Below are 55,286 nucleotides of genomic sequence, written 5' to 3'. Positions count from 1 at the left end.
TCTCGTCGCCCTGGCGCACCGAGAGGAAGGCGCTCTCCTCGGTGACCGCGGCGAGCGAGCGCACGACGTCGCGCGCGAGGTCGGCGACGTCGTAGCGTGCGGCGGCGGCGGTGCCCATGAGGTAGAGCTCGGGGCCGGGCACCCACAGCCCGGTCTCCTCGTCGCGGTCGACGAGCCCCTCCCGGCGCAGCGCCGTGAGCAGCCGATGCGCGGTCGGGCGGGTGAGCCCCGCGCGTTCCGCGAGGTCCGAGACGCGAGCTCCCGGCTCCGCCGCGCGGGCCACGAGCTTGAGCAGGGTCGCGGCTCGGCCGACCGACTGGGTGCCGCCGGGCGTCGTCGATGTGGACACGGGGTCGGGCTGAATGTCCACGATGTGGACGCTACGCGCATCCGATTCCACATGGCAAGGCCCCGCTTCGCCCCGCACGACGCGCGGCGCAGGATGGCTGCACCAGCGACGGAGCCGACGGGGAGGATCGACGATGATCGACAAACGGATCGCGAGCGCGGCGGAGGCCGTGGCCGACATCCCGGACGGAGCCTCGCTCGCGGTGGGGGGCTTCGGACTCTCCGGCAACCCGATCGCCCTCATCGAGGCGCTGCTCGCCCAGGGCACCCGCGACCTCTCGATCGTGTCGAACAACTGCGGCGTCGACGACTGGGGGCTCGGGATCCTGCTGCGCGCCCAGCGCATCCGCAAGATGACCTCGTCGTACGTTGGCGAGAACAAGGAGTTCGAGCGCCAGTTCCTCTCCGGCGAGCTGGAGCTCGAACTCACCCCGCAGGGCACCCTCGCCGAGAAGCTGCGCGCCGGGGGCTCCGGGATCGCGGCCTTCTACACGCAGACCGGCGTCGGCACCCAGGTGGCCGAGGGCGGCCTGCCGCGCCGCTACGACGGGCAGGGGGGCGTCGCGGTCGCGTCGCCCGCGAAGGACGTGCGCACCTTCGAGGTGGGCGGTGTCGAGCGCGAGTTCGTGCTCGAGGAGGCCATCACGACCGACTTCGCGCTCGTACACGCCGCCCGCGGCGACCGTCACGGCAACCTCGTCTTCACCAAGTCGGCGCGCAACTTCAACCCGCTCGCCGCCATGGCCGGGCGCGTCTGCATCGCCCAGGTCGAGCAGCTCGTCGAACCGGGCGAGCTCGACCCCGACGACATCCACCTGCCCGGCGTCTTCGTGCACCGCGTGGTCGAGGTGGGCACCGACATCGAGAAGCGCATCGAGCGACGCACGGTCGCCGCGGCGGAGAGGAGCTGAGCGATGGCGCTCACCCGTGACGAGATGGCCGCCCGCGCGGCGCGCGAGCTGGCCGACGGCTCCTACGTGAACCTCGGCATCGGCCTGCCGACCCTGGTGCCGAACTTCGTGCCCGACGACGTGACCGTCGTGCTGCAGTCGGAGAACGGCATCCTCGGCGTCGGCCCGTACCCCACGGAGGACGCGGTCGACCCCGACCTCATCAACGCCGGCAAGGAGACCGTCACGGTGCTGCCCGGTTCGGCGTTCTTCGACTCGGCGACGAGCTTCGGCATGATCCGCGGCGGCAAGATCGATGCCGCGATCCTCGGCGCCATGCAGGTGTCGGCCACCGGCGACCTCGCCAACTGGATGATCCCCGGGAAGATGGTGAAGGGTCCGGGCGGCGCGATGGACCTCGTGCACGGTGCCGCACGCGTCATCGTGCTCATGGAGCACGTCGCCAAGGACGGCAGCGCGAAGATCGTCGACGCCTGCTCGCTGCCGCTGACCGGCCGCGGCGTCGTCGACCGGATCATCACCGACCTCGCCGTCATCGACGTCACCGCCGACGGCCTCGTGCTCGTCGAGACGGCGCCGGGGGTGAGCGTCGACGAGGTGATCGCGGCCACCGAGCCTCCTCTCGCGGTGTCGGCAGCGCTCGTGGAGCCGGTCCGATGAGCGCCGACACCGACGTGGTCGTCGTCGCGGCGGCCCGCACCCCGCAGGGGCGCCTCTCGGGTGCGCTCGGCTCGCGCAGCTCCGTGCAGCTCGGGTCGGCGGCGATCCGCGGCGCCCTCGAGAAGGGCGGCGTCGCCGCATCGACGGTCGATGCCGTGCTCGTCGGGCAGGTGCTCGCCGCGGGCGTCGGGCAGAACCCCGCCCGCCAGGCGGCGCTCGGCGCCGGTCTCGGCTGGCACGTGCACGCCGGCTCGATCAACAAGGTCTGCCTCTCGGGGCTCACCGCCGTCATCGACGGCGCGCGGATGATCCGCGCGGGCGATGCCGAGGTCGTCGTCGCCGCGGGCATGGAGTCGATGACCCGCGCGCCGCACCTGCTGATGGGCTCCCGCGCGGGCTGGTCGTACGGCAGCGTCGAGGTGCTCGACCATCTCGCCCACGACGGCCTGACCGACGTCTACGACCACGAGAGCATGGGCGCCTCGACGGAGCGCCGCAATCCGGAGCTCGGCATCACCCGCGAGGCGCAGGACGCGGTCGCCGCCCGTTCGCACCGCCGGGCGGCCGCGGCGCAGCGCGACGGGGTCTTCGACGCCGAACTCGTGTCGATCGAGATCCCGCAGCGCACGGGCGACCCGGTCGTCGTCACCGCCGACGAGGGGGTGCGTCCCGACACGAGCGAGGAGCGGCTGGCCGGACTCCGGCCCGCCTTCGCCGAGGGCGGCACCATCACGGCGGGCAACTCCTCGCAGATCTCGGACGGCGCCTCCGCCGTCGTGCTCACCACGCGCGCCCGCGCGGCATCCGAGGGGTGGGACGTGCTGGCGACGCTCGGCGCCGTCGGCCAGGTCGCCGGCCCCGACAACTCTCTGCACGCCCAGCCGGCGCGCGCCATCGAGCAGGCCTGCGCCCGAGCGGGCATCACCCCGGCCGACCTCGACCTCGTCGAGATCAACGAGGCGTTCGCCGCCGTGGTCGTGCGCTCGCAGGCCGAGCTGGGTCTCGCCGACGACGTCGTGAACATCCACGGCGGAGCGATCGCGCTCGGCCACCCCGTCGGCGCGAGCGGCAACCGGCTCGTCGTGCACGCGGTGCACGAGCTGGTGCGCCGTGGCGGCGGCACCGCAGCCGTCGCGCTGTGCGGCGGGGGCGGTCAGGGCGAGGCGCTCCTCCTCACGCGCTGAGGCTCAGCGCTCGAGCACGACCGCGAGGCCCTGTCCGACGCCGATGCAGATGGCGGCGACCGCGACCCCGCCCCCGCGGCGGGCGAGCGCGTAGGCGGCGCGGGCGATGATGCGTCCGCCGGAGGCCCCGAGCGGGTGGCCGATCGCGATCGCGCCGCCGTGCACGTTGACGCGCTCGGGGTCGAGTTCGGTCCAGAGCCTCAGGCAGGCGAGGCTCTGCGAGGCGAAGGCCTCGTTGAGCTCGACCACATCGACATCGGCCCAGCTGCGGCCGGCGCGCGCGAGGGCGCGGTTCGCCGCCTCGACCGGCGCGACGCCGAACACATCCGGGTCGTTCCCGAAAACGCCGCGGCCTGTGATTCGGGCGAGCGGCTCGGCGTCGAGCGCCCCCTCCCGGCCGAGCAGCACCGCCGAGGCGCCGTCGTTGATGGGGGACGAGTTGCCCGCCGTGACGCTGCCGTCCGCGGCGAACAGCGGCTTCAGACTGCCGAGCTTCTCGAGGGTGGTGTCGTCGCGGATGCCCTCGTCGCGGGGCAGTTCGACCCCCGGCACCTGCACGATCTCGTCGGCGAAGACCCCCTCGGCCCACGCCGCGGCGGCCAGGTGGTGGCTGCGCAGTGCGAACGCGTCCTGCTGCTCACGCGTGATCCCGTAGATGTCGGCGAGCTTCTGCGCCGACTCGCCGTTCGAGATCGTCCACGGTTTCGGGAACGCCGGGTTGACCATCCGCCAGCCGATGGAGCTGTTCCACATCGTCGGGTTGCCGGATGCCGGGAACGGCTTCGGCGACTTCTCGACGATGAACGGGCCTCGGCTCATCGACTCCACGCCGCCCGCGAGCACGAGGTCGGCGTCGCCGGCCTCGATCGCGCGGGAGCCCTGGATGACCGCCTCGACCGACGAGCCGCACAGCCGGTTGACCGTGACACCCGGAACGCTCGTCGGGAAGCCCGCGAGCAGCGCGCCGAAGCGCGCGACGTCGCGGTTGTCCTCGCCCGCCTGGTTGGCGTCGCCGAAGATCACGTCGTCGATGCGCGCGGGGTCGAGGCCCGTCCGGTCGACGGTGGCCCGCATCACGACCGCGGCGAGGTCGTCGGGCCGCACCCCGGCGAGCGCTCCGCCCGCGCGGCCGAACGGTGTGCGCACGGCGTCGTAGATCACGGTGGCGGCCATGTCATCCCTCCCGGGTCGCGTCGACGAGGTGCAGCCCGGTGAGCCGCTCGAGTTCGTCGACGGTGGTGTCGCCGAAGGTCTCGCGCACCGCGAACCCGTCGTCGGTGATGTCGAACACGGCGTGGTCGGTGTAGACCCGCGAGACGCAGCGCACGCCGGTGAGCGGGTAGTCGCAGGCCGTCACGAGCTTCGAGGTGCCCTCCTTGGTGAGCAGGTCGGTCATCACGTAGACCGCCTTCGCGCCGATCGCGAGGTCCATCGCGCCGCCGACCGCGGGGATCGCGCCGGGCGCCCCCGTCGACCAGTTGGCGAGGTCGCCCGTCTCGCTCACCTGGAACGCCCCGAGCACGCACACGTCGAGGTGCCCGCCGCGCATCATCGCGAACGAGTCGGCGTGGTGGAAGTAGGCGGCGCCTGGCAACGCCGTGACTGCCTGCTTGCCCGCGTTGATGAGGTCGGGGTCGACCGACCCGGCGGCCGGAGCCGGACCCATCCCGAGCAGCCCGTTCTCGGTGTGCAGGATGATCTCCTGGTCCGCGGGCAGGTACTCGGCGACGAGCGTCGGCGCGCCGATGCCGAGGTTGACGTACGAGCCGTCGGGGATGTCGGCGGCGATCCGACGCGCGAGCTCGTCGCGCCCGATGCGGGTGGTCATCGCGCGGCCTCCGGGGTCTCGAGCGGGCGCCCCTCGACGTCCACGCCGCCGACGAACTCCCCACCGTCGAGCCACGGGCGCGAGCCGACCGCGACGACGCGGTCGACGTAGAGCCCGGGCGTCACGACCGTCTCCGGGTCGAGCGCGCCGAGCGGCACCACCTCGTCGACCTGCACGATCGTCGTCGTCGCGGCGGACGCCATGACGGGGCCGAAGTTGCGGGCCGTCTCGCGGTAGACGAGGTTGCCCCAGCGGTCGGCTCTGAGCGCCGAGACGAGCGCCACGTCGGCGCGGATCGGGTATTCGAGCACGTAGCGGCGCCCCTCGATCACCCGCTCCTCCTTGCCTGCGGCGAGCTCGGTGCCCACCCCGGTGGGCGAGAAGAAGGCGCCGATGCCGGCGCCGGCGGCCCGGATGCGTTCGGCCAGGTTGCCCTGCGGCACGAGCTCGAGCTCGATCTCGCCCGCCCGGTAGAGGCCGTCGAACACCCAGGAGTCGTGCTGGCGCGGGAACGAGCAGATGATGCGCCGCACCCGCCGGGCGGCGAGCAGCGCGGCGAGCCCGGTGTCGCCGTTGCCGGCGTTGTTGCTGACGATCGTGAGGTCACCGGCCCCGCCCGCGATGAGGGCGTCGATGAGCTCGACGGGCTGCCCTGCGCGGCCGAAGCCGCCGATCATGACGGTCGCGCCGTCCGGGATGCCGGCCACCGCATCCGCGACGGTCGCGACGGTCTTGTCGATCACGCGGGCTCCTCGGGGGTCTCGCCGAGCACCTCGGAGGCGATCCGGAACGCGGAGTTCGCCGCGGGCACGCCGGAGTAGATGGCCGACTGCAGGATCACCTCGCGGATCTCATCGACGGTGAGGCCGTTGCGGATCGCCGCGCGCAGGTGCATCGCGAGCTCCTCGTGGTGGCCGTGGGCGATGAGCGAGCTGAGCACGGCGACTGAGCGCGAGCGCCGGTCGAGCCCCGGCCGCGACCACACGTCGCCCCAGGCGACGCGCGTGATGAAGTCCTGCCAGTCGGCGGTGAGCTCGGAGGTGTTCGCGATCGAGCGGTCGACGTGCGCATCCGACAGCACGGCGCGACGCACCGTCATGCCCTGCGCGTAGCGCTCGGCGTCGCTCAGCCCCTCGCCGTCGGGTCGTGTCATCGGGCCGTTCCTTCCGTGCGGGGATCGAAGAAGTCGCGCAGCGCGCGGGCGGTGGCCTCCGGTTGCTCGGCCGGGGGCAGGTGGGCGGCGTCCTCCACGACGACCGCGCGGCCGTCGGCGACGCCCGCCGCGACCTCCTCGGCCTTCGCCTCGGGGGCGACCCGGTCGTGTCTGCCCCAGAGCGCGAGCACCGGGGCGTGGATGCGTCCGAGCGCCGGCCGCACGTCGTAGCCGGCGAGCGCTTCGCAGCACAGTGCATAACTCTCGTCGTCGGCGTCCTGCAGGGCGTGCAGTAGGCGCCCGGTCAGCTCGGGTCGGCGGGCCATCGAGCCGTCGGCGAACCAGCGCTGGGCGGAGCCGACGATGACGCTCGAGGTGCTCTGGGCGCGCACCTGCGCGGCGCGCTCGTGCCATGCGGTCGGGTCGCCGATCTGCGCCCCCGAGGCGAGGATCGCCGCGGCTCGTACCCGGTCCGGATGCCGCAGCAGCAGCTCGAGACCGGTGGCCCCGCCGAGCGAGACGCCCGCGTAGAGGAACTGCGCGTCCGGCACGGCAGCGGCCACCGCATCCGCGAGCTCGGCGACCGTGAACGGAGCGCGGGCGGCGGGGGCGGTGCCGTGGCCGGGCAGATCCCAGGCCACGACGCGATAGCGCTCGGCGAGAGCCGGTACGGCGTCCTCCCAGAGGATCGTCGAGGTGCCGAGCGAGGGGCCGAGCACGAGCAGCGGGGCGTCGTCCGGCCCGGCCGGGGCGGTGAGGGCGATCGCGGGCACGGTCACGAGTCGCCCCCGAGCTCGTCGACGAAACCGGGCGCCAGACCCGTGTAGCCCGCGGGGTCGAGCAGGCCCTCGACGTCGAGGTCGGCCGCCTCGGGCAGCTCCCGGATGCGGTCGGCGAGCGGTGCATCGCCGGTCAGCAGCTCGGCGAAGCGCTCGGCGCCGATGCGGGGCACCAGCACGCGCGCGAGACGCTCGGCGAGGATGCGCCCGCCCGACAGCTCGAGGTTGCGCCGCACCGCCGCGGGGTCGAGCCGCAGCTCGGCCGCCAGGTGGGCGGCGTGGGCGGAGGCACCGAGCGCGAGCCGCAGCAGTTCGCGCAGCGTCGGCCACTCGGCGTGCCAGGCGCCGTCGGGGCGCTCGTCGACGGCGGTCGCCGCCGCCAGGTGCAGGGTGGCGCCGAGCTGCGGAGCACGCAGGGCGGCCGAGCGGATGAGCACCGACTCGGCGGGGTTCGCCTTCTGCGGCATCGCCGACGACCCGCCCCCCGAGCCCTCGGCGAGCTCGCCGATCTCGGGCCGCGACAGCGTCGCGACGTCGGCGGCGATCACGCCGAGCGCGTCGAGCGCCTGCACGAGCGCATCGCCGAGCTCGGTGATCGGCCAGCGTGCGGTGTGCCAGGGGGCATCCGGGGCGGCCAGCCCGAGCTCGGCGGCGTAGGCGGCGGGAAGCGCCGCCGCGAACCCGACGCCGAACTCGTCGACGGATGCCGCGAGCGTGCCCGCCGCACCGCCGAGCTGGGCCGGCAGCGCGTCGCGTGCCGCCTCGAGCCGGACGGCCGCGCGGTCGACGCCGCGCACCCAGCCGGCGAGCCGCGCCCCCACCGTGGTGGGGACCGCGTGCTGGGTGAGGGTGCGGGCCGCGGCGACCACGTCGCGATGCGTCCGAGCGCCGACCGTCAGTGCCTCGGCGGTCGCGCGCAGCTGCCCGAGCACGGCATCCGCGGCGTCCCGGGCGACGAGCATGAGCGCCGAGCATGAGCGCCGTGTCGAGCACGTCCTGGCTGGTGGCGCCGCGGTGCACCCACGCGCGCGCGTCGGCGGGCACCCGCGCCCGCAGCAGGCCGACGAGCGGGATCACGGGGTTGCCGCCACCCGGCGCGGCGGCCGCGAGCTCGGCTGCGTCCACGCCGTAGCCGCGGAGGGCGTCCGCGACGGCGTCGGCGACGGTGCCGTCTACCGCGCCGAGCGAGGCGAGTGCGCGCACGAGCGCGACCTCGGCTACGACGAGCGCGTCGACGACCGCGTCGTCCGAGACGGCGGCGTCGTGTCCCGCGGTGACGGGGCTCAGCAACCCGACGTCGAAGGGGTCAGAAGGCAAGGAAGACCGTCTCCTTCTCGCCCTGCAATCGGATGTCGTGGTGCAGTCCGCCATCGGGCGTGCGTGTCGCGACGAGGGTAGCGCGCTCGTCGGCGTCGAGGGACGCGAGCAGCGGGTCCGCGTCGAGCACTGCCGCATCCGAGGGGAGGTAGATGCGGGTGTGCAGCTTGTCGGGCAGCCCGCGCGCGAACACGACAGCGGCGAAGAACGGCGCCGCACCCGACCCGCTCGGGCCGGGTTCGCGGGTCCAGAACTCGTAGTGCCCCTCGTCGTCGGTCATCGCGCGCCCGAAGCCGGTGAAGCTGTGGTCGTCGCGGCGCCGCGCCCCGCGTGCCCGGGCAACCGAGCCGTCGGCATCCGCACCCCAGATCTCGACGATCGCATCCGGGATCGGCGCTCCCGCCCCGTCGAACACCGTGCCGCCGAGCACGATGGCGCCTGCGGAGTGCGGGAACACCACCTCGTGCATCTTCGGGTACGCGAGCCCGAAGGCGAAGAACGGGCCGACCGTCTGGCCGGCCGAGGGGGCGTGGGTCTTCCGCGGCGCGCCCATCAGTGCTCCTCCTCGCCCTCGGTCCAGGTGGCATCCGGGCCGTCGACGACGATGTCGAAGCGGTAGCCCATCGAGAACTCGGGCACCGTCAGGTCGTGGTCGTAGGCGCTCACCAGGTTGTCGCGGTCCGTCTGGCGGTGGATCGACTGGTAGATGGGATCGAGCGCGAACAGCGGGTCGCCGGGGAAGTACATCTGGGTGACGAGCCGCTGCGTGAACGAGGTGCCGAACACCGAGAAGTGGATGTGGGCGGGCCGCCAGGCGTTGACGTGGTTCTTCCACGGGTAGGGCCCGGGCTTGATGGTCGTGAAGAGGTACTCGCCCGCGTCGTCGGTGACCGTGCGGCCCGCGCCCGTGAAGTTGGGGTCGAGGGGCGCCGGATGCTGGTCGCGTTGGTGGATGTAGCGGCCGGCCGAGTTCGCCTGCCAGATCTCGACGAGCTGATTCGCGAGCGGGCGACCCCAGGAGTCGAGCAGCCGCCCGCGCACGGTGATGCGCTCGCCGAGCGGTTCGCCGGCGTGCTGCAGCGTCAGGTCGGACTCGATCTTCGCGACGTCGCGCTGGCCGAAGGCGGGCGAGAACAGCTCGATCGTCTCGGGGTCGACGAGCTTCGGATTCTTGGTGGGGTGGCGCAGGATGCTGGAGCGGTACGGCGGGAAGTCGTGCATCGTGGCGTGCAGCGTCTCGCCCGCGCCTTCCCGCGTGCGGTAGGCGGCGTGCAGCTCGGTGATCTCCCGCGTGATCTCGCGCTGCGACGCCTGGTCGGGCGCGGCGAGCAGGCTCTCGGGCGCTGCGGCGATGTCGGTCATGGGTCCCCTTCGACGCCACACGGATGCGGTCGCTCCATCGTCGGCCCTGGCCTCCGTCCCCGCGAGATCGTTCCCGCTGAATGGGAATCGGATGCCGCTGTGGCATCCTGGGCCCGTGGCGAACTCGACCTCCGGCGACTCGGTGACCGACCGGCTCGTGCGCGTGCTCGAGACCTTCACCCCCACCCGCACCGTGCAGACGACGGCGGAGATCGGGCGACGGGCGGGGTTGCCGAGCTCCTCGGCGCACCGCATCGTCGGCGAGCTCGTCGAGGCCGGTCTGCTCGAGCGCGACGAGGACCGCCGGGTGCGCATCGGCATGCGCCTGTGGGAGCTGGCCACCCGCTCCTCCCGGGCGCTGCGTCTCCGGCAGGCGGCGCTGCCGTTCATGGAGCGCGTGCAGTCGCGCGTGCGCGAGCACACCCAGCTCGCCATCCTCGAACAGGACGAGGCGCTCTTCCTCGAACGCCTCAGCAGCCCCGCCAGCGGCTCCAACGTCACCCGGATCGCGGGCCGGCTGCCGCTGCACGCCTCCAGTTCGGGCCTGGTGCTGCTCGCCTTCGGCGACCGCGAACTGCAGGAACGCGTGCTCGCGGCCCCGCTGCATCCGCTCACCGCGGCGACCCTCACCGACCCGGCCGCCGTTCGGCGCAAGCTCGCCGAGATCCGCACGCTCGGCCACGCGGTCGCCCCGGGGTTCATCGAGGAGGTGGCGACCGGGATCGCCGTGCCGATCCGGGATGAGACGGGGCGGGTGATCGCGGCGCTCTCGGTGGTGCTGCCCCGCGACGCCCAGCCGGAGTTCGCGATCGTCGAGCTGCACCGTGCTGCGCGCGACATCGAGCGCTCCCTCGGCTACCGCCACTGAGCGCCGGCGTCGCTCCTCGACCACCTAGATCCCCGTTCATCGGGAATCGCCCCGCGCATCCCCGTCTCCCCTGCGCACAATGTCGCGTCCCGACGTCGAAGGAGACGCCCATGTCCGACACCCTCCGCACCCGCGTCGCCATCGTCGGCGCCGGTCCCGCCGGCCTCGTGCTCTCGCAGCTGCTGGCCGACGCCGGCATCGACTCGGTGATCCTCGACTCCCGCACCCGCGAGCAGATCGAGACCACGATCCGCGCGGGCATCCTCGAGCAGGGCACCGTCGAGCTGCTGCGCGCCCTCGACCCGGGCACCCGTGTCGACACCGTGGGGCACCGCCACGACGGCGTCGAGCTGCGGTTCGCGGGGGAGGGGCACCGCATCGACTTCGCGGCGCTCGTCGGCCGCAGCGTCTGGCTGTACCCGCAGCACGAGGTGCTGATCGACCTGCTGGCGCTGCGGCTCGGTGCCGGGCAGGACATCCGCTTCGAGACGACCGCCGACCACGTCGAGGGCGTCGACACCGACCGGCCGCGCGTCGTCGCGGTCGACGCCGGGGGCGAGCAGCTCGTGGTCGACGCCGACTTCGTGGTCGGCGCGGACGGATCGCGCAGCGTCGTGCGTGCCGCCGTCACCGGTTCGCAGACCGGCGGCTACTTCCGCGAGTACCCGTTCGCCTGGTTCGGCATCCTCTGCGAGGCGCCGCCGAGCGCCGACGAGCTCATCTACTCGAACTCCGAGAACGGCTTCGCGCTGGTCAGCCAGCGGAGCCCCGAGGTGCAGCGCATGTACTTCCAGTGCGACCCGGAGGCCGACCCGGACGCGCTGTCGGAGGCCGAGATCTGGGACACCCTGCAGTCCCGCGTGCCGGGCACCACCCTCCACGAGGGCCCGATCTTCCAGCGCGACGTGCTGCGCTTCCGCAGCTTCGTGGCCCACGAGCTGCGGAACGGACGTGCCGCCCTCGTCGGCGACGCCGCACACACCGTGCCGCCGACGGGAGCCAAGGGCATGAACCTGGCGATCGCCGACGTCGTGCTGCTCGCCCGCGCGCTGCGCGCGCTGCTGCTCGAGGGTGATGCGCGGCTCGTCGACGGCTACGCCGCGCAGGCCCTCGACCGCATCTGGAAGGCGCAGCAGTTCTCCTGGTGGATGACGAGCATGCTGCACCTCGCGCCCCAGTCGAGCGATTTCGACCGACTGCGCCAGCTCGGCGAACTGCGCACCGTCGTCGACTCGGCGGCGGGCCGCACCTATCTCGCCGAGGCCTACACGGGCTGGCCGCTGCCCACCTCCCACGGGGATTGAGCAGCCGCGGGTCAGTCGTCGGGTGCGCTCAACGCGTCGCGCCACGCCTCGAGCGCCGCGCGCGCGGTCGCGACGCGCGAGGCGGAGGTCTGCGCCGTCATCCGCTGCTCGAGCTGTGCGACCGGTTCGCGCAGTGCCTCGAGCACGCGGCGCCCGTCGGCCGTGAGGCGGATGAGGTTCTGCCGCCGCGAGCGCGGGTCGGGGTGCCGCTCGATGAGGCCACGGGCGTCGAGCGCGGCGACGAGCTCTCCCATCGTCTGCGCCCGCACGAAGGAATGCCGGGCGAGTGCCGCGCTCGTCAGGTCGGGATGCCGCTCGAGCACCGTGAGCGCGGTGTACTGGATGGTGGTGAGCCCTTCCGCGGCGACGACGCCGTCGAGTCGGGCGCGCACCGCGAGCTCGACCTGCTTGACGAGATACAGCAGTGTGGCCTGATCGTCCTGCGTCACCCGGGCTCCTTCCGCGGCTGTCAGCCCAGCCTAGGGGTCACCAGGTTACCGCGGAATGGACAGGAAACCTGATGATCTGGCAAGCTGGGCCGGTGCGCATCGCCGCGCAGCCGAAGGAGAGATCGATGACCGCATCCGAGCAGCCGACCCTCGCGGGCAAGACAGCCATCGTCACCGGAAGCGGCCGGGGTCTCGGGCTCTCCTACGCCCGCGAACTCGCCCGACACGGTGCCGCCGTCGTCGTCAACGACGTCGACCCGGACGCCGCGGCCGAGGCCGTCGCCGCGATCGAGTCAGACGGTGGCCGCGCGGTCGCCGTCGTCGCGCCGGTCGGCGAGACCGAGACCGCTCAGCAGCTGGTGCGCACCGCGGTGGAGACCTTCGGCGGACTCGACATCCTGGTCACCAACGCGGGCCTGCTGCGCGACAAGAGCCTTCTCAAGATGACCGACGACGACTTCGACGCCGTCGTGCGCGTGCACCTGCGCGGCACCTTCACGTGCGTGCGCGAGGCCTACGCCCACTTCAAGGAGCACGGCGTCGCCGGTCGCATCATCGCGATCGGCTCGCCGACCGGCCAACGCGGCAACTTCGGGCAGACGAACTACGCCGCGGCCAAGGCCGGCATCGTCGGCATGGTGCGCACGTGGGCGCTCGAGATGTCGCGCGCCGGCATCGGCGTGAACGCCGTCATCCCGGTCGCCGCGACCGCCATGACCCGCACCGTGCCGTACTTCGCCGCCGCGATCGCCGCCGAGGACGCCGGGCAGCCGATGCCCGATTTCTACCGCAAGGACCTGGGCTTCGGCACCGCGGACGACGTGGCCGGGCTGGTGGCCTTCCTCGCCTCGGACGAGGCGGCCGGCATCACCGGCCAGGTGATCGGAGCCGGTGGCGACCGGATCCAGCTGTGGACCCACCCCGAGCCGGTGCTGAGCGAGTTCCGCGACGGCGGCTGGAGCGCCGCGGCGATCGCATCCGAGCTCGCCCCGGTGCTGCGCGAGAACGCGCAGTCGGTCGGCGAGGACTTCCCGCCGCTGCCCGCCGAATTCCAGCCGGAGCAGGCGTGACCCGCTACGAACCCGCGCTCGACCTCGACGCGATCGAGGCGATCGACGTGCACGTGCACGTCGAGGTCGGCGACGACGGGCACGCCTCGTTGCCGCCCGCGCTCGCCGAGGCGGCGAGCCGGTACTTCAAGACCGACGGCGTGAACCCCGACCTCGGCAGCATCGCCGCGTACTACCGCGAACGCCGGATGGCGGCGGTGGTGTTCTCGCTCGACGCGCACACCCAACTCGGGCACGCGCCCATTCCGAGCCTCGACGTCATCCGGGGGGCCGCCGACCACGCGGACGTGCTCATCCCGTTCGCCTCGGTCGACCCCCGCGACGGCGAGCGGGCGGTCGACGCGCTGCGCGAGCTCGTGGTCGACCACGGCGCCCGCGGGGTGAAGCTGCACCCGACCGTGCAGGGCTTCGACCCGAGCGCCGACGAGTTCCGGCCGCTGTGGGCGGCCGTCGAGCAGCTCGGCGTACCGGCGATCGTGCACACCGGCCAGACCGGCATCGGCGCGGGCACCCCGGGCGGGGGCGGCTTCCGGCTGCGCTACTCGAACCCGATGCTGCTCGACGACATCGCCGCCGACCACCCCGGGCTGCAGGTCATCATGGCTCACCCCTCGGTGCCCTGGCAGGACGAGGCGATCTCGATCGCGACCCACAAGGCCAACGTCGCGATCGACCTCTCGGGGTGGAGCCCGAAGTACTTCCCGCCGCAGCTGGTGCGCGCCGCCGCCACCTTCCTGAAGAGCAAGGTGCTGTTCGGCTCCGACTTCCCGCTGCTGACCCCAGAGCGCTGGCTCGCCGACTTCGCGGCCCTCGACATCCCCGACGAGGTGCGCCCCCGCATCCTCCTCGCCAACGCCGTGCGCGTGCTCGGCCTGACCCCCAAGGACCCCTCATGACCCGCACCGCGACCCTCGCCGACCTCGACGCGCTCGTCGGAACCGAGTTGGGAGCCTCCGGATGGCGCGAGGTCACCCAGGAGCGCATCGACACCTTCGCCGACGCGACCGACGACCACCAGTGGATCCACGTCGACCCCGAGCGCGCCGCCACCGGCCCGTTCGGCGCGCCCATCGCCCACGGCTTCCTCACGCTGTCGCTGTTCATCCCGCTGTGGGGTGAGATCTTCGCGCTCGACGGCGTCGAGACCAAGGTCAACTACGGCCTCGACAAGGTGCGCTTCACCTCGCCGGTGAAGGTCGGCGCGCGGGTGCGGCTCGTCGCGACGCTCGCCCGGGTGGAGCAGATCGCCGGCGGTGTGCAGTTGCACGTGAGCGGCATCATCGAGATCGAGGGCGCCGAGCGCCCGGCCGTCGTGATCGAGTTCATCGAGCGCGACTACCTCGCGAAGTAGCCTGCGAACGGGCCCGGAGGGGCGGAGGGAGTCGAGGATGATCCCGGACGGCATCGGCGGATGGCTGCGTCGGCGCGCCCGGACGTCGGCCGACCACCCCGCGATCGTGTTCCGGGGTGAGGGCACGAGCTATCGCGAGCTCGCGGACCGCGTGGATCGGATCGCGGATGCGCTCGCCGCCCGCGGCATCCGTGCGGGCGACCGCGTCGCCTACCTCGGCAACAATCACCCGTCGTTCGTCGAGCTGCTGTTCGCGTCCGCGCTGCTCGGCGCGATCTTCGTGCCGCTCAACACGCGCCTCGCGGTGCGCGAGCTCGCCTACATGCTCGGCCAGTCCGGGTCGCGGCTGCTCGTCAACACCTCGCCCCTCGAGCCGGAGGCCGCGGCGGCCGCCGCCGAGCTCGGCATCCCGCGCATCGTGGTCGTCGAGAACCACCCCGACGACCCGGTCACGATCGACGCCGCCGTCGAGCGCTTCGACGCGCTGCTCGCGGGCGCCCCGGATGCACGCGCCCGCCCGGAGGTCGTGCTCGACGACCCGGCGATGATCATCTACACCTCCGGCACCACGGGGCGCCCGAAGGGGGCGGTGCTCACCCACGGCAATCTCACCTGGAACGCGCTCAACGTGCTCGCCGACTACGACGTGGTGAGCACCGACCGCGCGCTCATGGTGTCCCCCCTGTTCCACGTCGCCTCGCTCGGAATGGGGTGCCTCCCCGTGCTCGCGAAGGGCGCCACCCTGCTGCTCGAGGAGCGTTTCGTGCCGGGGGATGCGCTGCGCACGATCGAGCGCGAGCGCGCGACGAGCATCAGCGGGGTGCCCACGACCTTCCAGCTCATGGTGGAGGCGCCCGAGTGGGCGACCGCCGACCTCTCCTCGCTGCGGCTCATGACGTGCGGCGGGTCGCCCGTGCCGGCGCGGGTGCGCGAGGCCTACGAGGCGCGGGGGCTGCACTTCTCGGGCGGCTACGGCATGACCGAGAGCGCGCCCGGGGTGACGATGCTGCCGCCGCAGCATTCGGTGTCGCGCGCGGGTTCGGCGGGGCTCGCCCACTTCTTCACGCGGTTCCGCATCCGGGGCACGGAGGGGGTGCCGGCGCGACCGGGGGATCCCGGCGAGATCGAGGTGCGCGGGCCGAACGTGTTCGCCGGCTACTGGGACGACGACGCCTCGACCCGCGACGCGTTCACCGACGACGGTTGGCTGCGCACGGGCGACATCGGGAGCGTCGACGAGGCGGGCTTCCTCTCCATCTCGGACCGCGTGAAGGACATGATCATCTCGGGGGGCGAGAACATCTACTCCTCGGAGGTGGAGCTCGCGATCGCCGCCATCCCCGGCGTCACCGGCGTCGCCGTCATCGGGGTGCCGCACGAGCGCTGGGGCGAGGTGCCGCACGCGGTGGTGACGCTCGCCGCGGGGGCGACCCTCGACCCCGAGGAGCTCGTCGCGCAGCTGTCGACGCGGCTCGCACGCTACAAGACGCCGCGCACTTTGGAGATCGTCGACGAGCTGCCGCGGACCGCGAGCGGCAAGGTTCAGAAGCACGTCTTGCGGGAGCGCTATCGGCTGTATAGTCAGGAAACCTGACAATCAACGGACTCGACGAGGAGACCGCATGCCCACCCTGTCCCAGCGCATCACCCGTGCCCTCGACCGCCGCTCCCGCCGCGGCGTCGCGCTCGGACCCCACGAGCTCACGGTCCACAAAGACCTCCGCATCCCCATGGACGACGGGGTGGAGTTGCTGGGCGACCTCTACGCGCCGGACGGGGCCGACCCGACGCTTCCCACCATCCTGATCCGCGGGCCCTACGGACGCAGTGGCCCCCTCGGCGGCATGGCGCGGGTGCTCGCCTACGAGGGGTTCCCCGTGCTGTTCGTCAGCTCGCGCGGCACCTGGGGGTCGCAGGGGGTCTTCACGCCCCAGGTCGACGAGCAGCGCGACGGGATCGCGACCGTGCGCTGGGTGCGCAGCCAGCCGTGGTTCACCGGGCACCTCGCGATGACCGGCGAGAGCTACATGGGCTACACCCAGTGGGCCATCGCGGGACGCATGCAACGGGAACACCCCGACGAAGCACCCGAGGCCTACATCATGCAGATCACGATGCCGGACTTCGGCGCGATCACCTGGGACAACGGCGCGTTCTCGCTGCGCAACGCGCTCGGGTGGACGCGGATGATGGTGCGGATGCGCCAGGGCGGGGCGGCGCTGCTCGGCATGCTGCTGCCCGACCCGAAGCTGGCGAAGGCGTTCGACGTGCTGCCGCTCAGCGCCGGCGACGCCGCCGCCTCCGGCGAGACCGTGCACTGGTACCAGGACTGGGTGCGCCACGAGAAGCTCACCGACGAGTACTGGACGCAGCAGTCGCACACCGAGTCGGTCGCCGACGTGACCGCGCCCGTGCTCATGGTCACCGGTTGGTACGACATCTTCCTGCCGTGGCAGCTGCGCAACTACGCGCGCCTGGCGGCGGCCGGCAACCCGCCCCGCATCACGATCGGGCCGTGGGGGCACGTGAGCCCCGGTCGCGCCGTGCCCGCGCATCGGGACACGCTCGCCTTCCTGCGCGAGACGTTCCTCGGACGGGCGTGGGACCGTCCCGCTCCCGTCCGCGCCTTCCAGACGGGCGCCGAGGAGTGGCACGACCTGGCGAGCTGGCCGCCGGCGGGGTCTGCGCCCACCGAGTGGTTCCTGCACGAGCACGGCGCGCTCTCGACCGACACCGCGGCATCCGGATCCACGAGCTACACCTACGACCCCGTGCACCCGACGCCCGCGGTGGGCGGGCCGAGCCTCGAGCCGAAGACGCTGCCGACCGACAACGCCGCGCACGAGACGCGCGACGACGTCGTCGCGTTCCGCTCCGAGGAGCTGGCCGCGCCGCTCGACGTGGCGGGGGAGCCGGTCGCGCGCATCCGGGTCCGCTCCAGCGCCCCGAGCTTCGACGTGTTCGTGCGCATCACCGACGTGCACCCCGACGGGCGCGTCATGACGGTGTGCGACGGCATCCGCCGCATCGGCTCGGTCGGCACCGCCGCGACCGACCCCGCCCCCGACGCCGACGGCTCCCGCGAGGTCGAGGTGGCGCTCTGGCCCACCTTCCACCGTTTCCTGCCGGGGCATCGCGTGGGCATCCAGATCAGCTCGGGCGCCCACCCGCGCTACGCACGCAACCCGGGCACCGGCGAGGCGGCCTTCGATGCCGCGACCACGGTGGTCGCCGACCAGGTGCTCGCCCACGGCCCCGACGGATGCCGCATCGCCCTGCCCGTCTGGTCGCGATGAGCGGTCTACCGGTCCCGCAGCTCACCCCCGCCTTCGAGGTGGTGGCCGAGCTCGGCCCGCTCGAGGATCACGGCCTCACCCGGGTCGGCCATCGCCGGGTGGTCCCGATCACGGGCGGCGAGGTGCGTGGAGAACTCACCGGCCGGATCCTGCCAGGCGGTGCCGACTGGCAGGTGCTGCGCGCCGACGGTGCGGTCGACGTCGACGCGCGCTACACGGTGCGCACCGACGCGGGGGCGTTCGTGCTCGTGCACTCCCGCGGGTTGCGCAGTGGCAGCCCGGAGGTGCTCGAGACGCTGCTGCGCGGCGACCCGGTCGACGCGTCCGCGTACTACTTCCGCACCGTGCTCACCCTCGAGACCTCGGCGCCCGAGCTCGCGCCGCTCGAACACGCCGTGTTCGTCGCCTCCGCGGCCCGCGACGCAGACCGGGTGCGCTACGTGGCCTATCGCGTGAGCTGAGCGATCCGGCTACGCGACGTGGTAGCGCGAGCAGGCGTCCTCGATGCCCGCGCACACGTCGGCGAGGGAGGCGGCGCCCGCATCGATCGCCTCGGACACCCGCTCCGGGGTGATGAGGCTCGCGTGGACGTAGACGTACGGCGTTCCGTCGTCGAGCTCGCCGTCGGACTCGGGCGTCTCCCCGAAGAGGATCGTCACCGCGACCTGGGCGGCCGTCTTCGCCTCGGCCGAGTAGGGCTTCAGCACGGTCGACGCCTGCGTGCCGAGCAGCACGCTGCGCAGACCGGCGAGGGTCGCGTCCTGCCCGGTGACGATCGCGCGCATGCCGCGCGCATCGAGGGCCTGGATGGCACCGGCAGCGTTGGTGTCGTTGGCCGCCCAGATCGCGTCCACCCGACCGAGCAGGTCGAGCGAGGTACCGACGGTCTCGGCGGCCTTCGCCGCATCCCAGGCCGCAGGCAGGTCCGCACTCGGCGAGACGCCGGCGGCCGCGAGCACCCCGACGGCGCCCTGCCGGGTGAGGGCGGCGGTCGGATCGTCGTCGTCGCCTCCGACGAAGTCCACCACGGCGAGACCCGGGTCGACGCCGGCGGCCGAGAGGCCGTCGAGGATCGACTGCCCCTGCAGGGCGCCGATGCGCTCGTAGTCGAACGAGACGAGGAAGTCGGCGCCGGTGAACGGGCGGTCGTAGGCGACCACGGGGATCCCGCGCGCGTGCGCGTCGATCGCCACCTGTGCGGCGGCGCCGCCCACGTCGGCCAGGATCATCACGCCGCATCCGCCGTCGATCATCTCGGACGCGATACGGAGGAACGCCGAGGAGTCGCCCTCCGCGTTGTCCGAGACCACCTGGAAGCCGGCATCCTTCACCGCCCGTTCGAGCGCGGGACGATCGCTCCCCTCCCAGCGCGGCGACGACGTGGTGTCGGGCAGGACGATGCACGCGCGTGTGGAACGCGCGCCGGCGTCGGAGCCTTGGACGGCGCACCCGGTCAGCGCGAACGCGGCGACGGCGGCTGCGGCGACGAACGGGAAGCGCTTCGGGTGGCGCATGGTCGTCGGCTCAGTGTCGCCGCAGCACCGTCGGCGTCGACGCCGTCTCGGTGCCCCGGTTGTGCTTGGCGCGCTGGATCTGCTCGTAGATGTGGCTGCGCAACGCCGCGAACTGCGGATGCGAACGGGTCGTGAGCTGGTCGCGTTCGGCGGGCAGGTCGATCACCACGTCGTCCTGCACGACGGTCGGCGAGTTCGACAGCACCACGACGCGCTCGCCCAGGTACACCGACTCGTCGATGTCGTGCGTGACGAACAGGATCGTCACGCCGAGCTGCTTCCAGATGACGCGGATGAGGTCCTCGAGGTCGGCGCGGGTCTGCGCGTCGACCGCGGCGAAGGGCTCGTCCATGATGAGCACCTTCGGCTTGTAGGCGAGCGCTCGTGCGATGGCGACGCGCTGCTGCATCCCGCCGGAGAGCTGCCACGGGTACTTGCCTCCGGCGTCGTCGAGGCCGACCGCGTGCAGCGCGTCCGCCGCTGCCGCCCGCCGTTCGGGCTTCGAGACGCCCGCGCTCTTGAGCGGCAGCTCGACGTTGGCCTCGACGCTCATCCACGGGAAGAGGCTGCGGCCGTACTCCTGGAACACGACGGCCATCGCCTTCGGCGGCGCGGTGATCGCCTCGCCGAGCAGCTCGATGCGTCCCGAGGTGATCGGCAGCAGTCCGGCGATGCACTTGAGCAGCGTGGTCTTGCCGGCGCCGGAGGGGCCGACGATGCACACCAGCTGGCCTTCGGGAACCGAGAAGTGCAGGTCGCGGACGGCCTCGACGCCGCCCGTCGCCGTCGGGTACACCTTCTTGAGGTGCTCCACGACCAGCAGGGGTCGTGCCGCCGCGCCGGAGGGTTCGGGGGTCATGGGATCAACCTTCACGTTGAACCTCTCTCAGTCCGTGGTACCAGCGCAGGATGCGCCGCTCGATGAGGCGGAAGACGACGGAGAGCGCGAAGCCGATGAGGCCGAGCAGCAGGATGCCGCTCCACATCTCGGGGATCGCGAAGCTCCGCTGGAAGTAGGAGATCAGGAAGCCGAGGCCCGACGACGAGCCGAACATCTCGGAGATCACCATGAGGATGAGCGCGATCGAGAGCGACTGACGCACCCCGGTGAGGATCTTGGGGCCCGCGGCGGGCACGATCAGGTAGGCGAGGCGCTGCACCCGGGTGATCCGGTAGCTGCTCGCGGTGTCGCGCATCACCTCGTCGGTGCCGCGCACACCCTCGATCGTGTTGAGCAGGATGGGCCAGACCGAGCCGAACGCGATCACGAAGACGCGCATCTGGTCGTTGAGGCCGAAGATCAGCATGAACAGCGGCACGAGCACGGGCGGCGGCACCGCGCGGAAGAACTCGAGCAGCGGTTCGAGCACGCGGCGCACGGTGCGGAACGACCCGATGAACACGCCGATGCCGACGCCGAACACGATCGCCGCCGCGAGCCCCGCGAACAGCCGGCCGAGACTCGGCAGGATGTCCTCCCAGAGCCGGGGGCTGAACCAGGTGTCGACGAAGGTCTGGGCAAGCTGCGCCGGGGTCGGCACGTAGAAGTTGCTGCCGCCGAGGGTGCCGATCCACCACAGCAGGATCAGCAGGACGGGCAGGCCGAGCGTGTACGCGGCATCCTTGAGGAGCTTCACAGCGCGAGCTCCGATCGGATCGAGGTGTGCCAGGCGAGGGTGCGGCGCTCGACGAGGCGGGCGACCAGGTTGACGAGCACCCCGATGAGGCCGGTCGCGAGGATGTAGGCGTAGACGCCGACGACGTCGCCCCCGGACTGCGAGTCGGAGATCGCCTTGCCGAGTCCGGGGGTTCCGATGATGAGCTCCGCGGTGATGGCGAGGATCAGGGCCACCGAGGCGGCGAGCCGGATGCCCGTGATGAGGTACGGGAGGGTGGTCGGCCAGACGACGTGGCGGATGCGCTGCAGCCGTCCGAGGCGGTAGCTGCGGGCGGTCTCGTTCGCGACCGGATCGACGTCGAGGGTGCCGTAGATCACCTGGATGAGCACCTGCCAGAACGACGCGTAGACGATGAGCAGCAGCGACGACTGCATCTTGGTGCCGAACAGCAGCACCGCGAGCGGGATGAGCGCCACCGAGGGGATGGGACGGAGGAACTCGATGGTCGAGCGGGTGGCTCGTTCCAGGAATCGGCTCGAGCCGATCGCGAACCCGGCGATGGTGCCGGCGACGACCGCGATGGCGAGACCGATCGCCCAGCTCGTCATGGTCTCGCCGACCTCGCGCCAGAACTGCAGGTCGCGGAGCATCGAGGCGAAACGCACGAGCACCTCGCTCGCCGGGGGGAGGAACCGCGGGTCGATGATCCCGGTGCGGGTCACGAGCTCCCAGACGAGCAACAGCCCGGCGATGCCCGCGAGTCCGAGAGCCATGTTGACGACGGCGTTCGGCCGATGCGATCTGCGCCGTCCGAACGCCGTCGTCGTCATGTCGTTCCTTGCCTTCTCGGGTTCAGGTGGATCTGATGGTGCGGATGCCGGTTACGGCAGCAGGCTGTCCCAGTCCGGCTCGGCGGACAGGGCGCCGTATGTCACGGCGGCCTCGGCGAGCTTCTTCTGCGCCGCCTCGTTGATCTCCACCGGGAACATCGGGAGCACGATCTTGGCGCGCGTCGCGTCGTCCGTCTTGGTGTAGGTGCCGATGATGTCGCGCACGGCATCCGGGTTCTTCTGGGCGAACTCGAGGGCCTGCGACATCGCGGTCTGGAACTTCTCCACGATGTCGGGGTTGTCGCTCACGTAGCTGCCGAGGGCGAAGTAGGCCGCGATGTCGAGCGACGGGTCGAAGTCCGCGTAGGCGTAGCTCACGACGCGGTCGCCCGCGGCGAGCGCTGCCGACACGAAGGGCTCGACCACGAAGGCGGCGTCGACCTGGCCGTTCTCGACCGCGGCGACCGCGTCCGGGAAGGCGACCTCGACGATGTTTACGCTCGCACCGTCTCCGCCCGCGGCGTCGACGACGGATCGCGTGACCGTGTCGTTGATGTTGCCGAGCGTGTTGCTCGACACCGTCTTGCCGGAGAGGTCGGCTGCCGTCTGGATGGGCGAGTCGCCCTTCACGACGATGGCGCCGAAGTCGCTCGAGGTGTCGCCCGTGGTGGCCACGGCGGCGGAGACCATCTTCACGTCGATGTCCTTCGACTGGGCGACCATGAGACTCAGCGTGTTGCTGAAGCCGAACTGGTAGTCGCCCGCGACGACGGCGGGAACGATCGCGGCACCGCCGGCGGCGGTCTCGATCGTGACGTCGAGGCCGGCGTCGGCGAAGAAGCCCTCCGACTGGGCCAGGTAGAGCGGTGCGGTGTCGGCGATCGGGATGACGCCGACGGTGATCGGGATGAGCTCCCCGGAGGCGTCGCCGGACTCGGCGGGAGCGGGAGCTCCCGAGTCGGTGCAGCCGGTCAGTGCCAGGATGGCGGCCGCGCCGAACGCGGCGACGCCGAACATGCGCTTCGTGGACATGTCACTCCATTGTGATGAGGGCGGACGCGCGGGGTCGGTGCGATCCCCGCGTTGACCGGGACGCTACGTCGTCGCCAGGTTCGCTGTCAATACCGTCAACGAAATTGTTGACAATCTTATTTGGCCAGGTGGCCGGAGGTGTCCAGGGTGGCGAGCGTGCCGACGACGCTGCCGACGTGGGCGCGCATCGCGCGTTCCGCCCCCTCCGGATCGCGCGCGCACACGGCGTCGACGATGGCGAGGTGCTCCGGAAGCGACACCGTGGGGCGACCCGGCAGCAGCGACAGCTGGAACTGATGCCGCACCATCTGGCCGTTGAGCTGCTCGATGATCCGCGACGCGGTCGCGTGACCGGCGATCTCCCGCACGCGTGAGTGGAGGACGCCGTTGAGCTCCGAGTAGCGCAGCAGTTCGCCCTGGGCGACGGCCGCCTCCATCCGCGCCCCGAGTTCGCGCAGCTCCGCGATCTGCTGGTCGGTGACGAGCTCGGCCGCACGTCGCGCGACGAGGCCCTCGACCGCTTGGCGGATCTCGGTGATCTCCACGGCCTCGGCCACCGAGATCTCCCGCACTCGGGCGCCGCGGTTGGGTTGCAGCTCGACGAGCCCGTCGGCCGCGAGCTGGATGAGGGCGTTGCGGATCACGAAGCGGCTCGCGCCGTACTGCTCGGCCAGCTCCGTCTCGATGAGGCGCTGACGCGGGGCATAGCTTCCCCGCAGAATGGCGGTGCGCAGCTGGGTGCGCACCTCGTCGAGATCGCTCACGGTGGGCCTGTTCTGTGTCGCCGAGGTGTCGTCCGATTCTGCACCAGCGATCACTCGCGGCGCAGCGCATCCGGACCCGACTTGTGTCGTCAGCAAGATTGTTGACAATATTGCCGCCGAATGTATAGTGACAGCACCATCTTCTGGGAGGTCCAATGTCGGATCAATCGCCGCTCCTCGTCGTGACGGCACACCCCGGCGACTTCGTCTGGCGGGCGGGCGGGGCCATCGCCCTCGCGGTCTCCCGCGGACAGCGCGCCGTCATCGCCTGCCTCAGCTTCGGCGAGCGCGGCGAGTCGGCCGCCGCCTGGCGGGCGGGCAAGAGCCTCGACGAGATCAAGCAGATCCGTCGCGACGAGGGTCAGACGGCCGCCGACGCCCTCGGCGCCGAGGTGCACTTCTTCGACGCGGGCGACTACCCGCTGCGCGAGAGCGACGAGCTCATGGAGCGTCTGATCGCGCTCTACCGTGAGGTGCAGCCGGCGGTCGTGCTCACCCACGGCGAGCGGGACCCCTACAACATGGACCACCCGAAGGCGGGCGAGATCGCGCTCGCGGCGCGCGTGCTCGCGCAGGCCCCGGGCGTAGTCGGCGTGGGTGACGTCATCGGCGCGCCCCCGGTCTTCGCCTTCGAGCCGCATCAGCCCGAGGTCTGCGGCTTCATCCCCGACGTGCTGCTCGACATCACGTCCGTCTGGGACACCAAGGTCGCCGCCATGGACGCGCTCGTCGCGCAGGCCCACCTCGTGCCCTATTACACCGACCTCGGCAAGCGCCGCGGCGTGCAGGCCGAGCGCAACAGCGGACCGAACCTGGGCCTGCCGAAGGACACCCGGGCGGAGGCCTTCCAGCGCTTCTACCCGCAGGTCACCCAGGAGCTCGACTGACATGGCGCACTACGTCGTCCGCGAGATCGACCGCGCACCGGACGCGGTGATCGCCGCTCTCGGCGAGGCCGGCGTCGCGACCGCCCACGAGGCCGCCGGACGGATCGGGCTGCTCGGCCCGCGCATCCGGGCGCGCCTCGAGGGCGCAGCGATCGCGGGCTCCGCGGTCACCGTGTCGTGCCATCCGGGTGACAACCTGATGATCCACGCGGCGGTCGAGGTGTGCCGCCCGGGCGACGTGCTCGTCGTCACGACGACGTCGGATTCCACCGACGGCATGTTCGGCGACCTGCTCGCCAACTCGCTCCTGTCCCGCGGGGTGCGCGGGCTCGTGATCGACGCCGGCGTGCGCGACATCGCGACCCTGCGCGAGATGGGCTTCCCCGTGTGGTCGCGTGCCGTGCACGCGCAGGGCACCGTCAAAGCCAGCCCGGGCTCCGTGAACATCCCCGTCGTCGCCGCCGGGCAGCTCGTGAACCCCGGCGACATCGTCGTGGCCGACGACGACGGGGTCCTCGTGCTCCCCATCACCCGGGGGGAGGAGGTCGCCGCCGCTGCGGCGGCGCGGCTCGCGAACGAGGAGTCCAAGCGCGAGGTGCTCGCCGCGGGGACCCTCGGCGTCGACCTGTACTCCCTGCGCCCGCTGCTCGCCGAACTCGGCGTGCAGTACGTCGACCGGCTGCCGCGGGACGCGGGATGACCCGCGTCGCCGTCCTCGGGCTCGGCGAGGCGGGACGCACCTTCGCGGCGGGCCTCGTGGGTCACGTCGCGGTGCGCGGATGGGATCCCGCCCCGACCGCGTCCGTAGACGGCGTCGCGCGCGTCGACACCGCGGAGGGCGCGGTGCGCGGGGCGGATGCCGTGCTCGCCTTCGCGCCCGCGGCCCGCGCGGCCTCGGCACTCGCGTCCGCCGTCGGCGTCGTTTCACCCGGGACCCTCTACGCCGACTTCGCCACCGCCGACCCGGCGCTGAAGCGCGCGCTCGCCGGCACCGCGACCGCCGCCGGCATGCGCTTCGCCGACGCCGCCATCATGGCTCCCGTGCGCCGCGGGGCCGCGAACACCCCGATCCTCGTCAGCGGCGACGGCGCGACGGCGCTCGCCGAACTGCTCGCGCCCGCCGGCATCCCCAGCGAGATCGTTCCGGGTGAGGCCGGCACCGCGGCCGCGCGCAAATTGCTGCGCAGCATGCTGGTCAAGGGCCTCACCGGGGTCATGATCGAGTCGCTGCGCGCGGCCGAGCGCGAGGGTCTCGTCGACTGGTTCGCGCCGCACCTGCTCGCGACCCTCACCGACCTCGACGAGCAGACGCTCGCCGGTTTCGTGGGCGGCACCGCGGTGCATGCCGTGCGACGCATCGACGAGATGGAGGCCGCGGCCACCATGGCGGAGACCGCGGGCGGGCGCGCCGACATCACCCGCGCGGTCGCCGAGCTGCTGCGCTCGGTCGCCGGCGAGGGAGTTCCGGAGGCGCTCGGATGACGACGGCCGGCATCCGCTGCATGCTCATGCGCGGCGGAACCTCGAAGGGGGCGTACTTCCTCGCCTCCGAGCTGCCCGACGACCCCGCGGAGCGCGACGAGCTGCTGCTGCGCGTGATGGGCTCGCCCGACGTGCGGCAGATCGACGGGCTGGGGGGCGCGCATCCGCTCACCAGCAAGGTCGGGGTGGTCTCGCCCTCGCCCGAGCCGGAGGCCGACGTCGACTACCTCTTCCTCCAGGTGGTGCCAGACCAACCCCTCGTCACCGATCGGCAGACCTGCGGCAACATCCTCGCGGGGGTGGGACCGTTCGCGATCGAGCGCGGTCTGGTCGCCGCCCACGACGGCGTGACCCCCGTGCGCATCCGTCTGCTGAACCCGACGATCTCGTTCGTCACCGCCCACGTGCCGACACCCGGCGGCGCGGTCGAGTACGACGGCGACACCCTCATGTCGGGCGTGCCGTTCCCGGCCGCCGCGATCCCGCTCGACTTCCTCGGCGACGGCGCCCCGGCGTTCCCGACCGGCCATCTCGTCGACCGGCTCGGCGGCGAGGACGTCACGTGCGTCGACGCCGGGATGCCGGTCGTGCTGATCCCGGCGGCGGCGCTCGGGCTGCGCGGTGACGAGAGCCCCGCCGAGCTCGAGGCGGACGAGCCGCTGCGTGCCCGCCTCGAACGGATCCGGCTCGACGCCGGCCACGCGATGGGCCTCGGCGACGTCTCCGACACCACCGTCCCGAAGCTCAGCATCGTCTCGCCCGCCCGCGACGGGGGGCTCGCGACCACCCGCACCTTCATCCCGCACCGCGTGCACGAGGCGATCGGCGTGCTCGGTGCCGTGTCGGTGGCGGTCGGATGCCTCACCCCCGGCACGGTCGGGAGCGTCGCGGACGCGGGGGAGGGGCCGTACCGGATCGAGCACCCGACGGGCGCGTTCGAGGTCGGGCTCGAGCTGCAGGGCTCCGGCGCAGCCACGGGCGTGCGTTCGAGCACGCTGGTGCGCACCGCGCGCAGGATCATGGATGGAACGGTGTGGCCGCGGGCCGCCCACGACGAGAGGATCGGACGATGACCGATCACGCGGCGCCGCGACTGCGCCACGACCCCGAACGCCGCCGCGAACTCGCCCACGTGGGCCCGGTGGAGCTGTACACGCCGACCCTCCAGGCGAGCCGTGACTTCTTCGTGAACCAGATGGCGCTGCGCGAGGTGCACCGCGACGCGGAGTCGATCTATCTGCACACCTGGGACGACTACAGCTCGTGGACGCTGCGGCTCATCGCGCGCGAGCAGGCCGGCATCGGCCGCACCTTCCTGCGTGCCGCGAGCCCGGAGGCGATGGAGCGGCTGATCGCGACGATCGCGCAGACGCCGTTCGCCGGGGAGCGGCGCGACGGCTTCCACGGCCTCGGCGAGGTGTACTGCTTCGACGACCCCGACGGGCATCCGATGGGCGTCTACTGGGACGTCGACTGGTACGAGCCCGACGCGACCGACACGCCCTCGCTCAAGAACCAGGCCGCCGCGTTCCCGGGCCGCGGGGCCAACATCCGCCGCCTCGACCACGTGAACTACCTCACCCACGACGTGCCGGCCGTCTCGGCGTTCCTCGCCGACGTGCTGGGCGCGCGCTGCACCGAGCGGATCGTCACCGACGACGGCGAGGACGCCGCCATCTGGTACAACCTCGGCCAGAAGAGCTACGACCTCGTCTACACGCGCGACTGGACGGGCGCGAACGGCCGCCTGCACCACATCGCCTTCGCGACCGACACCCGCGAGGACATCCTGCGCGCGGCCGACGTGATGCTCGAGGCGGGCATCCACATCGAGACCGGACCGCACAAGCACGCGATCCAGCAGACCTTCTTCCTCTACGTGTGGGAGCCGGGCGGCAACCGCATCGAGCTGTGCAACGCCGGCGCGCGCCTCATCCTGGCGCCCGACTGGAAGACGATCTCGTGGACCGCCGCCGAGCGGGCCAAGGGCCAGGCCTGGGGCCTCAAGACGATCGACACCTTCCACACCCACGGCACCCCGCTGGTCGACTAGCGGGGCGGTGCCTGCTCCGCCGAGCAGTTCGCCTCACACCCGGCGACCGAGCTCGTAGCCCTCCCGGATCGCGTTGCGGATGCGGCGCGGCGCGCGGGCGTCCCCGATGAGGTGCACGGGGAGACCCGGACGCAGCTCGCCCACGCGCGCGACGAGTTCGGAGCGGGCGTGCTGCGGGCCCACCCACACTGCCGCGTGCACGTCGGGGACGACCCGTTCCCGCCGCGAGTCGTAGTGGCAGAGCACCGCGGTTCCGTCCTCGAACCGCACGAGCTCGTGCATCGGGATGATCTCCGCCTCCGCGAGGTCGAGGCTCCGCAGGGCGGCGATGCGCGAGACGCTCGGAAGCTCGCGGAACGGCTCGAAGAAGCGGGTCACGACGACGGCGCGGCCGCCGCGTCGGGCGACCTCTTCGGCGACCTGTGCCGCCCAGTAGTGTCCGTCCTCGTCGAACACGAGAACGCCGCCCGAGATCCGCTCCGGGAGCTCCGAGACGTCGTCGACCAGTCGCACGCTGTCGTCGCTGCGGACCGTCGGCGCCTCCGGAGCGGCACCCGTCGCGACCACGACCACGTCGGGATCCAGCGCGAGCACGGTCTCCGCATCCGCCGCGACGCCCAGGCGCACCTCGGCGCGGTCGATCGAGCGCGCGAGCCACCGGGCGGCGGCCTCGAAGCCGCCGACGCCGCCGAGATCGCCTACGCCCGGTCCCGCCTTGCCTCCGAGATCCGCCTCGGCCTCGAGCAGCGTGACGCTGTGCCCGCGCTCGACGGCGACGCGCGCGGTCTCCATGCCCGCCGGGCCGCCGCCGACGACGACGACGTGCCGGGCGGGGTCGGCGGGGGGCAGCGTTCGCAGCTCCAACTCGCGGCCGACCTCCGCGTTCTGCACGCAGGTCAGCGGCACGAGACCCTCGTGCAGCCCCGACCAGCAGTGGTTGCACTGGATGCAGGGGCGGATGTCGTCGTCGCGCCCCGCCTCCGCCTTCGCGGCCCATCGGGGGTCGACGGTGAGCGCGCGACCGAGCGCGACCGCATCGGCCCAGCCTCCGGCGAGGATCCGGTCGGCGTCCTCCGGCATCACGATCCCGGTGCACGCGATCCGCACCACACGATCGAGCGCGCGCCCGACCTGCTCCTGCACGTGGGCGAACGGCGTCCTCGGGTGGTGGCGGTCGGGCAGGTGGGTCGCGATCGAGTTGAAGTTGCCCTGCGAGAACGAGACGTAGTCGATCAGACCCTCGTCCTGCAGCCGCAGCGCGAAGTCCCGGGTGAGCTCCGTGGTGAGGCCGCCGTCGGTGAACTCGTCGACGCCGAGCCGGTAGCCGATGGCGAAGTCGGCGGGGGCCTGCGCCCGGAGCGCCCCGAGGATGTCGAGCGCGAGCCGGGCGCGACGATCCGCATCCCCGCCGTACCGGTCGTCGCGGATGTTGCTGAACGGGGAGAGGAACTGCTGCAGCAGGTGCCCCTGCGCGCCGTTGAGTTCGACGCCGTCGAAGCCGGCGCGCGCGATGTTGAGTCCCGAGCGCACGTAGCCGTCGGCGAGCTCCGACACCTCCGCGGCGGTGAGCTCGTGCGGGACCCCGCCGCTGCGGGGGCAGGCCACCGGGGACGGGCCGACGAGGCGCGGCGGCACGCTCGTCGAGGTGTGCTGCCGACCGCTGTGGTTGAGCTGGCCGATCAGCAGCGCGCCCTCGTCGTGGATGGCCGCGGCGAAGCGCTCGAGCCCCGGGAGGGCTTCCTCGCGGAACGCCGCGATGCCGAACGGACCGTGCAGCACGCTCGGATGGATGCGCAGCGCCTCGGTGACCAGCGTGCCCGTCCCTCCGCGCGCGATCCCCGCGTAGTGCGCGATGAGGCGGTCGCTGACCCCGTTGTCCTCGGACAGGTTCGTCGTGGTCGCCGCGCGCACGATGCGGTTGCGCGCGCGACGGGCGCCGACGTCGAGCGGCTCGAACAGCCGCGGGTGGTTCGCCGTCATCGCGGGTCCCGCAGCAGGCGGTCGAACCATCCGTCGACTTCGGCCCAGCCCGCCATGGCGGCCTCCCAGCGGTAGGCGGGCAGGTTGACGGCGAAGAAGGCGTGCCCGGCGCCGGGGTAGCTCACGAAGCGGTGCTCCTTGCCGAGGCGCGTGAGTTCGGCGTCGACGGCGCCGACGGCCTCCGGGGTGGGATTGCGGTCGTCGTCGCCGAAGAGGCCGAGGACGGGGCCGACGAGGTCGCCGGCGAGCGACAGGGGCGACACCGGATTGGCGTCGGTGAGGTCCGCGGGGGGCGTGTCGATCTTGGGCCCGTAGCAGACCACGGTCGCGTCGAACGGAATGCGGGTCGAGGCGAGGAACGACTGCCGTCCGCCCGAGCAGTAGCCGATGATGCCGCGCTTCGCCGCCGCGAACGGTTGCGCGCCGAGGTAGGCGAGCGCCCCCTCGACGTCGCCGATGAGCTGCTCCATGGGGACGCCTCCCGCATCCCACGAGATCTTCGCCGCCACCTCGGGCGCCTCGCCGGGCGCCGAGCGGTGGTGCAGGTGGGGCAGGATGCACGCGTAGCCCTCGGTCGCGAAGCGTCGGGCGATCTCCTTCGACTCGCGATCCCATCCGTCGCGATGGTGCAGCACGACGACGATCGGATACGACCCGTCACCGCTCGGCCGGGCGAGGTAGCCGGGGATCTCGTCCCCGCGCCAGCCGGGGAACTCGACGCGCGTCGCGACGATGTCGTCGATCATCGGCTCGCCCCCTCGGTCGGGATGAGGGAGATCGTCGCCGGGTCGATGCGCAGGCGCACCGCGGTTCCCGCCGGGAACGAGACGGACGGGTTCACCCGGGCCCGCATCTCGTAGCCTCCGATGTCGACGATGTGGTCGACCGCCTCGCCGAGGTAGCTCCGCGCGGCGACCGTGCCCGAGAAGCCGTTGCCGGCGGCGGGGGCGGTCTCCGCCGCGAGCACCTCGACCGACTCCGGGCGGATGCCGATGAGGTACGACGCCGTCGCGTCGAGCGGTCGGTCGACCGCCACCTCGAGCCGACCCTGCGGGGTCTCGACGATCGCCGTGCCGTTGCCGGACTCGACGGCGGTCGCCGGGAGGAAGTTGGAGTTGCCGATGAACTCGGCCACGAACTTCGACTCGGGGTGCGTGTAGATGTCGCGGGGAGCACCGACCTGGGCGACCTGGCCCTTCGACATGACCGCGATCCGCGACGAGAGCGCGAGCGCCTCGACCTGATCGTGGGTGACGTAGATGCTCGTGATGCCGATCTCGTGCTGCAACCTCTTCAGCTCGAAGCGCAGCGACTCGCGCAGCTTCGCGTCGAGGTTCGACAGCGGCTCGTCGAGCAGGAGCAGCGGCGGCTCCGTCACGAGCGCCCGGGCGAGGGCGAGCCGCTGCTGCTGGCCGCCGGAGAGCTTGGTGGCCGAGCGGCCGGCGAAGGCGTCCAGCTCCATGGTGGCGAGCACCCGCATCACGCGTTCCTCGATCACCTTCTTCTTGGGGCGATCCCTCCGCGGCATCACCTGGAGGGGGAAAGCCACGTTGTCGAAAACCGACAGGTGGGGCCAGATGGCGTACGACTGGAACACCATGCCGAGGCCCCGCCGGTTGACGGGCACCTCCCGGTCGCGGCCGCGACCCCGGGAGAAGAGGACGCGCTCCGAGAGGCGGATCTCGCCGGAGTCGGGACGCTCGAGTCCGGCGATGGAGCGCAGCGTCGTGGTCTTCCCGCAGCCCGAGGGGCCGAGGAAGGTGAACATCTCCCCCTCGTGGATCTCGAGGGACACGTCGTCGATCGCCGCGAGCTGCGCGGACGCCGTGGCGCGTCCACGGCCGCGCTGGTCGCTGGGGACGTCGAACGTCTTCCGGAGGTTGTCGATGCGGAGCACGTATCAGCCTTTCCAGGTGAGGTCGGGGGAGCGGGTCACAGGCGGATGCCGACGCGCGAGCCGAACTTGTGCACGAGCGCGACGATGAGGGACAGGAAGACGACGAGCACGACGCCCAGCGCCGAGATGTCGACGAGCTCGCCCTCCTCGTACATCTGGAAGATGAGCACCGCGATCACCTCGTTGCCGGGGCTGTAGAGCAGGATCGACGACCCCAGCTCGCGGACGGCCACGATGAGCAGGTAGATCCAGCCCGCCATCAGTCCCGGGAACATGAGCGGCAGCACGATCCGGGTCCAGGTCTGCCACCAGCTCGCGCCGGCGACGGCGGACGACTCCTCGAGTTCGGCGGAGATCTGCTGCAGCGACGACATCGCGTACCGCATGCCGTAGGGCAGGAAGTTCGTCATGTAGGCGATCAGCAGGATGAGGAGGGTGCCGTACACCGCGATGGGCAGCGGGTTGCGCAGGTACACGAACGAGACGGCGAGACCGATGACGAGGCCCGGGAACACCATCGGGATGAAGGTGAGCTGGTCGACCAGCTTGCGGGATCGCCGACGGCCGCGGACGACCACCCAGGCCGCGACCGCGGTGAGCACCATGATCGCGGTGGCCGTACCGACGGCGAGGAGCAGGGAGTTGCCGACGGACCGCGCGAAGATCGGGTTCTCGAACAGGTCCACGTAGTTCTGCAGGGTGAACTCGGACATCGCGCGGATGCTGATCGCCTGGAAGTGCGGGAGCAGCGAGTTGTAGGCCATCACGAACAGCGGGAGCGCCGTCGTCACCAGGAAGTAGACGAGCACCCCGATGGCCACCGGCCACTTCCACCGTCCGAGGTCGAGCGCGGCCGGGCGGAAGCCCTTGCCGGTCACGGTCGCGTACTGCTTGCCGTCGCCCTGCATCCGGTTGAGGGCCCAGGTGCCGAGGATCGCGAGCACGACCAGACCGATCGAGAGCGCGCCGGCGGCGGCGGTGTCGTAGGGGAAGTCGGACATGACGTAGTAGATCCGCGAGACGAAGACGAAGATGCCGCCGGGGACGCCGAGCAGGGTCGGGACCTCGAACGAACCGAGGGTCTTGACGCCCACCACGAGGGCCGCCGCGGCGAGCGCTGGGCGCATGAGCGGGATGGTGATGCGGCGGAGCATGGTGGCCCGGGTGGCGCCGTTGACGAGCGCCGACTCCTCGAGCGACGGGTCCATCGCCCGGAACGCGACGAACATGAAGAGGTAGACGAGCGGCACGTTGTGGGTGCCCTCGACCCAGATCATCCCCGGCATGGAGAAGATGTCGAACCAGGGCCCGCCCGTCAGGGCGTTCCCGATCTGGTTGGCGATGCCGACGTTGGGGCTCGCGACCATCACCCAGGCGATCGTGTAGAGCAGACCGGGCACGATGAGCGGCACGAGCGAGGTCGCGACGATGAGCGAGCGGAACGGCACGTTCGTGCGCACCGTGATGTAGGCCAGCGCGGTGCCGAGCGCGAGGGCGAGAACCGTGGCGCCGACCGTGAAGACGATGGAGCTCAGCACCATCGAGTCGAGCCCGGAGGTGCCGTAGGCCCGACGGAACGCGTCGAGGGTGAAGGCGCCGCCCGAGAAGAAGGTGGCGATGAACAGGTAGATCGCCGGCGTCAGGACGAGGTAGCCGATGATGAGGATCGCCAGGAAGACGATCACGTTCTTCGGGGACAGGACGCGGCGGACCAGCTGGCCCGCGGAACGCTCCTCGGTGTATCGCTGCTGCAGCATGACTCGCTCTCAGGACGGGGTCGGCTCGGATGACGGGTGCGGCGCCGGGACCGGGTGGGCCGTCCCGGCGCCGCGGTGGGTCACTGCCCCCGGATCAGCGCGTCGTACGCGTCCGACCACTTCGAGCGGGTGGCCTCATCCATGAGCGCGTTGGTGTCGAGGTAGATGAAGTCGTCCTCGGCGACGCCGGTGAGCGGGCCGCCCTCGATCGGGATGGCGGTGTTGATGAAGGTCTTGTTGTCGTGCAGGACCTGCGCGCCATCGGAGAGGATGAAGTCGACCAGCAGCAGCGCCGCGGCGGGGTGCGGCGCGTTGGCCATGAGCACGCCGCCCTCGGGCTGCACCACGAGCGGCTTGACGTAGTCGCCGTCCGCGGTGCGCCAGGCGATCGGGGCGCCCTTCGCCGCGGTGCGGTCGATCACCTGCGTCAGCACCGAGGTGCCTGCCGCGTATTCGCCCGCCGAGAGCAACTCGGTCATCGCGATGGACGAGGCCTGCGGGCTCGAGTACGACACCAGGGTCTCGAAGAACTCCTGGATGCGGTCGTCGTCCCAGCCCTTGTCGGCGAGGTAGTCGTGGATCGCCATGTACCAGGTCCATGCGCCGGCATCCATCGTCAGTTTGCCCTTCCACTGCGGATCGGCGAGGCCCTCGATCGTGTCGGGGACCTCGTCATCCGACACCAGGTCGGTGTTCCAGGCGACGACCGGCACGGAGAGCCGGAACGGCACCATGTCGTTGTCGGTGCTGAAGGTGGGGATCTGCGAGGTGAGCTCGTCGTTCACGTAGGGGGCGGTGATGCCGTCCTCCTTGGACAGCAGCGCGGCGTTCTCGTCCTCGAAGACGTCGACGGCGTTGAGGCCCGCCTGGTACTCCTGCACGACGCGCTGCAGGATCGTCTCGGAGCGTCCGTTGAAGACCTCGACGTCGATGTCGTAGGCGTCGCTGAACGCGTCGAGCACGGGCTGCCAGCCGGGTGCCGTCGAGTAGAAGACCACGACGCCCTCCTCCTGCGCGGCGGCGACGAGCGCGTCGTGTCGTTCCTGCCCGCTCATCGCGGCGAACTTGTCGTAGGTGCTGAGCGCCGACCCGCCGGAAGAGCCGCCGCCGTCGCCGCCGTCGCCGGTGGTGCTGCAACCGGCGAGCGCCGCTGCCACCACCCCGACGGTCGCGATCGCCGCGACCCTGAGTCGCTTTCGACGGACCCGAGGGGTGGATGACGTGGATGAATGGATTGCCTGCATGTCGACCTCCTTGTCGGACCGCGAGGGTGCTGCGGGTGGTGGATGGGGGAGCCCCGCGGCTGCCTGCACACAAGCACAAGTTGTTCGAGGTGTCAATGGTGGGTGACACGGTTGTTGCACGCCTCGACGCTCGCCAATCGGGGGATGTCGAGCCGTTCTTGTCGCGAGCCGTATTGACAGCAACTTTTGTTGCTGCAACGATGGCGACAGGAACTCGGCCAAAGGAGGCTCGGAGAATGCGCGTAGTCGATGCGCTCGCGGACTGGTTCGCCGCCGCGGGGATCACCCACTATTTCGGATACGCAGGCGGTGCGATCTGGCCCATCATGGACGGCCTGATCGACCACCCCGAGATCAAGGGGATCCAGGCCAAGCACGAGTCGCACGCCGTGCACCAGGCCGACATCTACTTCCGCGAGACCGGTCGCATCGCCCCGGTCATCGTCACCAAGGGCCCAGGCCTCATGAACGCCGTCGGCGGCGTCGCGAGCGCCATGCACGACTCCGTTCCGCTGCTCGTCATCGCGGGCGGCACGGCGACCCACTTCATGGGCAAGGCCGGCATGCAGGAGATGTACTACCACGGCCACGAGGACGCGGTGAGCGTGATGCGCCCGCTCACCAAGGGCGCCTGGATGGTCATCCGCCCCGACACGGTGATCGACACGCTCAACCAGGCCTACAAGCTGGCGGTCAGCGGGCGACCCGGACCCGTGTTCGTGCAGCTGCCCACCGACATCCAGAACAGCGTCGTCGAGGGCGCGATCATCCCGCCCTCGTCGCGCGAGGTGCGCACCGGGTCGCGCGTCGACGCCGCGGCGCTCGACGAGGCGGCCGCGCTGGTGCGCGCGGCGAAGCGCCCGGTGATCCTCGCGGGCGGCGGGCTGGTGCGCTCGAAGGGCGGCGCGGATGCGCTCGCCGCGTTCACCGAGACCTACCGGGTGCCCGTCGCGACGACCGTCCCCGCGAAGGGCATGCTCGACGAGACCCACGAGCTCGCGGTCGGCCCCGTCGGACGCTCCGGCACCTGGGCCGCGGCGGATGCCACTCGCGGCGCCGACCTCATCGTCGCCCTCGGTGCGCGGTTCAGCGACAACAACGCCGGCAACTGGCGCAAGGGCGCGATCTACGACACCGAGGAGACCAAGATCATCCAGGTCGACCTCGCCATCGAGGAGATCGGCCGCAACTACGACGTCACCCTGGGGCTCCAGGCCGACGCCGGCGGCTTCCTCACCGACCTCGGTGCGGCACTCGGCGGGGAGGCGCTCGCGATCGACGGATGGCGGCAGCAGGTCGCCGAGTTCAAGCAGACCTGGGCGGGCGAGGTCGAGCGGGTGATCACGGGCGACTTCGACCGGATCCACCCCGGGCGCCTCAGCCACGAGGTGGGCGAGGCGCTCAAGCGCCACGAGAACACCCACCTGTTCGTCGACATCGGCGACATCGACCAGTACGCGGAGCCGTATCTGCAGATCACCCGACCCGGCAGTTGGCACATCAGCTCGGGCATGGCCGAGATGGGCTGGGCGAGCGAGGGTGCCCCGGGCGCCGCGGTCGCCAAGCCGGGTCTCGTGCCCATCGCCCTCACCGGCGACGGCGCGTTCCTCATGGGTCCGCAGGTGCTCGCGACGGCGATCGAGTACGGCCTGCCCACGGTCTGGGTCATCATCAACAACAAGGAGCTCGGCATCGAGAAGAAGGGCGCGGGGCGGGCGTTCGGCCGCAACCACCCGTGGATCTTCTTCCGCACGCCCGACGGCGAGCCCTACAACCCCGACTTCGTGGCGCTGGCCCGCGCCTTCGGCGCCGACGGCGAGCGGGTCGAGAAGGCGTCGGATCTGGCGGCGGCACTCGACCGCGGCATCGCCTCCGGCCGGCCGTACGTGATCGACGTCGACACCGACCCCGACGTGCCGACCTACTTCACCACCGGACTCGACCGCGCGTACCCCGACAACTGGTATGCGGGCTACGGCGCACAGGGGCAGCTGGAGACGCCGTGAGCGACAGCCAGCCGATCTACGTCGCGGGTCGGTGGGAGGAGTCGCCGCTCGAGCTGATCTCCATCGCCCCCGGCACGGGCGAGGAGATCGGGCGGACCTTCCGAGCCACCGCCGAGCAGCTCGAGCGCGCCACCGCGGCCGCGGTGACCGCGTTCGAGAGCACCCGTCGGCTCGCGTCCTTCGAGCGCAGCGCCGCCCTGCGTCGCATCGCGGAGGGGATCGCGCGCGAGCGCGAGGAGCTCGGCACCTCCCTCGCGCGGGAGGCGGGCAAGCCGCTCGCCGACGCGCTCGTCGAGGTCGACCGCACCTCCTTCCTCTTCCGGCACGCCGCGGAAGAGGCGGAGCGCATCCGCGGGGAGCTCGTGCCCCTGGATCTGATCGCGAGCTCGCGCGGCAAGTTCGCGATCACCCGGCGCGTGCCGCTCGGGCCGGTCGCCGGCATCAGCCCGTTCAACGTGCCGCTCAGCCTCGCCGCGCACAAGCTCGCGCCGGCCATCGCATCCGGCGACACCATCGTGCTGAAGCCGGACTCGCGCGTCGCCCTCACGCTGCTGCACCTCGCGCGTCTCATCGACGAGGCGGGTCTGCCCGAGGGGGCGGTGAGCGTGCTGCCGATGGACATCGAGGTCGGCGATTCTCTCGTCACCGATCCCCGGTTCAAGCTGCTGTCGTTCACGGGCTCGGCACGCGTCGGGTGGGACATGCGCGCGCGCGCCGGCTCCAAGAACGTGGTGCTGGAGCTCGGCGGCGACGGCGCCGTGATCGTCGCGGCCGACGCCGATCTCGACCTCGTGGTACCGCGCCTCCTCGTCGGATCGTTCAAGTACGCCGGGCAGATCTGCATCAGCGTCCAGCGGGTCTTCGCGCATCGCTCGCTCGCGGACGAGTTGCAGCGCCGCCTGGTCGAGGGCGCCGAGGCGCTCCGGGTGGGACCCCCGCTCGAGCAGGGCGTGGACCTCGGCCCGATGATCTCCGACGCGGCGGCGGCCCGCACCCTCGAACTCGTCGACGAGGCGGTCGCCGCCGGGGCGCGGCTGCTCACCGGGGGGACCCGCGACGGCGCGTACGTCCGCCCGACCGTGCTCACCGGCGTCCCCGGCGGCGTCCGCCTCGCCCGCGAGGAGGCCTTCGCGCCTGTGGTGGTGGTGGAGCCCTTCGACGAGCTGTCGGAGGCGATCGCCCGCGTCAACGCGAGCGACTACGGCCTGCAGGCCGGCGTCTTCACCTCGGACCTCGCGACCCTCTGGGAGGCGTTCGACGACCTCGAGGTCGGCGGTGTCGTCATCGGCGACGTGCCCACCTACCGGATCGACCACATGCCGTACGGCGGGGTCAAGGACTCCGGCATGGGGCGCGAGGGCATCCGCTACGCCATCGAGCACATGACCGAGCTGCGCTCGCTCATCATCACCCCGAGGTCGTGACGATGGGATCCGTCCGCCCTCCCGCCGCTCTCGACGGCGTCCGCGTCGTCGACCTCGGCGACGAGCTGGCCGCCTACGCGGGCCGCCTGCTCGCGGATCTCGGCGCGGAGGTCATCCGCGTGGAGCCGCCGGGCGGAGCCACCACGCGCACTGCGGAACCCCTGATCGGGTGGCCGGAGGGCGGGGTGAGCGCCTTCGAGCGGTTCGTCAGCGCCGGCAAGCGCTCCCTCGTGATCGACACGGCCCAGCCCGAGGGCGTCGACGAGCTCCGGGACCTGCTCGCGACCGCGGATCTCGTGATCGAGAGTCCCGGCCCCGTGCTCGCTCAGCTGGGAATCGACGACGTCGAGCTCCGGCGGCTCCATCCCGGAATCGGCCATGTCGTGGTGACGCCGTTCGGTCTCGAGCACCCCGCCCCGTGGACCGACACCGACGATCTCGTCCTGATGGCCGCGGGGGGGCTGCTGCACCTGGGCGGATATCCGGACCTCGGGCCGGTCGCCGCCTACGGTGGGTTGAGCCGCTTCGCCGCCTCGATCTTCGGCGCCGTCGCCGCGCTCGCCGCGCTGCTCGACGCCGAGGGCGGCGGCGGTGGATCCAGCTACGACGTGTCGGCACAGGAGTGCGTCGCCCAGGCGCTCGAGGACAGTGCCGTGACCTACGCGCTCACCGGCACGGTACGAGAACGTCAAGGCGACCGGCCGCGGGAGGCGGGCAGCGGCGTCTACCCCTGCCGCGACGGCTACGTCTCCATGATCGCCGGGCGCCTCGGCACCGCGCGTGCCTGGTCGAATCTGGTCGGCTGGATGGTCGAGTGCGGCAGCCCGGATGCGACGGAACTGCTCGACCCGCGGTGGTCGAGCTTCGAATACCGGCAGAGCGACGAGGCCATCGATCGCTTCGGCCAGCTGTTCGCCGCGTTCACCGCGCAGCGCGGCAAGCAGGACCTCTATCGCGACGCGCAGGCGCGGATGATCGCGCTCTCGCCGGTCGCCACCGTCGGGGATGTGCTCGCCGACGTGCAGCTCGCGTCGCGCGACTTCTTCGTCGACGTCGCGGACGCCCGCGTGGGCAGCATCCGCTTCCCGCGCGCGCCGTATCGGCTCTCGGCGACGCCCGCCGCCGATCCGCGCCCGGCCCCGGCCCTCGGCGAAGCGGACCCCGAGCTCTTCGGGGCGCGGGTCGAGGAGGGCGTGCGATGACGGCGGGGCGGCCGCTCGAGGGGTTCCGCATCCTCGACTTCTGCTGGATCGGCGCCGGGGCGCTCGTGACGAAGACGCTCGCCGAGCTCGGCGCGTCCGTCTACCGTGTCGAATCCAGAACCCACCCCGACAACCTGCGGCTCTCGCCGCCGTTCCGTCCGGGCACGGAGGGGATCGAGGCCTCGGGGTACTTCGCGAGCCGGAACTCGAGCAAACGGTCCGTGGCCCTCAACATGCAGACCGCGGAGGGACGTGCCCTCGCACGTCGCCTCGCCGAGGGCGTCGACATGGTCAGCAGCAACTTCCGCCCGGGGATCATGGAGCGCTGGGGGATGGGCTACGCGCAGCTGCGCGAGACGAACCCCGCGCTCATCTCGCTCACGATGCCGATGCAGGGCGCCGAGGGGCCGCACGCGAGCTACATCGGCTTCGGCTCGACGATCGCCGCCCTGTCGGGGCTGGTCGCGCTGTCGGGGGTGCCCGGTCGCGCGCCGGTCGGCACCGGAACCCATTTCCCCGACCACGTGCCCAACCCGGGTCATGCCCTCGTGGCGGTGCTCGCGGCCATCCGCCACCGTCGGCGCACCGGCGAGGGCCAGCAGATCGAGCTGTCCCAGCTCGAGTCGACGGTCAACGTGCTCGGACCCGCCTTCGTCGAGGCCGGTCTCGGCCGGCAGCCGGAGCCGGTCGGCAATCGCGTGCCGGGGGTGGCCCCCCACGGTGCCTACGTCTGCCGAGACGGAGCGTGGATCGTCGTCTCCTGCCGGCGCGACGCCCACTGGGCGTCGCTCGTCGACGCCCTCGGATTCGCGGCCCCCGCGCGCTTCGCGGTCGCCGCGGCGCGCGCGTCGGAGGAGGGCGCGGTCGACGCCCTCGTGGCCGCCGCGGTTGCCCGCCACGACCGCGGCGCCGCGATCGCCCTGCTCACCCGCGCGGGCGTGCCGCACGCCCCCGTCAACTCCTCCCGCGACATCGTGGAGGAGAAGGTGCTGTGGGAGCGGGGGTTCTGGCGCGACGTCGAGCACCCGGTGATCGGACGGATCCCGATCAACCGCAGTCCGTTCCGGCTGATCGACGGGCCCGAGGCGCAGGTCACCCGCCCGCCGCTGCTCGGCGAGGACACGGCCGAGGTGCTCGCCGCCGAACTCGGGCTCGACGCGGCCGAGATCGCACGTCTCGTCGACGAGAAGGTGCTCTACTGATGGCCGGCGTGACGTGGTCGGTGCACGGTCAGGTCGGATGGGTGGTGCTCGACCGTCCCGCGCAGCGCAACGCCCTCGACCTCGATGCACGCCTCGAGCTCGCTCAGGCGTTCGCGGCACTCGACGCGGATCCCGAGGTGCGCGTCGCCGTGCTGACCGGCGCGGGTGGCGTGTTCTGCGCCGGAACGGACCTGACCGGTCCGCAGGACCCGGCGCATCCGCTCCTCGTGAACCCGCAGCGCCTCGCGCAGCCGCTCGACGACTTCACGAAGCCCCTCATCGCGGCGGTCGACGGCGGCGCGGCGGGCGGCGGCTTCGAATTCGCCCTCGCCGCGGACCTGCGGGTGGCGACCCCGCGCGCGAAGTTCCTCCTGCCGGAGGTGAGGATCGGCAGTCTCCCCGGGAGCGGCGGCACCCAGCGCATCTTCCACGCATTGCCCTCGGCCGTGGCGGCGAAGGCCCTCTTCACGGGCGCGCCGATCGACGCCGAGACGGCGCTCCGGTACGGACTCGTGAGCGACGTCTTCGCCGAGGACGAGTTCGCCGAGCGTGTCGCCGAGCTCGCCGAGCGCATCGCGGAAGCCGCGCCCCTCTCGCTCGTCGCGGCCAAGCGCGCGGCGCGTGCCGCTCTCGACGCGATCGGCCCGGGCATCGAGCTCGAACGCCGGCTGTGGGCGGAGCTCGCGGAGACCTACGACCGGGCGGAGGGACGCGCCGCGTTCCGCGAGAAGCGCCCGCCGAGATTCGAAGGAAGGTAGTCGGAACGGATGGGTGACGATCGATGAGCTGGGACAAGGCCGCCATCACGGGGGTCGGGACGAGCCGCATGGGCAAGTTCCCCGGTGTGACCTCCAATCAGCTCGCCAAGGAGGCGTTCGTGAACGCCCTCGGCGACGCGGGCATCCCGAAGGACGAGATCGACGGCCTCATCACGATGCCCGGCACCACCTCGCCCGAGGGCGCGAAGCACTATCTGGCGCTCGGCGAACTGCTCGGGATCAATCCGCGGATCGCGTGGAGCATCAGCATGGGCGGCGCGACCGTCGGCACGCTCGTCACCCAGGCGGCGCTCGCGATCGAGGCGGGCATGGCCTCCACGGTCGCCGTCGTGTTCGGCGACGCGGCGAAGACCGGAGGCAGCCGCTTCGGTGCGGCCGCGGGCGACGACGACTCCTGGGGGATCTGGGGCATGTTCGGCAACGCCGCGAACAGCGCGATCGCCGCGAGCCGCCACATGGCCGTCTACGGCACCACGAGCGAGCAGCTCGGCTGGGTGGGGGTGACGATGCGCAAGCACGCCGCGCTCAACCCGAACGCCATCATGCGCGAGCCCTTCACGATCGAGGACCATCAGAACTCCCGGATGATCGTCGACCCCCTGCACCTGCTCGACTGCTGCCTCATCAGCGACGGCGCCGTCGCGATCATCGTCACGAGCCCCGAGCGCGCGCGCGACAACGCGACCCATCCGGTGCGGATCATGGGCATGGGCCAGGCCCACTCGTTGCAGAAGCTCGAGAAGGAGGACTGGTGGTACATGCCGCACCAGCGGGAGGCGATCTTCGACGCCTACCGGATGGCCGGCGTCGGCCCGACGGACATCGACGTCGCCCAGCTCTACGACAACTTCACCATCTCGGTGCTGCTCTGGTTGGAGCACGCGGGCTTCGTGAAGCCGGGCGAGGCCGGTCCGTTCGTCGAGGGCGGCGAACGGATCACGCTCGGAGGGGAGCTGCCCGTCAACACGGCCGGCGGCAACCTCTCCGAGTCGTACATGCAGGGCTGGTTGCACGTCGTCGAAGGCGTGCGCCAGATGCGCGGTGAATGCGGGCCGCGGCAGGTGCCGGGAGCGGAGGTCACCCTCGTGACCGGGCGCGGCATGACCCTCAACACCTCCGCCGCACTCGTCCTGGGGCGCTGACATGACCGATCTCATCCGACCCGTCGTCACCGACAACAACCGCGGCTTCTGGGAGGGCGCCGCGGCGGGCGAACTGCGTGTGCAGCGCTGCCTCGCCTGCGATCACCTCCGCTATCCGCTCGCGCCGTGGTGCCCCGTGTGCCTCGACGAACGCTGGGAGTGGCAGGCGTTGTCCGGCCGCGGCACGGTGCTGTCCAAGCTGGTGTTCCACCAGAGCTACCACCCGGCCTGGAAGGACCGCCTGCCCTACAACGTCGTGCTCGTCCAGCTCGAGGAGGGGCCGCGCATGATCAGCAACGTGCTCCCGCTCACGGGCGAGGACTTCGCGGTGGGCGATGCGGTGGAGGTCGCGTTCGATCCGGAGGGCGAGGTCACGATCCCGCGGTTCCGCGTCGCCGGATGACGGCGGAGGATCCCGCGCCGCGGCCGGAGCGGCGCTCGGTGTGGAGACTCTTCGCCGACCGGAGCTTCGGGCCGTACTTCGCCGGCAGCCTGGCCTCCAACATCGGAACCTGGTGCCATGACATCGCCGCGGTGGTGTTCGTGTTCCAGATCACCGGGCTCTCGTCGATGGTGGCGCTCGTGTCGGTCGCCGGATTCGGCGTCTCGATCGTGCTCGCCCCGCTCGGCGGTCAGCTTGCGGATCGCTTCGACCGGCGCGTGCTGCTGCTGGTGATCTCCTCCGTCATGGCGGTCGCCGCGAGCTCGCTCGCGATCGCCGTCCTGCTCGGCGCCCGGGATGTCGCGCTGCTGCTCGCCGTGACCTTCGTGCTGGGCGTCGGCCGGGCGCTCAGCACCCCGACGATGCAGGCGCTGCTTCCCGCGCTCGTCCCCCCGGCGGATCTCGCGCAGGCATCGGCGTTCCAGTCGTTGACCTTCAACCTCGCCCGGGGGATCGGTCCGGCGCTCGGCGCGGGACTCGTCGCGCTCGGCGGGCCCGGCCTCGCCTTCAGCGCGAACGCCGTGAGCTTCGCCGCCTACGCGATCGTGCTCGCCGTGATCCGTCCCGTCGGGCGCGCCCGGAGCTCGGGCCAGGGCGGTGTCCTGGGCGGGGTGCGGCACGTGATGCACAACCCCGGGCTCGTTGGCCTCCTGCTGCTCGCGCTGGTGGTCGGGATGGCGACCGACCCGGCGATCACCCTCGGCCCGTCGCTCGCCGAGCATCTGGGGCTCGGATCCGAGAACGCCGGACTGCTCGTGACGGCGTTCGGCATGGGGTCCCTGCTGATGGCGCCGTTCGTGGGTCGGATGCGCCGGTGGCTCGGCCCGGGGTGGACGTGCGTCACGGGCCTGGCGCTCGTGGTGGTCGGGTTCGTCGGGGTGGCTGCGGCGCCCGTCGCGGGGGTGGCGCTCGGCGTCATCGTGGTCTCGGGCATGGGCTACCTGGCGGCGAGTTCGGATGTCTCCACGAGCCTGCTCGAGCTGCTCGACGACGGGCTCCGCGGGCGGGTCATGGCCCTGTGGACGATGGGGTTCATCGGGGGGCGTCCGATCGCCGCCCTCATCGACGGCTCCGTGTCGGATCGCCTCGGGCCGCAGGCGGCGTTCCTGGTGATGTCCGGGATCCTGGCGCTCGGCGCCGCGGCGTTCGCCCTGTGGCTCGCGCGCTCACGGGATGGGCTCTCGCCCGAGGCCATCCGCCCCTGAGCCTCGTTCAGCCGCGCAGCGCGTCCCGCAGGGCGCGGGCATCCGCGTCGTCGAGCGCGGCGAGCAGCCGCGCGGCCCGTGCGTCGCCCGCTGTGCGCACGAGCTTCTCCTCGACGGCCGCGGCGTCGAGTGGACGGGCGGGGGTGCCGAGCGCGACGGCCACCTCGCGCGCGGCGCCGTCGACGAGCACGCGCGCGGCGCCGTCGCCGAGGGCCACATCCTCCCGCACCTCGACTCGACCAGCGAGCCCCGCCGTCTCGGAGTCGAGGAGCGACTCCGGCGAGAAGTCGCTCAGTCGGCAGTCGCCGACCCGCCAGACGGTGGCCGCCACCCAGCGCGCCGACTGCAGCGCGGTGAGTTGATCGGGCCAGCCCTTGTCGGCGCACAGCGCGAAGGACTGCGGGGGGAGCTCGACGACGATCCGTTCGGGTGAGCCGGAGCGGCGGAGCGCGAGCACCGCCTCGATGACCGACTGCAGCGAGCTCGCCGCCGGCCAGCGGCGCAGCGCGATGCCGTGCAGGCGCCAGTCGTCGCCGATTCCGCGCAGCACGGCGTCGGCATCCGCGCCGCCGTAGGCGATCAGCAGGCCGCCGTCCGGATGTTCGAGAGGATCGAGTTGGCCGCCCAGCCCCGCCCGCGTCATGTCGACCGCGAGGACCCCCGCGAGGGCGGCGCGCGCCTGCGTGAACTTGACCCCGGGGGAGCCGATCGCCGCGAAGGTGCCCGCCGACTGCAGCAGGGCGAGACCCCACGTGCGCTCGAGCGTCTCGGCGTCGAGGCCGGACAGCAGGCCGGCGGTCGTCGCGGCCCCGAACGGGCCCACGACGCCCGGGGCGTGCCAGCGGGCGCCCCGGTACCAGCCCTCGTCCATCGCCTCGCAGAGCCGCACCGTGACCTCGGCGCCGATCGCGACCGCCCGGAGGACCTCCTCGACGGCGGTGTCGTCCGCGGTCGTCGCGAGCGCCGCGCCGAGCAGCGGCGGGGAGACGTGGCACATGCGGGGGCGGAAGACGTCGCACATGGTGGTCGCCGTCGCCTGCCAGGCGTTGAGCAGGGCGGCGGCGGCACGTCCGGCGCCCTCCGGATCGGAGACGACGAGCGCGCGTCCCGCACCGAGGCCGCGTGCCGCCTGCGCGAAGTCCGCGCGTGCGGGCGCGTCGCGCCCCGCGATCGCGCACGCGATCGCGTCCACGAGCAGATGTCGCGCGGCGTCCTGCGCGGCCACGGGGATGCCGGACCACGTGGTGCCGACGGCGAACTCCGCGAGACGCGTCGCGGTGGTCGTCATCGGCCTGCGGCGCGCTCGGCCGCGGGCCGGATCACCTCGCGGTCGAAGCGGCGTGCGTTCGCGGCGAACTCATCGGGGTCGTGCCCCTCGAACACGAGGATCAGCTCGTCGTTGCCGACGGCTGCGAAGCGCAGCACCTCGCCGATCATGGCCTCCGGGTCGCCGTGGATGGAATAGGTGGCGCTCGGCGCGGCCTGGAACTTCACGCGCGCCCGCGTCGACACGAACGGGAAGGCGCGGCCGGTGAGGGCCATGGCCTCGCGCAGCTGCGGCAACCGCTCCTCGAGATCGGCGGGACCTGTCTGGGCGGCGTGGTAGCCGTCTCCGAACTCCGCGGTGCGGCGGAGGGCGCGGGCGCTGCGCCCGCCTGCCCAGATCGGGATGTCTCGGGTCGGCAGGGGGGCGAAGGTGAAGTCCTCGAGGGTGTGGAACTCCCCGTGGAACGGCTCGGTGCTGCCCGACCAGAGGTGCCGCCACAGGCGCATCGACTCGTCGACGTAGCGCCCGCGCACCCGGAACCTGTCCTCTTTGCCCATGTTGCGGTACTCGGGCAGGTCGTCGGTGTCGCTCACGCCGACGCCGACGATGAGGCGCCCGCCCAGCAGCACGTCGAGGGTTGCGAGCTCCTTGGCGAGCATCGGCGCGTCGCGCATCGCCGGGGAGACGACGCTCGTCCCCAGCACGAGATCCTCGTGGCGACCCCCGACCCAGGCGATGGTCGTGAGCGCCTCGAGCATCCACCCGTATTCGTCAGCCTCGGGGCCGTCCGGCACCATGAGGTGGTCGGTGACCCATCCGCTGCGCCAGCCCAGCTCGGTGGCGACCGAGGCCACCGCGTCCAGATGTTCGGGTCCGGATCCGCGCCCCTTGTTGGGAAGAATGACGCCGAACGTCATGTCACCTACGCGCGTCAGCTCACGTGCCATGGATGGATGCTCCTCGTCGATGCGATCGGGTCGACCCTAGCAGGGCGCTGCAGGAGTGGCCAGAGAATGAAACAAACATTGTTGTTGCAAGATGACCGTTTCAGTTGAACGATGGGAGCGAGTGTTCCACTACTCTCAACTGCGGTGCGGCCCGACGGTCGCCGGAACCGGAGGTCGACATGGATGCCTCGCAGGACGTCCTGAGCGCGGTGCGCAAGAAGTACGATGAGCTCACCCATTCGCAGAAGCGCATCGCCGAGGCGATCGTCGAAGACCCGGAGTTCGTGGCCTTCGCCACGGTCGACAAGCTCTCGGAGCGTCTCTCCGTTGCGCCCTCGACCGTCGTCCGCTTCGCCTACAAGCTGGGGCTCAACGGCTATCCGGATCTCCAGGAGCAGGTGCGCCAGGTCGTGCGCGGCCACATCCGGGGCAAGGCGACGGGGTCCGACGGCGATGAGGGACTGGCGGAGCATCTCGAAGCGGGTGGTCACGCCGCCTCGCTGCTCCACGACCTCGAGAACCTGCGCAAGACGATCGCGGCGCTCGAGCCGGAGCGGCTCGACGAGGCGGTGGCGATCCTCGCCTCGGCGCGCTCCGTCTTCGTGGCGGGCGGCTACGCGTCGGGCGCGCTGGCCGCCTACGCGGCGCTCACCCTCGAGCGCATCCGGGGCCAGGCCTATCTGCTGGAGAACCTCGGGGGCAGGCAGGTGCCGGCGCTCTTCTCCGCCACGGAGGACGACGCCCTGCTGGTGATCGGCTTCGCGCCGTACAGTGCGGACACCATCCAGATCCTCGAACTCGCCCGCGAGCGCAAGATGAAGCTGGTCGGGCTCACGGACACGCCGATCTCGCCCGTCGGCCAGCGGGTCGACGTCGTGCTGCCGACGCGGGTGAGCGGGATGGGCACGCAGAATTCGCTCGTGGCGCCGGTGGCGGTGCTCAACGTGCTGCTGAACGGGACGATGGCGGCTCTCGGCGACTCGATGACGCGCTACGACCGGCTCATGAAGTCGATGGATCGGTGGGGGCTCTTCGTGCTCTCCGGCGAGGATTCCGACAAGCCGGAGCGATGACAGCGAAATTTGCTTCACCTCCTCTTGGAAACAAATTTGCCATGATTGCTTGACTTATGGAACATGGGGTGATGCGATAGCGGTACTTGCCCCTTCCGCAGAATGGCCTGCGGAGAAAGAAGGTTTCAATGATGAAAGCTCGGTTCCTGGCAATCCCCGTCGTCGCCATGGCCCTCGTCCTCGCCGGATGCAGCACCTCCGGCGACAGCGGCGACGGCGGCGACGGTGACGACCTCACCATCCGCATCATCGGCATCGGCACCCCGGACTTCAGCGCCGTGGACGTCGAGAAGTGGAAGCAGAACCTCGAAGACGCCGGCTTCTCCGTCGACTTCAAGTCGGTCGAGGAGGAGGACGCCGCACTGCGCGCCGTCGTCGCCGGTGCCGCCGACGTCTACATCGGCTCGCTGCCCTCGATGATCACCGCTGTGCAGAACACCGAGGCGCCCGTCGAGCTCGTCGCGGTCAACGCGCAGGCCACCGACTACGTGGTGCTCGCCCAGAACGACATCGAAAGCATCGACGACCTCGAGGGCAAGACCATCGCGGTCAACACCCCCGGCTCTGCCGGCGACACGATCATGAAGTTGGCCCTCGACGCCGAGGGCTTCGACATCGACTCGCCCGACTACGTCGTCATCGGCGGCACCTCGGCGCGCGTCGCGGCCCTCCAGGCCGGCCAGGTCCAGGCGACCGTCGCCCACCTCGTGAGCGCCGAAGCGGCCATCGAGACCGGGCAGTTCCACGCCCTGCTGTACTGCGGTCCGGCCCTCGGCCCGTACGTGCAGACCGGACTCATCGCGTCGACGGACTTCACGGCGAAGACCGAGGTCGCGCAGAAGGCCGTGGACGCCCTCATCGACGCGGAGCGCTGGGCGGCGAGCGACAAGGACGGCTACATCGAGCTGTCGCAGTCGGTCGACACCGAGAGCTCGGACGCGCTGCGCGACAGCGCCTACGACGGCTTCGTCGACATCGACTTCTTCGGTGTGGACGGCGGCCTGAGCGACGACCTGATCGACAGCTGGATCCAGACCTCGATCGACGCCGGCGACTTCGACGCGGCGACCATCCCCGACAAGAGCGAGTGGTTGAACTCGACGTTCGTCGACGACTACCTCTCCCGGAACGGCACGTTCCAGTAACGGTCCGACCGACACGACGAAGGAGTCGAGAAGTACATGTTGAGCGTCATCAACGTCACGAAGAGCTACGACCCGGCGAAGCCCCCGATCCTGGTGGACTTCAACCTGGAGGTGGGGGCCGGCGAGTTCGTCTCGCTCCTCGGGCCCTCCGGATGCGGGAAGACGACCGCCCTGCGGATCGTCACCGGCCTCCTGGAGCAGTCCGACGGTGAGGTCTTCGTGAACGGAGAGGCCAGCAACGGTCCTTCTCGCGACAAGGCGATCGTCTTCCAGAGCTTCAACCTGTTCCCCTGGAAGACCGCACTCCAGAACGCGGCCTACGGGCTCGAGGTGCAAGGCGTCCCCAAGAAGGAGCGCCTCGCGCGTGCTGCCGAGTACCTCGAGCTCGTGGGCCTCGGGTCCCGCAAGGACCACTTCCCCTCCCAGCTGTCCGGCGGGCAGCAGCAACGCGTCGGTCTCGCCCGTGCGCTCGCGATCGAGCCGAAGCTCCTGCTCATGGACGAGCCCTTCGGCGCTCTCGACGCGCTCACCCGCGAGCAACTGCAGGGGCTGCTGCTGAAGATCGTGGCTGAGAAGGGGCTCTCGGTGCTCTTCGTCACGCACTCGATCGACGAGGCGATCTACCTGTCCGACCGCATCATCGTGATGGGCGTCAACCCGGGCCGCGTCATCGCCGACCTCCCCGTCGACATCGAGAAGCCCCGCACCGACTCCAACTGGCGCGCGACCGAGCGCTATGCGGAGCTCCGCGACGAATGCTGGAACCTGCTCCAGTCGCAGATCAAGATCGCTGCGGGGGCGGCGAAATGACCCAGGTGGCGACCGTCGACGCCCCGCCCACCGGAGGGGCCCCCGGCCCCGCCGCCCGCTCCGCCGCGACCCCCGCCTGGCGACGGGTGCTCGGCAATCCGTGGACCATCCGCGTCATCTCGCTCGTCGTCTTCCTCGGCGTCTGGGAGTACTTCGGGCGGGATCTGCCGTACGTCATCTCCTCGCCGTCCGCCATCTGGGCGGCCGCGGTGGAGCACTTCTGGCCGGAGGTCTGGCCCGCGTTCCTCGAGACCCTCCGCGGGCTCGGCGCCGGATTCGGCCTCGCCATCCTCGTCGGGGTGCCGCTGGGTCTGCTCATGTCGTTCAGCCCGATCGTCGAGACCGCGCTGTCGCCCTACCTCTCGGCGCTCTACGCCACCCCGCGCATCACCCTCATCCCGGTGCTCGTGCTGTGGCTCGGCATCAGCTTCGAGATGAGGATCGGCATCGTGTTCCTGTCGGCCGTCTTCCCGATCATGCTGAACACCTACCTGGGCGGGAAGGAGGTGGATCAGGGTCTCCTCGACGTCGGGAAGGCGTTCAAAGCCTCCGGATTCAAGGTGTACCGCAGCATCTACCTCCGCGGCAGCGTGCCCTACATCTTCGCCGGCCTGCACCTCGGCCTCGGCCGCGGCCTGATGGGCGTGGTGGTCGCGGAGATCGCGACGTCGGCCGGCGGCATCGGCAATCTGATCTCCTACTACGCCAAGTACTTCCGCATCGACTCCATGTTCGTCGCGGTGGTCGTGCTCGGCCTGTTCGCGGTCTTCATCGCCGAGTTCCTCACCCGGTTCAACACGACCCTCAACGAGCCGTGGAACCGGAGGCGGAAGAAGGAAGGCGTCGTGGAACGCGACATCCCGACGAATGCGCAGGCCGAGTGATGACCGCCTCGACGACCACCCGCGCCATCCGCACGATGAACAGCGCGGCGTCGCGCAACAAGTGGGCCCAGTCCCCGCTCGGCCGCTGGACCATCCGCATCGTCACCCTCGTGGTGCTGCTGGGCGCCTGGGAGATCGGCGCGAAGGATGTGAGCCGGGCGCTCATCGCCCCTCCGTCGGAGATCTTCGCCGCCGCGTGGACCCAGTTGTTCGTGACCGGATCGGTATGGGGGCCGTTCTTCGACTCCATGTTCGTTCTCGTCACCGGTCTCGCCGCCGCCCTCGTGATCGGTCTTCCCATCGGCGTGGCGATGGGGCGCTGGAAGAAGGTCGCCTACGCGCTCGACCCGTACGTGACGTTCCTCTACTGCCTCCCGCACGTCGCGCTCGTGCCGCTCATGATCATCCTGCTGGGATTCGACTACCCGTTCCGTCTCGGATACGTGGTGCTGTCGGCGGTCTGGCCGGTCATCATCAACACGATGGCGGGCGTGCGGGCCGTCGACAAGGACCTCATCGACGCGGGTGTCGCATACACCGCCAACGAACGCCAGATCATCTGGGGGATCATCCTGCCGGCGGCGTCGCCCTTCATGGTCGCCGGGGGACGCCAGGCGTTCTCGGCCGCGTGGTCCGGCGTCATCGTGTCGGAGATCACGTCGACGCTCGTCGGCGTCGGCGGCCAGATCAAACTCTTCGCGATCGACTACCTGACGGCGGACATGTTCGTCCCGATCTTCGTGATCATGATCGTCGCCGTCGCGATCCAGGGCTTCGCCGCATGGGCGCAGCGGAAGCTGACCCCGTGGCAGGTCAACCGGGTCTCCCGGTGATTCGACACAGCGGCACCCGCCGCGGAAAGGTGCGCGCATGAGCGACACGATCCCCGACGAACTCCGGGCGAAGGGACGCGGCGACGCGGCCACCGTGCCCTACGCCGAAGCACCCGGCACCGACGACTCGGGGCTGCGCCGCTGGTTGCGGGAGGTCGACGAGCTCGGTGAGCTGCGCGTGATCGAGGGCGTCGATGCGGAGGCCAGCATCGGCCTGGTGTCGGAGATGCTGCACCACACGGAGGAGTCTCCGGCCGTGCTGTTCGACGCGATCCCGGGCTATCCGAAGGGGTGGCGCGTCGCGGTCAACACGCTCGGCAACCGCAAGCGACTCGCCAACACTCTGCGCCTGCCGCACGACATCGGCACCTTCGAGCTGGTCGACGCCTGGCAGGCGCACCTCGACTCGGTCGTGCCGATCGCCACGAAGCAGGTCGAGTCCGGTCCCATCACCGAGAACGTGATGCGGGGCCACGACGTGGATCTGCTCGCCTTCCCCACGCCGCTGTGGCATCCGGAGGACGGCGGGCCGTTCATCGGCACCGGATGCGGCATCATCACCCGCAGTCGCGACGACGGCACGATCAACATGGGCACCTACCGGGCCCAGGTCTACGACGAGACCACCGCCGCCATCTACATCTCGCCCGGCAAGGATGGACGACTCCACCGCGACACCTGGTTCAACGCCGGCGAGGACATGCCGGCCGTCATCGTCGCGGGCCTGCACCCGCTGCAGTTCATGGCATCCGGTCTCGAGATCCCGCGCAACGTCAGCGAGCTGGAGTGGGTCGGCGGCGTGCTCGGCGAGGCGATCGAGACCATCACCGGCGAGTTCACCGGTCTGCCCATCCCCGCCGACGCCGAGATCGCGATCGAGGGCTTCCTGCGGCACGACGTGACCCGCGACGAGGGTCCGTTCGGCGAGTGGACGGGCTACTACGCCTCGACCGCGCGTCCCGAGCCCGTGTTCGAGGTGAAGGCCGTCTACTACCGGAACAACCCCATCATCCTCGGCTGCCCGCCCGAGAAGCCCCCGTACGAGGCGCAGCGCTTCCAGCAGTACGGCCGCAGCGCCGCCCTCAAGCGCGAGATCCAGGGGGCCGGGATCCCGGGGGTCGTGAACGCCTGGACGCACAGCGTCGGCGGCTGCCGCCTGTTCAACATCATCTCGATCACCCAGCTGTACGAGGGCCACTCCCGTCAGGTCGGCAACATCGCCGCCCAGGTGCGCCAGGCCAACTACTTGGGACGCATCGTGATCGTCGTCGACGACGACATCGACATCACCGACCTGCACGAGGTGATCTGGGCCGTCACGACCCGCGCCGACCCCGAACGCGACACCAAGATCCTGACCGGGGCGCTGAGCGGCGCGCTCGATCCCGCGATCCATCCGGATCACAAGGGCACCAACTCCCGGCTCATCATCGACGCCTGTCGGCCCTGGTCGTGGCGCGATCGCTTCCCGCAGGCGATCGGGCCCTCGATCGAGGTCAAGAACTTCACCCGGGAGACGTGGTCCTGGGTCATGGAATGACGGGCGTCCCCGCGGCGTGGGCCGACGTCTTCGACGGGCGCGGGCTCGCCTCGAAGGTCGGCGAGACGGTGCTGCTCATCGCCGGGGCCGAGCCCCGGGTGGCCGCGCTCAGCGCGGGCGAGGTGCTCGTGCTCGGGGAACGCGTGGGCGTGCTCCTCTACGCGGGCAGCCGGACGACGGCCGCCGTGCGCGACACGGGACGCTGCCTGCTGCTCGGGGTCGCCGACGGCGGGCTGCTCCGCATCCGGGTCTCCCTCGCCGAGGCGACCGGGGTGGAGCTGCCGCCCGGCCGGGCCGCCTTCGCGGGCGACATCGTCGAGGTCGAACTCGACCGCGTGGGCTACGCCGAGGTCACCTCCGGCATCCGCTTCGAGCTCGACGATCCCGCGGGCGTCGCGCAACGGTGGGAGCATCAGATCGAGGTACTCGAGGAGGTCTTGCGATGAGGAAGCGGCTGATCGTGGCGATCACGGGGGCGAGCGGGGCGGTGTTCGGCGTCCGCACCCTGCAGCGCGCGCGGGAGTTCGATCTCGAGACGCATCTGATCGTCAGCCCGTGGGGCGCCAAGACCCTGCAGCACGAGACACGACTGAGCTCGAAGGATCTCAAGGCGATCGCCGACGTGGTGCACCGCCCGGGCGACCAGGGCGCGACGATCTCGAGCGGTTCGTTCGAGACCCTGGGCATGATCGTGGCGCCGTGCTCGGTGAAGACCCTCGCGCAGGTCGCGCACGGGATCGCCGACGACCTGGTCGCGCGCGCGGCCGACGTCGTCATCAAGGAGCGTCGTCAGCTCGTGCTCATGGTGCGGGAGAGCCCGCTGAGCCCGATCCACCTGGAGAACATGCTCACCCTGTCGCGGCTCGGGGTCACGATCATGCCGCCCATGCCCGCCTTCTACAACAACCCCGAATCGCTCGAGGACATGATCGATCACATCGTCACGCGCGCGCTGGACCAGTTCGGTCTGCGCTCGGAGACCACCCCCCGCTGGGACGGGATCCTCGCCCCGTCGCCCTCGCTCGAGGGGGTCGACGAGTGACTCGTCCTCTTCGTCTCGGGTACAAGGCGTCGGCTGAGCAGTTCGCGCCGCGTGATCTGGTGGAGTTCGCGGTGGCGGCGGAGGGGCACGGGTTCGAGTCGGTGACGACGTCGGATCATTTCCAGCCGTGGCGGCACGAGGGCGGGCACGCACCGTTCTCGCTCGCCTGGATGACGGCGGTGGGCGAGCGGACCTCGAGTGTGCTCATCGGGACGAGTGTGATGACGCCGACGTTCCGCTACAACCCGGCGGTGATCGCGCAGGCGTTCGCGACGATGGGGGTGCTGTATCCGGGGCGGATCTTCCTGGGGGTCGGCTCCGGTGAGGCGCTCAACGAGATCGCGACCGGGTGGACGGGGGAGTGGCCGGAGTTCAGGGAGCGGTTCGCCCGGCTGCGGGAGTCGGTCGACCTGATGCGGGCTTTGTGGACCGGCGACCGGGTGAGCTTCGAGGGGGAGTACTACCAGACGGTGGACGCGTCGATCTACGACCGACCCGGCACCCCGATCCCGGTGTACATCGCGGCGGGGGGTCCGATGGTGGCCCGCTACGCGGGTCGCGCCGGCGACGGGTTCATCTGCACCTCGGGCAAGGGTGCCGGGCTGTACCGCGACGAGCTGATGCCGGCGGTCGAGGAGGGGGCCGGCAAGGCGGGCAAGACCCTCGACGACGTCGACCGGATGATCGAGATCAAGCTGTCCTACGACACCGACTACGACACCGCGCTCGAGAACACCCGCTTCTGGGCGCCGCTCGCGCTCTCCAAGGAGCAGAAGCACGACATCACCGACCCGGTCGAGATGGAGAAGGCGGCGGATGCGCTGCCGATCGAGCAGATCGCCTCCCGCTGGATCGTCGGATCCGACCCCGACCAGGTGGTCGCCGACATCAAGCAGTACATCGACTGGGGTCTGAACCACCTCGTCTTCCACGCCCCCGGCCACGACCAGCGGCGCTTCATGGAGCTGTTCGAGCGCGACCTCGCCCCGCGGCTGCGCGCCCTCTAGCGGCGGCGATGCGCAGAACATTAGAATCTGCGTATGCACATAGATAAGGGCACCGACGGGATCGACGTCGACAGTCAGTTCGTCGAGCTCGCGGTCGAGGTGTTCTCGATGCTCGCCGACGCGACGCGCATCCGCCTGGTGCTCGCCCTGCGCGAAGGGGAGCTCTCCGTGAACCACCTGGCGGACATCGTCGACCGCAATCCCGCGACGGTGTCGCAGCACCTCGCCAAGCTGCGGCTGGCGCGGATGGTGACGACCCGGAGGCAGGGCACCACCGTGTTCTACGCGCTCACCGACGAGCACGCGCTTCAGCTCGTGACCGACGCCGTGCTCCAGGCCGAGCACACGGTCGGCGTGCCGCGGCACCACCACGAGCGAGCGGAGGGCTGACATGGGT

57 protein-coding genes (1 of these 57 only partly in view) are annotated in these 55,286 nt (G+C 71.4%); 34 read left to right on the top strand and 23 right to left on the bottom strand.

From position 1 onward, the window contains the following. Nucleotides 1-370, bottom strand: partial view of an IclR family transcriptional regulator gene (locus NUH29_RS09885; RefSeq protein ID WP_258798940.1) — the start only. The gene continues 449 nt to the left of window position 1, outside the view; 370 of the gene's 819 nt are visible here — the first part of the coding sequence; its start codon is at nucleotides 368-370; its stop codon lies beyond the left edge, outside the window. A 112-nt stretch (nucleotides 371-482) separates the two neighbouring features. On the opposite strand from NUH29_RS09885, the gene NUH29_RS09880 reads away from it, so the two are divergent. Genes NUH29_RS09880 through NUH29_RS09870 form a run of 3 tightly spaced genes read left to right on the top strand, consistent with a single transcriptional unit; the run spans nucleotide 483 to nucleotide 3,103 of the window. Next, entirely contained in the window at nucleotides 483-1,259 is a 777-nt protein-coding gene (locus tag NUH29_RS09880; RefSeq protein WP_258798939.1) for a CoA transferase subunit A, read from the top strand. 3 nt (nucleotides 1,260-1,262) lie between these two features. Beyond that, a complete protein-coding gene (locus NUH29_RS09875) occupies nucleotides 1,263-1,919 on the top strand; it encodes a CoA transferase subunit B (protein WP_258798938.1) in 657 nt (218 codons plus the stop codon). Beyond that, nucleotides 1,916-3,103, top strand: a complete 1,188-nt coding sequence (locus NUH29_RS09870) for an acetyl-CoA C-acetyltransferase (protein ID WP_258798937.1) — start codon at nucleotides 1,916-1,918, stop codon at nucleotides 3,101-3,103. The genes NUH29_RS09875 and NUH29_RS09870 overlap by 4 nt, the downstream gene beginning before the upstream one ends. Before the next feature lie 3 nt (nucleotides 3,104-3,106). Here the strand turns inward: NUH29_RS09870 and NUH29_RS09865 are convergent, their stop codons facing one another. From NUH29_RS09865 to pcaH, 8 genes are all read right to left on the bottom strand, one after another. Then, nucleotides 3,107-4,276: a thiolase family protein gene (locus NUH29_RS09865; RefSeq protein ID WP_258798936.1), complete on the bottom strand. Its 1,170-nt coding sequence runs from the start codon at nucleotides 4,274-4,276 to the stop codon at nucleotides 3,107-3,109. Between the two features lies 1 nt (nucleotide 4,277). Then, nucleotides 4,278-4,931, bottom strand: coding sequence for a 3-oxoacid CoA-transferase subunit B (locus tag NUH29_RS09860; protein ID WP_258798935.1), 654 nt, complete (start codon nucleotides 4,929-4,931; stop codon nucleotides 4,278-4,280). After that, the gene (locus tag NUH29_RS09855) at nucleotides 4,928-5,674 is read right to left on the bottom strand and encodes a 3-oxoacid CoA-transferase subunit A (RefSeq protein WP_258798934.1); all 747 of its coding nucleotides are present in this window, start codon (nucleotides 5,672-5,674) and stop codon (nucleotides 4,928-4,930) included. Before NUH29_RS09855 ends, NUH29_RS09860 begins: the two co-directional genes overlap by 4 nt. Beyond that, nucleotides 5,671-6,084 (bottom strand): 4-carboxymuconolactone decarboxylase, encoded by a 414-nt coding sequence (pcaC, locus tag NUH29_RS09850; protein WP_258798932.1) that lies wholly within the window; start codon nucleotides 6,082-6,084, stop codon nucleotides 5,671-5,673. The genes NUH29_RS09855 and pcaC overlap by 4 nt, the downstream gene beginning before the upstream one ends. Further along, entirely contained in the window at nucleotides 6,081-6,863 is a 783-nt protein-coding gene (locus NUH29_RS09845; protein WP_258798930.1) for an alpha/beta fold hydrolase, read from the bottom strand. The genes pcaC and NUH29_RS09845 overlap by 4 nt, the downstream gene beginning before the upstream one ends. Then, on the bottom strand, nucleotides 6,860-7,825 hold the full coding sequence (locus NUH29_RS09840) for a lyase family protein (RefSeq protein ID WP_258798929.1): 966 nt from the start codon (nucleotides 7,823-7,825) through the stop codon (nucleotides 6,860-6,862). The genes NUH29_RS09845 and NUH29_RS09840 overlap by 4 nt, the downstream gene beginning before the upstream one ends. 344 nt (nucleotides 7,826-8,169) lie before the next feature. Then, nucleotides 8,170-8,733, bottom strand: coding sequence for a protocatechuate 3,4-dioxygenase subunit alpha (pcaG, locus tag NUH29_RS09835; RefSeq protein ID WP_258798928.1), 564 nt, complete (start codon nucleotides 8,731-8,733; stop codon nucleotides 8,170-8,172). After that, nucleotides 8,733-9,542, bottom strand: coding sequence for a protocatechuate 3,4-dioxygenase subunit beta (gene pcaH / locus NUH29_RS09830; protein ID WP_258798927.1), 810 nt, complete (start codon nucleotides 9,540-9,542; stop codon nucleotides 8,733-8,735). Before pcaH ends, pcaG begins: the two co-directional genes overlap by 1 nt. A 115-nt stretch (nucleotides 9,543-9,657) precedes the next feature. On the opposite strand from pcaH, the gene NUH29_RS09825 reads away from it, so the two are divergent. After that, nucleotides 9,658-10,410, top strand: a complete 753-nt coding sequence (locus NUH29_RS09825; protein WP_258798926.1) for an IclR family transcriptional regulator — start codon at nucleotides 9,658-9,660, stop codon at nucleotides 10,408-10,410. Nucleotides 10,411-10,520: 110 nt separating this feature from the next. After that, complete coding sequence (locus tag NUH29_RS09820; RefSeq protein WP_258798925.1) at nucleotides 10,521-11,714, top strand: 4-hydroxybenzoate 3-monooxygenase; 1,194 nt, start codon at nucleotides 10,521-10,523, stop codon at nucleotides 11,712-11,714. An 11-nt stretch (nucleotides 11,715-11,725) separates the two neighbouring features. Here the strand turns inward: NUH29_RS09820 and NUH29_RS09815 are convergent, their stop codons facing one another. After that, nucleotides 11,726-12,163: a MarR family winged helix-turn-helix transcriptional regulator gene (locus NUH29_RS09815; RefSeq protein ID WP_258798924.1), complete on the bottom strand. Its 438-nt coding sequence runs from the start codon at nucleotides 12,161-12,163 to the stop codon at nucleotides 11,726-11,728. Between the two features lie 125 nt (nucleotides 12,164-12,288). Between NUH29_RS09815 and NUH29_RS09810 the strand changes: the two genes are divergently transcribed. The 6 genes from NUH29_RS09810 to NUH29_RS09785 are packed head-to-tail and all read left to right on the top strand — an operon-like array spanning nucleotide 12,289 to nucleotide 18,341. Next, nucleotides 12,289-13,233, top strand: a complete 945-nt coding sequence (locus NUH29_RS09810; protein ID WP_258798923.1) for an SDR family NAD(P)-dependent oxidoreductase — start codon at nucleotides 12,289-12,291, stop codon at nucleotides 13,231-13,233. Further along, entirely contained in the window at nucleotides 13,230-14,129 is a 900-nt protein-coding gene (locus NUH29_RS09805; protein ID WP_258798922.1) for an amidohydrolase family protein, read from the top strand. Before NUH29_RS09810 ends, NUH29_RS09805 begins: the two co-directional genes overlap by 4 nt. After that, on the top strand, nucleotides 14,126-14,584 hold the full coding sequence (locus NUH29_RS09800; protein WP_258798921.1) for a MaoC family dehydratase: 459 nt from the start codon (nucleotides 14,126-14,128) through the stop codon (nucleotides 14,582-14,584). The genes NUH29_RS09805 and NUH29_RS09800 overlap by 4 nt, the downstream gene beginning before the upstream one ends. A 37-nt stretch (nucleotides 14,585-14,621) precedes the next feature. Then, nucleotides 14,622-16,178: an acyl-CoA synthetase gene (locus tag NUH29_RS09795; protein ID WP_258798920.1), complete on the top strand. Its 1,557-nt coding sequence runs from the start codon at nucleotides 14,622-14,624 to the stop codon at nucleotides 16,176-16,178. Between the two features lie 28 nt (nucleotides 16,179-16,206). Next, nucleotides 16,207-17,880: a CocE/NonD family hydrolase gene (locus tag NUH29_RS09790; RefSeq protein ID WP_258798919.1), complete on the top strand. Its 1,674-nt coding sequence runs from the start codon at nucleotides 16,207-16,209 to the stop codon at nucleotides 17,878-17,880. Beyond that, on the top strand, nucleotides 17,877-18,341 hold the full coding sequence (locus tag NUH29_RS09785; RefSeq protein WP_258798917.1) for a DUF3237 domain-containing protein: 465 nt from the start codon (nucleotides 17,877-17,879) through the stop codon (nucleotides 18,339-18,341). The genes NUH29_RS09790 and NUH29_RS09785 overlap by 4 nt, the downstream gene beginning before the upstream one ends. Before the next feature lie 9 nt (nucleotides 18,342-18,350). Here the strand turns inward: NUH29_RS09785 and NUH29_RS09780 are convergent, their stop codons facing one another. From NUH29_RS09780 to NUH29_RS09755, 6 genes are all read right to left on the bottom strand, one after another. After that, complete coding sequence (locus tag NUH29_RS09780; protein WP_258798916.1) at nucleotides 18,351-19,394, bottom strand: substrate-binding domain-containing protein; 1,044 nt, start codon at nucleotides 19,392-19,394, stop codon at nucleotides 18,351-18,353. 10 nt (nucleotides 19,395-19,404) lie between these two features. Then, the gene (locus NUH29_RS09775) at nucleotides 19,405-20,253 is read right to left on the bottom strand and encodes an ABC transporter ATP-binding protein (RefSeq protein WP_258798915.1); all 849 of its coding nucleotides are present in this window, start codon (nucleotides 20,251-20,253) and stop codon (nucleotides 19,405-19,407) included. Between the two features lie 4 nt (nucleotides 20,254-20,257). Next, a complete protein-coding gene (locus NUH29_RS09770) occupies nucleotides 20,258-21,031 on the bottom strand; it encodes an ABC transporter permease (RefSeq protein ID WP_258798913.1) in 774 nt (257 codons plus the stop codon). Further along, on the bottom strand, nucleotides 21,028-21,843 hold the full coding sequence (locus NUH29_RS09765; protein WP_308445763.1) for an ABC transporter permease: 816 nt from the start codon (nucleotides 21,841-21,843) through the stop codon (nucleotides 21,028-21,030). Before NUH29_RS09765 ends, NUH29_RS09770 begins: the two co-directional genes overlap by 4 nt. A 51-nt stretch (nucleotides 21,844-21,894) precedes the next feature. Beyond that, nucleotides 21,895-22,875 (bottom strand): ABC transporter substrate-binding protein, encoded by a 981-nt coding sequence (locus tag NUH29_RS09760; RefSeq protein ID WP_258798912.1) that lies wholly within the window; start codon nucleotides 22,873-22,875, stop codon nucleotides 21,895-21,897. A 116-nt stretch (nucleotides 22,876-22,991) separates the two neighbouring features. Further along, nucleotides 22,992-23,639, bottom strand: a complete 648-nt coding sequence (locus NUH29_RS09755) for a GntR family transcriptional regulator (RefSeq protein ID WP_258798911.1) — start codon at nucleotides 23,637-23,639, stop codon at nucleotides 22,992-22,994. Nucleotides 23,640-23,794: 155 nt separating this feature from the next. Here NUH29_RS09755 and NUH29_RS09750 point away from each other — a divergent pair, with 155 nt between their 5' ends. From NUH29_RS09750 to NUH29_RS09730, 5 genes are read left to right on the top strand one after another with little or no spacing between them, the layout of a single operon-like run. After that, nucleotides 23,795-24,526: a PIG-L deacetylase family protein gene (locus NUH29_RS09750; RefSeq protein WP_258798910.1), complete on the top strand. Its 732-nt coding sequence runs from the start codon at nucleotides 23,795-23,797 to the stop codon at nucleotides 24,524-24,526. Between the two features lies 1 nt (nucleotide 24,527). Continuing rightward, nucleotides 24,528-25,226, top strand: coding sequence for a 4-carboxy-4-hydroxy-2-oxoadipate aldolase/oxaloacetate decarboxylase (locus tag NUH29_RS09745; protein WP_258798909.1), 699 nt, complete (start codon nucleotides 24,528-24,530; stop codon nucleotides 25,224-25,226). Further along, entirely contained in the window at nucleotides 25,223-26,008 is a 786-nt protein-coding gene (locus NUH29_RS09740) for a DUF1932 domain-containing protein (protein WP_258798908.1), read from the top strand. The genes NUH29_RS09745 and NUH29_RS09740 overlap by 4 nt, the downstream gene beginning before the upstream one ends. Further along, entirely contained in the window at nucleotides 26,005-27,081 is a 1,077-nt protein-coding gene (locus NUH29_RS09735) for a 4-oxalomesaconate tautomerase (protein WP_258798907.1), read from the top strand. The genes NUH29_RS09740 and NUH29_RS09735 overlap by 4 nt, the downstream gene beginning before the upstream one ends. Beyond that, on the top strand, nucleotides 27,078-28,061 hold the full coding sequence (locus tag NUH29_RS09730; protein ID WP_258798906.1) for a VOC family protein: 984 nt from the start codon (nucleotides 27,078-27,080) through the stop codon (nucleotides 28,059-28,061). The genes NUH29_RS09735 and NUH29_RS09730 overlap by 4 nt, the downstream gene beginning before the upstream one ends. Before the next feature lie 33 nt (nucleotides 28,062-28,094). On the opposite strand, the gene NUH29_RS09725 is transcribed toward NUH29_RS09730, so the two are convergent. From NUH29_RS09725 to NUH29_RS09705, 5 genes are all read right to left on the bottom strand, one after another. Further along, nucleotides 28,095-30,041, bottom strand: coding sequence for an oxidoreductase (locus NUH29_RS09725; RefSeq protein WP_258798905.1), 1,947 nt, complete (start codon nucleotides 30,039-30,041; stop codon nucleotides 28,095-28,097). Then, nucleotides 30,038-30,787 carry a dienelactone hydrolase family protein gene (locus NUH29_RS09720; RefSeq protein ID WP_258798904.1) on the bottom strand — a complete coding sequence of 250 codons (750 nt, stop codon included), beginning with the start codon at nucleotides 30,785-30,787 and terminating at the stop codon, nucleotides 30,038-30,040. The genes NUH29_RS09725 and NUH29_RS09720 overlap by 4 nt, the downstream gene beginning before the upstream one ends. Beyond that, complete coding sequence (locus NUH29_RS09715) at nucleotides 30,784-31,938, bottom strand: ABC transporter ATP-binding protein (RefSeq protein ID WP_258798903.1); 1,155 nt, start codon at nucleotides 31,936-31,938, stop codon at nucleotides 30,784-30,786. Before NUH29_RS09715 ends, NUH29_RS09720 begins: the two co-directional genes overlap by 4 nt. 35 nt (nucleotides 31,939-31,973) lie before the next feature. Beyond that, nucleotides 31,974-33,695, bottom strand: coding sequence for an ABC transporter permease (locus tag NUH29_RS09710; protein WP_258798902.1), 1,722 nt, complete (start codon nucleotides 33,693-33,695; stop codon nucleotides 31,974-31,976). 80 nt (nucleotides 33,696-33,775) lie between these two features. Further along, nucleotides 33,776-34,852: an ABC transporter substrate-binding protein gene (locus NUH29_RS09705; RefSeq protein WP_258798901.1), complete on the bottom strand. Its 1,077-nt coding sequence runs from the start codon at nucleotides 34,850-34,852 to the stop codon at nucleotides 33,776-33,778. 323 nt (nucleotides 34,853-35,175) lie between these two features. Between NUH29_RS09705 and NUH29_RS09700 the strand changes: the two genes are divergently transcribed. The 8 genes from NUH29_RS09700 to NUH29_RS09665 are packed head-to-tail and all read left to right on the top strand — an operon-like array spanning nucleotide 35,176 to nucleotide 44,341. Continuing rightward, complete coding sequence (locus NUH29_RS09700; protein WP_258798900.1) at nucleotides 35,176-36,945, top strand: thiamine pyrophosphate-binding protein; 1,770 nt, start codon at nucleotides 35,176-35,178, stop codon at nucleotides 36,943-36,945. Further along, nucleotides 36,942-38,369 carry an aldehyde dehydrogenase family protein gene (locus NUH29_RS09695; RefSeq protein ID WP_258798899.1) on the top strand — a complete coding sequence of 476 codons (1,428 nt, stop codon included), beginning with the start codon at nucleotides 36,942-36,944 and terminating at the stop codon, nucleotides 38,367-38,369. Before NUH29_RS09700 ends, NUH29_RS09695 begins: the two co-directional genes overlap by 4 nt. A 2-nt stretch (nucleotides 38,370-38,371) precedes the next feature. Next, complete coding sequence (locus NUH29_RS09690) at nucleotides 38,372-39,571, top strand: CoA transferase (protein WP_258798898.1); 1,200 nt, start codon at nucleotides 38,372-38,374, stop codon at nucleotides 39,569-39,571. Beyond that, nucleotides 39,568-40,773: a CaiB/BaiF CoA transferase family protein gene (locus NUH29_RS09685; RefSeq protein WP_258798897.1), complete on the top strand. Its 1,206-nt coding sequence runs from the start codon at nucleotides 39,568-39,570 to the stop codon at nucleotides 40,771-40,773. The genes NUH29_RS09690 and NUH29_RS09685 overlap by 4 nt, the downstream gene beginning before the upstream one ends. Next, on the top strand, nucleotides 40,773-41,531 hold the full coding sequence (locus NUH29_RS09680) for an enoyl-CoA hydratase/isomerase family protein (RefSeq protein ID WP_258798896.1): 759 nt from the start codon (nucleotides 40,773-40,775) through the stop codon (nucleotides 41,529-41,531). Before NUH29_RS09685 ends, NUH29_RS09680 begins: the two co-directional genes overlap by 1 nt. 23 nt (nucleotides 41,532-41,554) lie before the next feature. Further along, on the top strand, nucleotides 41,555-42,694 hold the full coding sequence (locus NUH29_RS09675) for a thiolase family protein (RefSeq protein ID WP_258798895.1): 1,140 nt from the start codon (nucleotides 41,555-41,557) through the stop codon (nucleotides 42,692-42,694). 1 nt (nucleotide 42,695) lies between these two features. After that, nucleotides 42,696-43,097: a Zn-ribbon domain-containing OB-fold protein gene (locus NUH29_RS09670; protein ID WP_258798894.1), complete on the top strand. Its 402-nt coding sequence runs from the start codon at nucleotides 42,696-42,698 to the stop codon at nucleotides 43,095-43,097. A gap of 38 nt (nucleotides 43,098-43,135) precedes the next feature. Next, nucleotides 43,136-44,341, top strand: a complete 1,206-nt coding sequence (locus tag NUH29_RS09665; protein WP_258798893.1) for an MFS transporter — start codon at nucleotides 43,136-43,138, stop codon at nucleotides 44,339-44,341. Between the two features lie 7 nt (nucleotides 44,342-44,348). On the opposite strand, the gene NUH29_RS09660 is transcribed toward NUH29_RS09665, so the two are convergent. Together NUH29_RS09660 and NUH29_RS09655 are read right to left on the bottom strand one after the other, a co-directional pair. Next, nucleotides 44,349-45,629, bottom strand: a complete 1,281-nt coding sequence (locus NUH29_RS09660) for an MmgE/PrpD family protein (RefSeq protein ID WP_258798892.1) — start codon at nucleotides 45,627-45,629, stop codon at nucleotides 44,349-44,351. Next, complete coding sequence (locus tag NUH29_RS09655; protein WP_258798891.1) at nucleotides 45,626-46,555, bottom strand: LLM class flavin-dependent oxidoreductase; 930 nt, start codon at nucleotides 46,553-46,555, stop codon at nucleotides 45,626-45,628. The genes NUH29_RS09660 and NUH29_RS09655 overlap by 4 nt, the downstream gene beginning before the upstream one ends. 179 nt (nucleotides 46,556-46,734) lie before the next feature. Between NUH29_RS09655 and NUH29_RS09650 the strand changes: the two genes are divergently transcribed. The 10 genes from NUH29_RS09650 to NUH29_RS09605 all read left to right on the top strand — a co-directional run bounded on the left by NUH29_RS09650 (nucleotide 46,735) and on the right by NUH29_RS09605 (nucleotide 55,279). Beyond that, the gene (locus NUH29_RS09650; RefSeq protein ID WP_258798890.1) at nucleotides 46,735-47,628 is read left to right on the top strand and encodes a MurR/RpiR family transcriptional regulator; all 894 of its coding nucleotides are present in this window, start codon (nucleotides 46,735-46,737) and stop codon (nucleotides 47,626-47,628) included. A 128-nt stretch (nucleotides 47,629-47,756) separates the two neighbouring features. Then, complete coding sequence (locus tag NUH29_RS09645; protein WP_258798889.1) at nucleotides 47,757-48,773, top strand: ABC transporter substrate-binding protein; 1,017 nt, start codon at nucleotides 47,757-47,759, stop codon at nucleotides 48,771-48,773. Between the two features lie 36 nt (nucleotides 48,774-48,809). After that, on the top strand, nucleotides 48,810-49,583 hold the full coding sequence (locus tag NUH29_RS09640) for an ABC transporter ATP-binding protein (RefSeq protein ID WP_258798888.1): 774 nt from the start codon (nucleotides 48,810-48,812) through the stop codon (nucleotides 49,581-49,583). After that, a complete protein-coding gene (locus NUH29_RS09635) occupies nucleotides 49,580-50,467 on the top strand; it encodes an ABC transporter permease (protein WP_258798887.1) in 888 nt (295 codons plus the stop codon). The genes NUH29_RS09640 and NUH29_RS09635 overlap by 4 nt, the downstream gene beginning before the upstream one ends. Further along, nucleotides 50,467-51,300: an ABC transporter permease gene (locus NUH29_RS09630; RefSeq protein ID WP_258798886.1), complete on the top strand. Its 834-nt coding sequence runs from the start codon at nucleotides 50,467-50,469 to the stop codon at nucleotides 51,298-51,300. The genes NUH29_RS09635 and NUH29_RS09630 overlap by 1 nt, the downstream gene beginning before the upstream one ends. Before the next feature lie 37 nt (nucleotides 51,301-51,337). Further along, entirely contained in the window at nucleotides 51,338-52,840 is a 1,503-nt protein-coding gene (locus NUH29_RS09625) for a UbiD family decarboxylase (RefSeq protein ID WP_258798885.1), read from the top strand. Then, on the top strand, nucleotides 52,837-53,286 hold the full coding sequence (locus NUH29_RS09620) for a hypothetical protein (protein WP_258798884.1): 450 nt from the start codon (nucleotides 52,837-52,839) through the stop codon (nucleotides 53,284-53,286). The genes NUH29_RS09625 and NUH29_RS09620 overlap by 4 nt, the downstream gene beginning before the upstream one ends. Then, nucleotides 53,283-53,882, top strand: a complete 600-nt coding sequence (locus tag NUH29_RS09615) for a UbiX family flavin prenyltransferase (protein ID WP_258798883.1) — start codon at nucleotides 53,283-53,285, stop codon at nucleotides 53,880-53,882. The genes NUH29_RS09620 and NUH29_RS09615 overlap by 4 nt, the downstream gene beginning before the upstream one ends. Next, nucleotides 53,879-54,889, top strand: a complete 1,011-nt coding sequence (fgd, locus tag NUH29_RS09610) for a glucose-6-phosphate dehydrogenase (coenzyme-F420) (protein ID WP_258798882.1) — start codon at nucleotides 53,879-53,881, stop codon at nucleotides 54,887-54,889. The genes NUH29_RS09615 and fgd overlap by 4 nt, the downstream gene beginning before the upstream one ends. Before the next feature lie 33 nt (nucleotides 54,890-54,922). Then, nucleotides 54,923-55,279 (top strand): ArsR/SmtB family transcription factor, encoded by a 357-nt coding sequence (locus NUH29_RS09605; protein WP_258798880.1) that lies wholly within the window; start codon nucleotides 54,923-54,925, stop codon nucleotides 55,277-55,279. Nucleotides 55,280-55,286: the final 7 nt, after the last annotated feature.

Origin of the sequence: Protaetiibacter mangrovi (assembly GCF_024752305.1) — a bacterium.
Classification (GTDB): Bacteria; Actinomycetota; Actinomycetes; order Actinomycetales; family Microbacteriaceae; genus Homoserinibacter; species Homoserinibacter mangrovi.
Note: the sequence above shows the minus strand (reverse complement) of the source record. Positions and strands in the feature narration are given on the sequence as shown.

Bases quoted from the DNA above. Each gene is read 5' to 3' on its own strand.
- NUH29_RS09880 (WP_258798939.1), top strand. From the start codon at position 483: ATGATCGACAAACGGATCGCGAGCGCGGCGGAGGCCGTGGCCGACATC.
- NUH29_RS09875 (WP_258798938.1), top strand. From the start codon at position 1,263: ATGGCGCTCACCCGTGACGAGATGGCCGCCCGCGCGGCGCGCGAGCTG.
- NUH29_RS09870 (WP_258798937.1), top strand. From the start codon at position 1,916: ATGAGCGCCGACACCGACGTGGTCGTCGTCGCGGCGGCCCGCACCCCG.
- NUH29_RS09865 (WP_258798936.1), bottom strand. From the start codon at position 4,276: ATGGCCGCCACCGTGATCTACGACGCCGTGCGCACACCGTTCGGCCGC.
- NUH29_RS09860 (WP_258798935.1), bottom strand. From the start codon at position 4,931: ATGACCACCCGCATCGGGCGCGACGAGCTCGCGCGTCGGATCGCCGCC.
- pcaC (WP_258798932.1), bottom strand. From the start codon at position 6,084: ATGACACGACCCGACGGCGAGGGGCTGAGCGACGCCGAGCGCTACGCG.
- NUH29_RS09840 (WP_258798929.1), bottom strand. From the start codon at position 7,825: ATGCTCGTCGCCCGGGACGCCGCGGATGCCGTGCTCGGGCAGCTGCGC.
- pcaG (WP_258798928.1), bottom strand. From the start codon at position 8,733: ATGGGCGCGCCGCGGAAGACCCACGCCCCCTCGGCCGGCCAGACGGTC.
- pcaH (WP_258798927.1), bottom strand. From the start codon at position 9,542: ATGACCGACATCGCCGCAGCGCCCGAGAGCCTGCTCGCCGCGCCCGAC.
- NUH29_RS09820 (WP_258798925.1), top strand. From the start codon at position 10,521: ATGTCCGACACCCTCCGCACCCGCGTCGCCATCGTCGGCGCCGGTCCC.
- NUH29_RS09810 (WP_258798923.1), top strand. From the start codon at position 12,289: ATGACCGCATCCGAGCAGCCGACCCTCGCGGGCAAGACAGCCATCGTC.
- NUH29_RS09800 (WP_258798921.1), top strand. From the start codon at position 14,126: ATGACCCGCACCGCGACCCTCGCCGACCTCGACGCGCTCGTCGGAACC.
- NUH29_RS09795 (WP_258798920.1), top strand. From the start codon at position 14,622: ATGATCCCGGACGGCATCGGCGGATGGCTGCGTCGGCGCGCCCGGACG.
- NUH29_RS09790 (WP_258798919.1), top strand. From the start codon at position 16,207: ATGCCCACCCTGTCCCAGCGCATCACCCGTGCCCTCGACCGCCGCTCC.
- NUH29_RS09785 (WP_258798917.1), top strand. From the start codon at position 17,877: ATGAGCGGTCTACCGGTCCCGCAGCTCACCCCCGCCTTCGAGGTGGTG.
- NUH29_RS09780 (WP_258798916.1), bottom strand. From the start codon at position 19,394: ATGCGCCACCCGAAGCGCTTCCCGTTCGTCGCCGCAGCCGCCGTCGCC.
- NUH29_RS09775 (WP_258798915.1), bottom strand. From the start codon at position 20,253: ATGACCCCCGAACCCTCCGGCGCGGCGGCACGACCCCTGCTGGTCGTG.
- NUH29_RS09765 (WP_308445763.1), bottom strand. From the start codon at position 21,843: ATGACGACGACGGCGTTCGGACGGCGCAGATCGCATCGGCCGAACGCC.
- NUH29_RS09760 (WP_258798912.1), bottom strand. From the start codon at position 22,875: ATGTCCACGAAGCGCATGTTCGGCGTCGCCGCGTTCGGCGCGGCCGCC.
- NUH29_RS09750 (WP_258798910.1), top strand. From the start codon at position 23,795: ATGTCGGATCAATCGCCGCTCCTCGTCGTGACGGCACACCCCGGCGAC.
- NUH29_RS09745 (WP_258798909.1), top strand. From the start codon at position 24,528: ATGGCGCACTACGTCGTCCGCGAGATCGACCGCGCACCGGACGCGGTG.
- NUH29_RS09740 (WP_258798908.1), top strand. From the start codon at position 25,223: ATGACCCGCGTCGCCGTCCTCGGGCTCGGCGAGGCGGGACGCACCTTC.
- NUH29_RS09735 (WP_258798907.1), top strand. From the start codon at position 26,005: ATGACGACGGCCGGCATCCGCTGCATGCTCATGCGCGGCGGAACCTCG.
- NUH29_RS09730 (WP_258798906.1), top strand. From the start codon at position 27,078: ATGACCGATCACGCGGCGCCGCGACTGCGCCACGACCCCGAACGCCGC.
- NUH29_RS09725 (WP_258798905.1), bottom strand. From the start codon at position 30,041: ATGACGGCGAACCACCCGCGGCTGTTCGAGCCGCTCGACGTCGGCGCC.
- NUH29_RS09720 (WP_258798904.1), bottom strand. From the start codon at position 30,787: ATGATCGACGACATCGTCGCGACGCGCGTCGAGTTCCCCGGCTGGCGC.
- NUH29_RS09710 (WP_258798902.1), bottom strand. From the start codon at position 33,695: ATGCTGCAGCAGCGATACACCGAGGAGCGTTCCGCGGGCCAGCTGGTC.
- NUH29_RS09700 (WP_258798900.1), top strand. From the start codon at position 35,176: ATGCGCGTAGTCGATGCGCTCGCGGACTGGTTCGCCGCCGCGGGGATC.
- NUH29_RS09690 (WP_258798898.1), top strand. From the start codon at position 38,372: ATGGGATCCGTCCGCCCTCCCGCCGCTCTCGACGGCGTCCGCGTCGTC.
- NUH29_RS09685 (WP_258798897.1), top strand. From the start codon at position 39,568: ATGACGGCGGGGCGGCCGCTCGAGGGGTTCCGCATCCTCGACTTCTGC.
- NUH29_RS09680 (WP_258798896.1), top strand. From the start codon at position 40,773: ATGGCCGGCGTGACGTGGTCGGTGCACGGTCAGGTCGGATGGGTGGTG.
- NUH29_RS09675 (WP_258798895.1), top strand. From the start codon at position 41,555: ATGAGCTGGGACAAGGCCGCCATCACGGGGGTCGGGACGAGCCGCATG.
- NUH29_RS09670 (WP_258798894.1), top strand. From the start codon at position 42,696: ATGACCGATCTCATCCGACCCGTCGTCACCGACAACAACCGCGGCTTC.
- NUH29_RS09660 (WP_258798892.1), bottom strand. From the start codon at position 45,629: ATGACGACCACCGCGACGCGTCTCGCGGAGTTCGCCGTCGGCACCACG.
- NUH29_RS09655 (WP_258798891.1), bottom strand. From the start codon at position 46,555: ATGGCACGTGAGCTGACGCGCGTAGGTGACATGACGTTCGGCGTCATT.
- NUH29_RS09650 (WP_258798890.1), top strand. From the start codon at position 46,735: ATGGATGCCTCGCAGGACGTCCTGAGCGCGGTGCGCAAGAAGTACGAT.
- NUH29_RS09645 (WP_258798889.1), top strand. From the start codon at position 47,757: ATGATGAAAGCTCGGTTCCTGGCAATCCCCGTCGTCGCCATGGCCCTC.
- NUH29_RS09640 (WP_258798888.1), top strand. From the start codon at position 48,810: ATGTTGAGCGTCATCAACGTCACGAAGAGCTACGACCCGGCGAAGCCC.
- NUH29_RS09635 (WP_258798887.1), top strand. From the start codon at position 49,580: ATGACCCAGGTGGCGACCGTCGACGCCCCGCCCACCGGAGGGGCCCCC.
- NUH29_RS09630 (WP_258798886.1), top strand. From the start codon at position 50,467: ATGACCGCCTCGACGACCACCCGCGCCATCCGCACGATGAACAGCGCG.
- NUH29_RS09625 (WP_258798885.1), top strand. From the start codon at position 51,338: ATGAGCGACACGATCCCCGACGAACTCCGGGCGAAGGGACGCGGCGAC.
- NUH29_RS09620 (WP_258798884.1), top strand. From the start codon at position 52,837: ATGACGGGCGTCCCCGCGGCGTGGGCCGACGTCTTCGACGGGCGCGGG.
- NUH29_RS09615 (WP_258798883.1), top strand. From the start codon at position 53,283: ATGAGGAAGCGGCTGATCGTGGCGATCACGGGGGCGAGCGGGGCGGTG.
- NUH29_RS09605 (WP_258798880.1), top strand. From the start codon at position 54,923: ATGCACATAGATAAGGGCACCGACGGGATCGACGTCGACAGTCAGTTC.